At 71.0% G+C, this 42,302-nt stretch carries 39 protein-coding genes, 1 pseudogene and 1 riboswitch; of the genes and pseudogenes, 14 read left to right on the top strand and 26 right to left on the bottom strand.

What is annotated here, in order from left to right; translation table 11 throughout:
- Positions 1 to 124: 124 nt before the first annotated feature.
- From fxsA to ACFC0D_RS27675, 4 genes are all read right to left on the bottom strand, one after another.
- Positions 125 to 721 carry an FxsA family membrane protein gene (fxsA, locus tag ACFC0D_RS27690; RefSeq protein WP_376441342.1) on the bottom strand — a complete coding sequence of 199 codons (597 nt, stop codon included), beginning with the start codon at positions 719 to 721 and terminating at the stop codon, positions 125 to 127.
- 67 nt (positions 722 to 788) lie between these two features.
- The gene (locus tag ACFC0D_RS27685) at positions 789 to 1,568 is read right to left on the bottom strand and encodes a polyprenol monophosphomannose synthase (RefSeq protein WP_329122969.1); all 780 of its coding nucleotides are present in this window, start codon (positions 1,566 to 1,568) and stop codon (positions 789 to 791) included.
- 517 nt (positions 1,569 to 2,085) lie between these two features.
- Positions 2,086 to 3,708: an amidohydrolase gene (locus tag ACFC0D_RS27680; RefSeq protein ID WP_376441338.1), complete on the bottom strand. Its 1,623-nt coding sequence runs from the start codon at positions 3,706 to 3,708 to the stop codon at positions 2,086 to 2,088.
- A gap of 9 nt (positions 3,709 to 3,717) precedes the next feature.
- On the bottom strand, positions 3,718 to 4,158 hold the full coding sequence (locus ACFC0D_RS27675; RefSeq protein WP_215071913.1) for an Lrp/AsnC family transcriptional regulator: 441 nt from the start codon (positions 4,156 to 4,158) through the stop codon (positions 3,718 to 3,720).
- Between the two features lie 225 nt (positions 4,159 to 4,383).
- Between ACFC0D_RS27675 and ACFC0D_RS27670 the strand changes: the two genes are divergently transcribed.
- Complete coding sequence (locus ACFC0D_RS27670) at positions 4,384 to 4,752, top strand: hypothetical protein (RefSeq protein ID WP_376441336.1); 369 nt, start codon at positions 4,384 to 4,386, stop codon at positions 4,750 to 4,752.
- Positions 4,753 to 4,758: 6 nt separating this feature from the next.
- Here the strand turns inward: ACFC0D_RS27670 and ACFC0D_RS27665 are convergent, their stop codons facing one another.
- Together ACFC0D_RS27665 and ACFC0D_RS27660 are read right to left on the bottom strand one after the other, a co-directional pair.
- A complete protein-coding gene (locus ACFC0D_RS27665) occupies positions 4,759 to 5,850 on the bottom strand; it encodes a phosphotransferase family protein (protein WP_376441333.1) in 1,092 nt (363 codons plus the stop codon).
- Between the two features lie 29 nt (positions 5,851 to 5,879).
- Complete coding sequence (locus ACFC0D_RS27660; RefSeq protein ID WP_376441331.1) at positions 5,880 to 7,016, bottom strand: hypothetical protein; 1,137 nt, start codon at positions 7,014 to 7,016, stop codon at positions 5,880 to 5,882.
- A 159-nt stretch (positions 7,017 to 7,175) separates the two neighbouring features.
- Between ACFC0D_RS27660 and ACFC0D_RS27655 the strand changes: the two genes are divergently transcribed.
- Positions 7,176 to 7,463 carry a hypothetical protein gene (locus tag ACFC0D_RS27655; RefSeq protein ID WP_376441329.1) on the top strand — a complete coding sequence of 96 codons (288 nt, stop codon included), beginning with the start codon at positions 7,176 to 7,178 and terminating at the stop codon, positions 7,461 to 7,463.
- Here the strand turns inward: ACFC0D_RS27655 and ACFC0D_RS27650 are convergent.
- Complete coding sequence (locus tag ACFC0D_RS27650) at positions 7,426 to 8,598, bottom strand: acyl-CoA dehydrogenase family protein (RefSeq protein ID WP_376441328.1); 1,173 nt, start codon at positions 8,596 to 8,598, stop codon at positions 7,426 to 7,428. The genes ACFC0D_RS27655 and ACFC0D_RS27650 overlap by 38 nt on opposite strands.
- A 220-nt stretch (positions 8,599 to 8,818) precedes the next feature.
- On the opposite strand from ACFC0D_RS27650, the gene ACFC0D_RS27645 reads away from it, so the two are divergent.
- Positions 8,819 to 8,980: a hypothetical protein gene (locus ACFC0D_RS27645; RefSeq protein WP_376441325.1), complete on the top strand. Its 162-nt coding sequence runs from the start codon at positions 8,819 to 8,821 to the stop codon at positions 8,978 to 8,980.
- 3 nt (positions 8,981 to 8,983) lie between these two features.
- Complete coding sequence (locus ACFC0D_RS27640; protein WP_376441322.1) at positions 8,984 to 9,316, top strand: hypothetical protein; 333 nt, start codon at positions 8,984 to 8,986, stop codon at positions 9,314 to 9,316.
- Positions 9,317 to 9,451: 135 nt separating this feature from the next.
- Here the strand turns inward: ACFC0D_RS27640 and ACFC0D_RS27635 are convergent, their stop codons facing one another.
- The gene (locus ACFC0D_RS27635) at positions 9,452 to 10,819 is read right to left on the bottom strand and encodes a peptidase C39 family protein (RefSeq protein ID WP_376441320.1); all 1,368 of its coding nucleotides are present in this window, start codon (positions 10,817 to 10,819) and stop codon (positions 9,452 to 9,454) included.
- Positions 10,820 to 11,047: 228 nt separating this feature from the next.
- On the opposite strand from ACFC0D_RS27635, the gene ACFC0D_RS27630 reads away from it, so the two are divergent.
- Complete coding sequence (locus tag ACFC0D_RS27630; RefSeq protein WP_376441318.1) at positions 11,048 to 11,674, top strand: uridine kinase; 627 nt, start codon at positions 11,048 to 11,050, stop codon at positions 11,672 to 11,674.
- Positions 11,675 to 12,038: 364 nt separating this feature from the next.
- Positions 12,039 to 13,937 (top strand): AAA family ATPase, encoded by a 1,899-nt coding sequence (locus ACFC0D_RS27625; protein WP_376441315.1) that lies wholly within the window; start codon positions 12,039 to 12,041, stop codon positions 13,935 to 13,937.
- A 41-nt stretch (positions 13,938 to 13,978) separates the two neighbouring features.
- Here ACFC0D_RS27625 and ACFC0D_RS27620 read toward each other — a convergent pair whose 3' ends face one another.
- The 10 genes from ACFC0D_RS27620 to ribD form a co-directional block, all read right to left on the bottom strand.
- On the bottom strand, positions 13,979 to 15,070 hold the full coding sequence (locus ACFC0D_RS27620) for a hemolysin family protein (RefSeq protein WP_376441312.1): 1,092 nt from the start codon (positions 15,068 to 15,070) through the stop codon (positions 13,979 to 13,981).
- Positions 15,067 to 16,407, bottom strand: a complete 1,341-nt coding sequence (locus tag ACFC0D_RS27615) for a hemolysin family protein (protein ID WP_376441310.1) — start codon at positions 16,405 to 16,407, stop codon at positions 15,067 to 15,069. The genes ACFC0D_RS27620 and ACFC0D_RS27615 overlap by 4 nt, the downstream gene beginning before the upstream one ends.
- Before the next feature lie 236 nt (positions 16,408 to 16,643).
- Positions 16,644 to 17,096: a PH domain-containing protein gene (locus ACFC0D_RS27610; protein ID WP_376441307.1), complete on the bottom strand. Its 453-nt coding sequence runs from the start codon at positions 17,094 to 17,096 to the stop codon at positions 16,644 to 16,646.
- A 32-nt stretch (positions 17,097 to 17,128) separates the two neighbouring features.
- Positions 17,129 to 17,977 carry an ATP phosphoribosyltransferase gene (gene hisG / locus ACFC0D_RS27605; RefSeq protein ID WP_376441304.1) on the bottom strand — a complete coding sequence of 283 codons (849 nt, stop codon included), beginning with the start codon at positions 17,975 to 17,977 and terminating at the stop codon, positions 17,129 to 17,131.
- 51 nt (positions 17,978 to 18,028) lie between these two features.
- Positions 18,029 to 18,301, bottom strand: coding sequence for a phosphoribosyl-ATP diphosphatase (locus ACFC0D_RS27600; protein ID WP_053643769.1), 273 nt, complete (start codon positions 18,299 to 18,301; stop codon positions 18,029 to 18,031).
- A 35-nt stretch (positions 18,302 to 18,336) separates the two neighbouring features.
- Positions 18,337 to 18,822: a 6,7-dimethyl-8-ribityllumazine synthase gene (ribH, locus tag ACFC0D_RS27595; protein ID WP_329122935.1), complete on the bottom strand. Its 486-nt coding sequence runs from the start codon at positions 18,820 to 18,822 to the stop codon at positions 18,337 to 18,339.
- Between the two features lie 30 nt (positions 18,823 to 18,852).
- Complete coding sequence (locus ACFC0D_RS27590; protein WP_376441300.1) at positions 18,853 to 20,130, bottom strand: bifunctional 3,4-dihydroxy-2-butanone-4-phosphate synthase/GTP cyclohydrolase II; 1,278 nt, start codon at positions 20,128 to 20,130, stop codon at positions 18,853 to 18,855.
- A complete protein-coding gene (locus ACFC0D_RS27585) occupies positions 20,127 to 20,717 on the bottom strand; it encodes a nicotinamide riboside transporter PnuC (RefSeq protein WP_376441347.1) in 591 nt (196 codons plus the stop codon). Before ACFC0D_RS27585 ends, ACFC0D_RS27590 begins: the two co-directional genes overlap by 4 nt.
- A gap of 44 nt (positions 20,718 to 20,761) precedes the next feature.
- Positions 20,762 to 21,370 (bottom strand): riboflavin synthase, encoded by a 609-nt coding sequence (locus tag ACFC0D_RS27580; protein WP_376441298.1) that lies wholly within the window; start codon positions 21,368 to 21,370, stop codon positions 20,762 to 20,764.
- 2 nt (positions 21,371 to 21,372) lie between these two features.
- Positions 21,373 to 22,434 carry a bifunctional diaminohydroxyphosphoribosylaminopyrimidine deaminase/5-amino-6-(5-phosphoribosylamino)uracil reductase RibD gene (gene ribD / locus ACFC0D_RS27575; RefSeq protein WP_376441344.1) on the bottom strand — a complete coding sequence of 354 codons (1,062 nt, stop codon included), beginning with the start codon at positions 22,432 to 22,434 and terminating at the stop codon, positions 21,373 to 21,375.
- A gap of 188 nt (positions 22,435 to 22,622) precedes the next feature.
- Positions 22,623 to 22,752, bottom strand: a riboswitch (FMN riboswitch).
- A 242-nt stretch (positions 22,753 to 22,994) separates the two neighbouring features.
- On the opposite strand from ribD, the gene ACFC0D_RS27570 reads away from it, so the two are divergent.
- The 3 genes from ACFC0D_RS27570 to ACFC0D_RS27560 all read left to right on the top strand — a co-directional run bounded on the left by ACFC0D_RS27570 (position 22,995) and on the right by ACFC0D_RS27560 (position 27,587).
- Positions 22,995 to 25,358: a chitinase C-terminal domain-containing protein gene (locus ACFC0D_RS27570; RefSeq protein ID WP_376441295.1), complete on the top strand. Its 2,364-nt coding sequence runs from the start codon at positions 22,995 to 22,997 to the stop codon at positions 25,356 to 25,358.
- Positions 25,359 to 25,482: 124 nt separating this feature from the next.
- Positions 25,483 to 26,250: an SDR family oxidoreductase gene (locus ACFC0D_RS27565; RefSeq protein ID WP_376441293.1), complete on the top strand. Its 768-nt coding sequence runs from the start codon at positions 25,483 to 25,485 to the stop codon at positions 26,248 to 26,250.
- 86 nt (positions 26,251 to 26,336) lie between these two features.
- Positions 26,337 to 27,587: a serine hydrolase domain-containing protein gene (locus ACFC0D_RS27560; protein WP_376441290.1), complete on the top strand. Its 1,251-nt coding sequence runs from the start codon at positions 26,337 to 26,339 to the stop codon at positions 27,585 to 27,587.
- A 63-nt stretch (positions 27,588 to 27,650) separates the two neighbouring features.
- Here the strand turns inward: ACFC0D_RS27560 and ACFC0D_RS27555 are convergent, their stop codons facing one another.
- Positions 27,651 to 28,808 (bottom strand): ROK family transcriptional regulator, encoded by a 1,158-nt coding sequence (locus ACFC0D_RS27555; RefSeq protein WP_376441287.1) that lies wholly within the window; start codon positions 28,806 to 28,808, stop codon positions 27,651 to 27,653.
- A gap of 102 nt (positions 28,809 to 28,910) precedes the next feature.
- Here ACFC0D_RS27555 and ACFC0D_RS27550 point away from each other — a divergent pair, with 102 nt between their 5' ends.
- The 3 genes from ACFC0D_RS27550 to ACFC0D_RS27540 all read left to right on the top strand — a co-directional run bounded on the left by ACFC0D_RS27550 (position 28,911) and on the right by ACFC0D_RS27540 (position 32,501).
- Entirely contained in the window at positions 28,911 to 30,134 is a 1,224-nt protein-coding gene (locus tag ACFC0D_RS27550) for an MFS transporter (protein WP_376441284.1), read from the top strand.
- Between the two features lie 110 nt (positions 30,135 to 30,244).
- Entirely contained in the window at positions 30,245 to 31,654 is a 1,410-nt protein-coding gene (locus tag ACFC0D_RS27545) for a uracil-xanthine permease family protein (protein WP_376441282.1), read from the top strand.
- Between the two features lie 73 nt (positions 31,655 to 31,727).
- On the top strand, positions 31,728 to 32,501 hold the full coding sequence (locus ACFC0D_RS27540) for a DUF5995 family protein (protein WP_376441279.1): 774 nt from the start codon (positions 31,728 to 31,730) through the stop codon (positions 32,499 to 32,501).
- A gap of 117 nt (positions 32,502 to 32,618) precedes the next feature.
- Here the strand turns inward: ACFC0D_RS27540 and ACFC0D_RS27535 are convergent, their stop codons facing one another.
- Both ACFC0D_RS27535 and ACFC0D_RS27530 read right to left on the bottom strand, forming a co-directional pair.
- Positions 32,619 to 34,316, bottom strand: a complete 1,698-nt coding sequence (locus ACFC0D_RS27535) for a flavin monoamine oxidase family protein (protein ID WP_376441277.1) — start codon at positions 34,314 to 34,316, stop codon at positions 32,619 to 32,621.
- Between the two features lie 54 nt (positions 34,317 to 34,370).
- Complete coding sequence (locus ACFC0D_RS27530) at positions 34,371 to 35,177, bottom strand: carbon-nitrogen hydrolase family protein (RefSeq protein WP_376441274.1); 807 nt, start codon at positions 35,175 to 35,177, stop codon at positions 34,371 to 34,373.
- Between the two features lie 278 nt (positions 35,178 to 35,455).
- Between ACFC0D_RS27530 and ACFC0D_RS27525 the strand changes: the two genes are divergently transcribed.
- Entirely contained in the window at positions 35,456 to 36,001 is a 546-nt protein-coding gene (locus ACFC0D_RS27525; protein WP_376441271.1) for a Repetin, read from the top strand.
- Between the two features lie 60 nt (positions 36,002 to 36,061).
- Here the strand turns inward: ACFC0D_RS27525 and ACFC0D_RS27520 are convergent, their stop codons facing one another.
- Positions 36,062 to 36,517, bottom strand: a complete 456-nt coding sequence (locus ACFC0D_RS27520) for an Lrp/AsnC family transcriptional regulator (RefSeq protein ID WP_015032260.1) — start codon at positions 36,515 to 36,517, stop codon at positions 36,062 to 36,064.
- A gap of 10 nt (positions 36,518 to 36,527) precedes the next feature.
- A complete protein-coding gene (locus tag ACFC0D_RS27515) occupies positions 36,528 to 38,009 on the bottom strand; it encodes an amino acid permease (RefSeq protein ID WP_376441268.1) in 1,482 nt (493 codons plus the stop codon).
- 355 nt (positions 38,010 to 38,364) lie between these two features.
- Here ACFC0D_RS27515 and ACFC0D_RS27510 point away from each other — a divergent pair, with 355 nt between their 5' ends.
- Entirely contained in the window at positions 38,365 to 39,363 is a 999-nt protein-coding gene (locus ACFC0D_RS27510) for a GDSL-type esterase/lipase family protein (RefSeq protein ID WP_376441265.1), read from the top strand.
- Between the two features lie 66 nt (positions 39,364 to 39,429).
- Here the strand turns inward: ACFC0D_RS27510 and ACFC0D_RS27505 are convergent, their stop codons facing one another.
- The 3 genes and pseudogenes from ACFC0D_RS27505 to ACFC0D_RS27495 all read right to left on the bottom strand — a co-directional run.
- Complete coding sequence (locus tag ACFC0D_RS27505) at positions 39,430 to 40,872, bottom strand: GuaB1 family IMP dehydrogenase-related protein (protein WP_376441262.1); 1,443 nt, start codon at positions 40,870 to 40,872, stop codon at positions 39,430 to 39,432.
- 160 nt (positions 40,873 to 41,032) lie between these two features.
- Positions 41,033 to 41,791: a FadR/GntR family transcriptional regulator gene (locus tag ACFC0D_RS27500; protein WP_376441259.1), complete on the bottom strand. Its 759-nt coding sequence runs from the start codon at positions 41,789 to 41,791 to the stop codon at positions 41,033 to 41,035.
- A gap of 10 nt (positions 41,792 to 41,801) precedes the next feature.
- Positions 41,802 to 42,302 (bottom strand): annotated as a pseudogene (locus ACFC0D_RS27495) (NAD-dependent epimerase); the annotation flags it as partial.

Raw genomic sequence — 42,302 nt, 5'->3', positions numbered from 1 at the left:
CCCGGTACACCTTGTGTGTACCGGGCCCCGCGGCGTTTGTCGTCCTGCGAGTCCGTCGCGCCCGGCGCCGCGGCCGGATCACCGCCCGGATCGCGGCGTCGGACGCGCCACGCGCATCACTGCATCACTGCATCAGGGGCGGGCGGGGCTCCTGGGGCCGCTGCGGCCCCTGCGGCCCCTCCTCGCGAATGACCTCGCCCTGCACGACCTTGCCGTCGGGACGGCGCATACGGGCCTGCTGGAAGGCGTCCTGAAGGCTGCCGGGAGCGGCGGCGGCGTTCATCCTGCGCTCGGCGGCCCGGTCCGCGTAGCGGCCGAGGAAGGAGCGCACGGGCGGTACGAGCAGCATCAGACCGGCCACGTCGGAGATCAGGCCGGGGATCATCAGCAGCAGACCGCCGAGCATGAGGAAGCCGTTGCGGTCGCGCGAGCCGGACCCGTCGCCGACGGGCGGTGCGACGCCGGACTGCGCCGCCGCCTGCGCCTGCTGGAAGGTCTCGGTGAGGTTCTGGAAGGCCCGGCGTCCGGCCCGCTTGATCACCACGGCACCGAGGACGGCTCCGCCGAGCAGCAGACCGAAGACCGTCAGCCCGCCGACCGCGTTCGCCACCACCGTGAGCAGCCAGATCTCGAGGACCAGCCAGGCGGCGAAGGCCAGCGGGAGGTACGTACGCGCGCGGGAGCGCTTGGGGGCCAGGGGAGGCGTTGCGCCGTTGGTCATGCCCCCCAGTGTGCCTGGCCCGTCGCAGGAACGCCGTAAAGGAGAGATCAGTGCAGCAGGGAGGGGGTCAGCTCGCGGACTTGCGGCCGAGCATCTTGCCGACCTTGTTCGCACGGGCCGTCAGACCCCAGCCGGTGACCCGCCAGAGGGCCTCGACGACGATGTTGCGGCTCATCTTCGAGTCGCCGATCTCGCGCTCCACGAAGGTGATCGGAACCTCGACGACATGGAAGCCGGCGGCGACGGCGCGGCGGGCCAGGTCGACCTGGAAGCAGTAGCCGGCCGAGGCCACGTCTTCCAGACCCAGGCCCTCCAGGGTCTCCTTGCGGAAGGCCCGGTAGCCGCCGGTGACGTCGCGGATCGGCACGTCGAGCATGACGCGGGAGTACAGGCTGCCGCCGCGGGAGATGAACTCGCGGGACTTGGGCCAGTTCACGATCCGGCCGCCGGGCACCCAGCGGGAGCCGAGCACCAGATCGGCGCCCTTGAGGGCGGTCAGCAGCCTGGGCAGCTCCTCGGGCTGGTGGGAGCCGTCGGCGTCCATCTCGACGAGGACGCCGTAGCCGTGCTCGATGCCCCAGCGGAAGCCCGCGAGGTAGGCGGCGCCGAGCCCCTCCTTGCCCTTGCGGTGCAGGACGTGGACATGGTCGTCGTCCGACGCGATCTCGTCGGCGAACTTGCCCGTGCCGTCGGGGCTGTTGTCGTCGGCGACGAGGATGTGCGCCTCCGGTACGGCCGCCCGTACGCGCGAGACGATCGGCTTGATGTTCTCCGCCTCGTTGTAGGTCGGAATGATCACCAAGGCTCTGCCGAGCGGGCCGTAACGCCTCTGGCCACCGTCGTTCACTGCTGCCCCTTCGGATACATACGCGAACCCCCACCATAGCGAGCCCGGGGCGCGACTCGGGCGCGGTGGGTTGGTTGCCGGTGTCCATGGGCGTGTACCGGCGTGGCGCGCGGTGTGCGGATCGGGGCCCGGCGCCCTTCGGGCCGACCTGGAACCCGCTGGCTGCGGGTCGACCGAGAGCCGTTGTCTACTGAACGTCCGGGCCCCACCCGGGTCCCACCCTCCGCCGGAGAAACCTTCCCTCGCCCCCGAGGCGCGGGCGCTGAACCTGGTTCCCGGCGATGGTGAGCCGGTGCGGCACACCATTCCTTGACCCAGCGGCGTTCGACGACTGCGTGGAGGTGAACCCGGTCGGACGTCCTGTGGTGGACTCGCCGAACCTACCGGCCGGTGGCCGCTCGCTGTCAATACTCGTTTGACCTGCGGAGATGACCGATACTGCCAGGTCAGTGGGGAAGATCCGCAGGTCGTGGACAAGCCGGTTGATCATCGATCGGCGGTACGAAATGTCCCTATGTCACTCGTTCGGCCCGACGAAGACCGTTTGTCCGAACACCACCGTGCGCAGACAGACCGGGAGTTCGCCGCCGGGGGTCAGATCGGGCAGACCGGGCGTTCCGGAGCGCGGATCGGTCGACCAGCGGGCCACCCTGTCGTCGGGCGCCTGGACCACGAGCTCGTCGGCCCGCCAGATCGCGTAGTCGGCCGGGGCGCCGGGGACGAGCGTGCCGGCGTCGTCGCGGCCGACGGCCCGCCAGCCGCCCCGGGTGTGGGCGGTGAAGGCGGCACGGACGGAGATCCGATGCTCGGGGGTGCGGTGGAAGGCGGCCGCGCGGACGGTGCCCCAGGGGTCGAGCGGGGTGACCGGGCTGTCCGAGCCGAAGGCCAGCGGCACCCCGGAACGGAGCAGAGCGGCGTACGGATTGAGGGTGCGGGCCCGCTCGACACCGAGGCGGTCGGCGTACATGCCCTCGTCGCCGCCCCAGGCCGCGTCGAACGCGGGCTGGACGGAGGCGGTGAGGCCGAGCTCGGCGAAGGCGGCGATCGTCTCGGGGGTGAGCATCTCGGCATGCTCGACCCGGTGGCGGGCTGCGCGGATCCGGGCGAGACCGAGCTTCTCCGAGGCGGCCCGAACGCCCTCGACCACGGCGGTGACGGCCGCGTCGCCGATGGCGTGGAACCCGGCCTGGAGCCCGGCCTCGGTGCAGCCGACGACATGGGCCGCGACCGCGGCGGCGTCGAGGTGGGCGATGCCGGTGTGGCCGGCGTCCGTGTACGCGTCGTGGAGGCAGGCGGTGTGCGAGCCCAGCGAGCCGTCGGCGAAGAGGTCGCCGGCCGCGCCGACGGCGCCGAGTGCGCGGGCCCGCTCGATGTCGAGGTCGGCCCAGTAGCCGACGACGCGCGGCCCGGTTTCCTCGCGGGCGAGGTCGAGCAGCCCGGTGAAGTCGCCCTCGGAGGAGATCTCCGGCCCGCCGCACTCGTGCAGGGTGCCGATGCCGAGCGAGGCGGCATGCGCGCGGGCCGCACGTTGGGCCTCGGTGCGCTGCGCGGGCGAGAGGGCGGCGTAGGCGGCGCGGCGGACGGCGTGGTGGGCGTCACCCGTCAGCGGTTCGCCGTCGCGGAAGCCGGAGAGCTCGCGGATGCCGGGCACGAGGTCGAGCAGGGCGGTGGTGGCGACGGCGGAGTGGACGTCGATCCGGGTGAGGTAGAGCGGGCGGCCGCCGGTGAGCCGGTCCAACTCGTCGCGGTGCGGCGCTCGGCGCTCGGGCCAGCGCGAGGCGTCCCAGCCGTGGCCGATCAGGATCCGGTCGCCGGGGCGCGCGGTGGCGTAGGCCCGGATCTTCTCCGTGGCCTCGGCGAGCGACGCGGCGGAGGACAGGTCGAGGCCGGTCAGCGCGAGACCGGTCGCCGTGGTGTGCACGTGCGCGTCGACGAACGCGGGGGTGACGAGCGCGCCTTCCAGGTCGATCACCTCGTCCACCCCGGAGGCGAAGGCGTCGGCCGCGCCCTCCGAGCCCACCCAGGCGACATGACCGCGCTCCACCACCATGGCGGTGGCGAAGGGGTCGGCGGGGCTGTGGACGTCTCCTCCGCGCAGCAGGACGGTGCGGTGCTCGATGTCAGGAAGGGTCTCGCTCATGCGACCAGGCTAGATGCGCGGCGGCCTGGCTTCGTACGGGGTCGACAGGACGACCGTCGTGCGGCTGGAGACGCCGGCCTGGGAGCGGATGCGGCTGAGGAGGTGTTCCAGCTCCAGCGGGGTCGCGACGCGCACCTTGAGGATGTAGTTCTCGTCGCCCGCGACGCTGTGGCAGGCCTCGATCTCCGGGATGTCGGCGAGCCGGTCCGGGGTGTCGTCGGGGGCACTCGGGTCGAAGGGTTTGACCGAGATGAAGGCGGTCAACGGCAGCCCGACGGCCTCCGGGTCCACGACTGCGGCATAGCCGCGGATGACCCCGCGCTGCTCGAGGCGGCGGACGCGCTGATGTACGGCCGAGGTGGACAGGCCCGTGGCCTTGCCCAGGTCGGTGTAGCTCATGCGCCCGTCCCTGACGAGCAACTCGACGATCTGACGATCCAGCTCCTCCATGCGGTCAACCTATTGCCCCGGAGTGCCATCGGCACAGCCGGGGGCCCCTCCGCAAAGGCATCTATGGGCATCCTCGGGGCACCTGCGAGGGGCATGTGACGAAGACCACAGGTTTGCGGCCAGCTCGTTCGAGACCTCACGGTTATGCGCCCGGCCGTATGGGAATTGCTTGCTGTGGTCGAGTCCATCCGAACGTGGTCGACCCACCCGAGGGGGAGATTCTCCATGCAGGAGCCTGTTGATTCGGTCGAGACGGCCGACGAGCTCGACGCCTACGACACGTTTGAGATGTACCGGGTGATCTGCCCGGACTGTGTCCAGCCGATCGCGCTGCTCGCGGACGAGGACGTGCTGCCGGAGCACGCGCTGTGCCCGACGCCGTGGAACCCGTTCGTGCTCACGGTCTGCCCCGGCACCGGCCGGGCCGCGGCCGACGCACGCCCCGCGGACGAGACGCTGGAGGTCCAGGAGCAGGACACCGCGCTCCTGCTGACGCTCCCTCAGGGTCTCGACTGGCGGACGCAGCCCTTCTCGCACGTCGGCGGTCCGGGCTCGCGTCCGATCAAGGTGCCGCAGATGCGGCGCGCTGCGTAGCGACGCCTACCAGTAGCTTCCCCGCACCATCGCCGCGAGCGTGGCGTGGTGCAGGATCAGGCTGTCCGGGTTCTCCGGCACCTCGACCTCTCCGAAGTGCGCCTGGCGGTACGCGACTCTGAGCATCACGATCGCGTGCCGCAGCGCCGCGTAGAGGGTGTGGAACTCCATGTCCCGCGGCGTGTGGCCGGTGAGGGCGGCGTAGCGCCGCTCGATCGCGTCACGGCGCAGGAAGCCGGGCAGCCCGGGCTGGCCGAAGCTCACGGTCAGGTCCTGGAAGAAGCGGTGCAGATAGACGGTCCAGCCGAGGTCGACCTCGCGCGGGGCGAAGGCGGCCATCTCCCAGTCGAGCACGGCCGCGGGCTGGAATCCGTCGTAGACGATGTTCCCGATCCGGGCGTCGCCCCAGTTCAGGACGGCCGGGCCCTCGTCGGCGGGCCAGTGCGCCTCCAGCCAGTCGAAGCCGGACTCGATGAGCGGGGAGGGCGCGAGTCCCTCCACCACCCAGCCGTAGTAGGCGCGTTGGGCGTCGACGTGCCGTCGCAATGGGCTGCCCGTCCCCTCGGGTAGGAGGAACTCCGCCTCCTTCGCGGGGAACTGGTCGTGGAGCCGGGCCAGCACCGAGACGGACTCGGCCTCCAGGTGGGCGCGTTCGTCGTCGGTGGCGGAGTGCAGCCAGTTCCCCTCGTAGGTATAGGGCATGACGTCCGGTGGGACGCGGCCCTCGGCCCGGGCCATCACGAAGAACGGGGCGCCGAGCGGCCCCGGTTCGGGCTCCAGCCACAGCACGCGCGGTACGGGGATGTCGGTGTGCTCGCCGACCAGGCTCATCACCCGGTGCTGCCGTTCCATGTCGTAGAGGGGAAAGATCGTGTACGCGGCGGGGTCGGCGGCCAGCCGCAGGGCGCAACCGCGCACCGGCGCGTCGGGGTGGTCGATGTCGAAGAGCAGGGTCTCGCTGGACATGCCGTTGGAGCCGGGGACGGCGAGGTCGGTGACCCGGGCGCCGGGGAGGACCGGTTCGAGCCAGTCGGTGAGGCGACGGCCGAGCTCCTCGGGGTCGCGGGTGGAGGTGCGGGGGCGGGGCGCGGTGGCCATGGGCAAGCTCCTTGTCTTCGGGGCTCGGGTCAGCCGGCGGTGGAGGTGTGGTCGGCGAAGCCGCTCGGGTCGTGGCGACCGAAGGAGCCGTGCTCGAAGATCCCGTACCCGGTGCGCCCGTCCAGGGTGAAGCGGGCCGCGTGGTCGGTGACGCCGAAGGCGGCCATGGGGTGGGCGGCGGGGTCGGAGAGGTCGTAGACCCGGCGGTCGGTCCAGTCGCGGCCCTGCCAGGTGCCGTGCTGCCAGTCGCTCGCGGGCGGGTAGCCGGCGCCGACGGCGAGCGGCGAGGAGGCCAGGATCTCCACCTCGACCTCCAGGGGCTTGCCCGTCGGGTCGGTGAGGTGGACGACGGCACGCTCGGGGTGGCGGGTGCCCGGCCGGTAGGTGATGTCCGTACGGGGCCAGCCGAGCTGGGTGTCGCGCTGCCCGTTCCGTACGACCACGGCCTCGTTGAGGGTGCGGTAGCCGTCGGCGTCCTCCTGCGCGATGACCATGACGAAGCGGTCGTCGAAGCGCATGGGTATCCAGAGCCAGTGGAAGCCCTCGGGCCGGAACTCGTCGGCGCGGCCCGGCTCCTCACCGGGGATGGGGCGGACGCCCCAGCTGCGGTCACGGGTGCCGGTCCACTCCCCCGGGGTGACGGCGAACTCCTCGCCGCCGGCCCGGATGGTGCCGGCGCAGTGGCCGGCCTGGACGAAGCGGCGTCCTTCGAGGGTGAGCCGGTCGCCCCGGCGCTGGGTGTGATGGGGCTCCCAGACGGTGGGGAAGTCCCCGGTCCAGGTGAGGTCGAACGAGAGCCCCTCGGGGTCGGCGGGGTCCGGCTCGCAGTGCAGCGTGAGCGTCTTCAGGGGTTCGTCGACGGTGATGCGCAGCGGGCCGACGGCGAGGTTCATCCGGTCGTCGCCGAGGGCGTCGGAGGCGCGTACGGCGTGCAGCCGGTCGCCGGTACGGAGGGTGGCGTAGGCGTCGATCACCCCGGTGTTGGGGTACACGCCGAGCCCGGCGATGAGCAGGGCGCGGCCCCGGTGGTCGAAGACGTGGAAGATGCACCGGTCGTAGGCGTTGCGGTCGCCGCTGACGTGGTGCTTCATCGAGAGCGGTGCCTGGTGCACCGGGTACTCGTCGAGCGCGACGGGCCGGTCGTCGGCGTGCCGGTCCTCGGACATGGCTGACCTCCTGGTCGGCGAGCGGGATCTGACGGTAAGTCAGAAAGCTTGCCGAGGGCCAGAGTCGTGCGACACCGGATGGTTCCCGGGTAGCTCCCGAACTCCCGCTCGATTCCGTCCGGCGGTGACCACCGGCATGCCGGGCGCGTTGGGACGGGCATGACCTCGCTGTACACCACCCCGGTCGGGAGCGGACGGCGTCGCCTCGCCGAGCCGCGCATTGAAGAATCGGTTCCGCATCAGGGGACGCACCTCGCCGACCCACCCATCTACAAGGCGCTGCTCACCCAGTGGGCGAGCAGCGGACGGACGCTGCCGGGCCGCAGCGACCAGGAGTGGAACCGGCTGATGGCCGCCCCCGTGTGGGCGGACCGGACCGTACGGGTGAGCGGGGTGAGCGGCACCCTTGTCAGCGGGTCTCTGGTCCGACCAGGTGCCGCGCGATGACCATCCGCTGGATCTGATTGGTCCCCTCGACGATCTGCAGCACCTTCGCCTCGCGCATGTAGCGCTCGACGGGGAAGTCCGCGGTGTACCCGTAGCCGCCGAGCACCTGCACCGCGTCCGTGGTGATCCGCATGGCCGCGTCCGTGCAGAAGAGCTTCGCCATCGCCGCCTGCCGCCCGAAGGGCCGCCCCTCGTCCCGCAGCCGCGCCGCCTCCAGATACAGCGCGCGGCCCGCTTCGATCTGCGTCGCCATGTCCGCGAGCAGGAAGCGGAGCCCTTGGAAGTCGGCGATCGGCCGGCCGAACTGACGCCGCTCGCCTGCGTACGCGACGGCCTGGTCCAGGGCCGCCTGCGCGACCCCCACCGCGCAGGCCGCGATCCCGAGCCGCCCGGAGTCGAGGGCGGAGAGCGCGATCGCGAAGCCCTGCCCCTCCTCCCCGATGCGGCGGGTGTCGGGGATCCGTACCCCGTCCAGATGGAGCTGTGCGGTGGGCGAGCCCTTCATCCCCATCTTCCGCTCCGGCGCGGCCGCGCTCACTCCCGCCGCGTCCCCGGGGACCAGGAACGCGGTGATCCCCTTCGGGCCCTCACCGCCGGTGCGGGCCATGACCGTGTAGAAGTCGGCGATCCCGCCATGGGTGATCCACGCCTTCGTACCGGTGAGAACCCAGTCGTCGCCGTCGCGGACGGCCTTCGTGCGCAGCGCGGCCGCGTCGGAGCCGGAGGCCGGCTCCGAGAGGCAGTACGCGCCGAGCAGGCCGCCGCCCAGCATCGCCGGCAGCTGCGCGGCCCGCTGGTCCTTGGTGCCGAAGTTGGCGAGCGCGTGGCAGGACAGGGAGTGGACGCTGACGCCGAGGCCGACGGTGAGGCGGGCGGCGGCGAGCTCTTCGAGCACCTGGAGATAGACGGTGTAGGGCTGGTCACCGCCGCCGTGGTCGGAGTCGTACGGGAGGCCGAGCAGGCCGGAGGCGGAGAGCAGCGAGAAGACCTCCCGGGGGAAGTGGCCGGCGTCCTCCTCCTCCGCTGCCCGGGGCGCGATCTCCCGCTCGGCGATGTCACGGACCAGGGCGAACAGGTCCCCGGCCTCCTCGGTGGGCAGCCGGCGTTCCACGGTCTGCGGGGCGCGGTCGGGCATGGCGGCGCACTCCTCCCTCTCGGGGGCTGCGACGGCGTGCGCGGGTGGCGCGATGCCGCCGGTGGTCACTGCTGCGCCGATGCTGCCCCCGGCGGATCGCACTCGGGGGCGCCCGGCGCCCGTGGCGCAGGGAGTATGCCCGTTCGGCGGCCTCAGGTCACACGGGGCGGCACCTCAGGGCCCGTGCCCCGGGAGGCAGGGTCACATCCACCCGGCCTGGGTGACGAAGGGCGACATCGAGGTGCGGCAGCTGTCCGACGATCCGAAGGCGACCGTCACCTACCGGTCGTTCAGCGGCTCCGGTGGAGCAACCGTCGGCTACAGCGGCGTGGACGGTCTGGACATGAAACGATTCCACATCCCGCAGCACGGAGAAGACTGAGCGATGAAGAACCAGGACGCGTACCGAGGCGAGCTGGAGTACCTCCTCCAGTACGCGCACGACGACTGGATCGGCTTCTCCGTCGTGAGCGGTTCCGTGGGCAGCCTTCTCGGACGGGGCGCCTCGTTCGAGGAACAGCTGACGCTCCTCCTACGCGTCATCGGCGACCTGTACGACCACGGAGTCCGGGCCGGCGAACTCACTGCATCGACGGAAGAGCCTTTCCTGCCGTGGCCCCTGGAGAAGGCCGACGCCCTCGCGCGGATCGCGGCGGAGGTACGACGCCTGTTCCAATTGCCCGACTCCGGTGACGTCTGCTGGTTCACGGTGCCGTGATGCCGCAGGAAGCTGCCTGCCCGGTACGCCGGCATCGTTCGATCAAGGTCACGGTGGACCGGTACGGCCACCTCACTCAGGACGGCCAGGAGCGGTGCCGTCAGGTCGTGGAGACGGCCGTGGGGCCGCACATGCTCACAGCAGGCCGAGCGACCGCAGCACGCGGTGCTGACTTGGTGCCGACTTGACCGGCCAGTAGAGGTAGCAGACCCCGCCTGTGCCGGAGACCACTTTCCCGCTCGCGTTGTACCGCTTGGTACGCAGCCAGATGTTCTCCCACTCGCGGCGGCGGTAGACCCTGCGGACGGCCTCGTTGCTCGGCGATGCCGGGTCGTTGGCGATCACGTCGCCGTCCGCCGTGAAGCCGATGACGGTCATCAGATGGCCGGAGGTGCCGTAGCCGGCGCCGGTCAGCTCCTCCTTGAGGAAGGACTGGGACGTTATGGCCGGGATCCCCGCCCGGATCAGGGTCTCCAGCTCCGTCAGCGAGCTCAGCCGGGTGACGACGGCGTTCATGTCCCGGTAGGTGGCGGCGTAGGCGGCGTTGAAGGGCCAGTTGCCGCAGCCCTCGTACTGGTGGTCGAAGGTGAACCTGGCCGCGTGGCAGACCTGCGGGTCGGCGAAGTCCGGGTTCACCCAGGCCAGGTCCTCGTCGCTCGGCCTGCGGCCCCAGTACTCGACGATCATCTGCGAGGAGGTGGGGCTGCACCAGGCCTCGCCGCCGTTGTCGTACTCGGGGTACTGGCCGACGTGGGTGTTCTGCGAGTAGCGCGGGACGGCGAGCTCGCCGTCGAGTCCCGGCGTGGAGGCGGGGACGGTGAAGCGGTCGGGGATGTCGGAGGCCATCGCGCCGAGCCGCCACACCGTCGGGGTCAGGTCCGTGCCGGGGGCCCGGTGCAGGGTCAGGCGCAGCTGGTACGAGACCAGGCGCAGTCCGCTCGTCGCGTCGTCGACGGAGAAGGTGTCGGTCCAGATGGAGCTTCTGCCGTCGCTCTGGTCGTCGACCGACGTCCGCTTGATGTCGCCGTCCCCGGCCGCCCACCGGCCCATCACGAACCAGGGCGTGGTGCCGGCGTCGTTGTAGGTGCCGCGGAGCTCGATCTGGATCCAGGTGCCGGGCGGGGTGTCGGCGTTCCAGGAGGCGATGACCTCGGTCGCGGGGACGGTGGAGGTGTGGACCGGGGAGGTCCAGCTCGCGTACTCCCAGGTGGAGGTGGTGTCGGTGTGCGGGTCGGCGTAGTCGAGACGGCCGGCGGGCGTGGCGATCACGAGGCCGGGGCGGTGGCCGGCGACGGCCCGGGTGCCGGCGGAGCTGCCGCAGCGCCAGTCGGTGTACGAGGTCCAGAAGCGGTTGTCGACGAGGCCGGGCGCGGCTGCGGGCGCCCGGGCCCCGACGTCGTCACGGGCCAGGGCGGTCGCCGGTGCGGCGGAGGCCGCGGCCGTTCCCGCGGCGGCCGCGAGCGCCGCGGTGAGGACGGTTCTGCGCGGGGTGGAGCTGGTCATGGGCGGTGACCCCCAGTCGAGAACGGTTGAGACGAACGGACGGGGCTGCGGTTGCGCATGGTGCAGCGAGGTGGGTCGAGGGCGGTGCCGGGCGTGGACCACTATCGCGGCTCGCGGAGGGCTTCTGCCAGCGATTCGACCCGCGTCGCCGCACCAATATTGGTCTCGTCCACTGGCAGTGCCACGCCCCTGACCTGCGGCGAACGGCCTTCGCCTACGCTTGCCTCCATGACCGACGCCGATCGCGCCGCCGACGCGCTGCGCAGCCTGCCGCCCTCCTGCGGGCCGGTGCGGCTGGTCGCGGTCGACGGCCACGCCGGCTCGGGCAAGTCCACCTTCGCCGCCCGCCTCGCCGCCCGGCTGGTCGCGCCCGTCCTCCATCTCGACGACCTCGCCACCCACGAGGAACTGTTCGCGTGGACGGAGCGGATGCGGGACCAGGTGCTCGCTTCCCTCTCGCGGGGCGAGACCGCGCTCTATCACCCGTACGACTGGAATCTGCGGACCTTCGGCCCGCCTCGGGAGCTGCCCCCTGCTCCTGTCGTCCTCGTGGAGGGCGTCGGGGCGGGACGGCGTGCCCTGCGGCCGTATCTCGCCGCGCTGCTGTGGATGGAAAGGGGCCCCGAGGAGTCGTGGATACGCGGCCGGGACCGCGACGGACCGGCGCAGTCCGCGTTCTGGGACGGCTGGACGGTGGCGGAGACTCGCCATTTCGCCGCGGACCCTTCTCGGCCTTTCGCCGACGCGTTGGTACGGGAGTGTCCTGAGGGTTACGAGTGGCTTCCTGGGCCCTCTGTGACAGCGAGCCCGAACCACATCCTCACGGAGCGTGATGGATCCCGCCTCCGGAAATGAGTAGCCGGAAGCCCACTTCCGCAAGTGCCTCAACTCACCTTGACCCAAGGGGCGTACAGGTCTTACGTTCTGAATGTGCGGCTTTTCGAAGTCGCCGCGGACACGAAGCCCCCGGTTGTTCCCCCGTGATCGGGGGCTTCGTTCTGCCCTGATCATCCCTTTCTCCGGCCCGTTGCCGACCTTGATGCTTACCCAGGGTCACGGCCACCGGATCATGCGCTTCTCCTTCGTCGAGCACGCTCTGTGCAGGTACGATGCCCCTCGGTGGGGTCATATCCCGTCCACGAGAAGGCGGTTCTGTACGGCTTCCGGCGGGCGCCCGCCCGCCGGGACAGCAACGGGGGCACGTTTTGTGGGGGACCCGATGGACATCGGCACGCAGGGCGGACAGGCCCCGGCCGAGCTCGCCTGGCTGCGGGGAGTCGACGCCTACACGATGGGCGCCTATCCGCAGGCGGAGGAAGAGTTCCGATCGGCGGTACGCGTCGATCCCGGCATGGCGGACGCCTGGCTCGGGCTGCACGCGCTGCGCGTGGACACCACCACCGCGCTGCTGCGGATGTACCGCAACCGCGACCGCTTCGGAGAACAGCGCGCCCGGCACCGCCGGACCCTGAATTCCTGGTACTGGCTGGGCTGGTGGGTACAGCCGGTACTGGAGAGCCCGCGCGATCTGCTGCTCGCGCACGCCTCGCACTGGCTGGACGGCCGCCATGTGCCGGAGCTGGACCGGGCGTTGGCGGGACTGCCGCCGGTCGACACCGATCCCCAGGTCCGTTTTCTGCACGCCTGCCGGTCCTATCTCGTCAAGGACTGGGACCAGTTGGTCCGCCACACCGAGTCGCTCGTGAACGACCCTCTGCTCGGCATCGAGGCGGGACTCTTCGGCGGGATGGCCCGGGTCCGCCTGGAGATGTACAGCCAGGCGGAGCCACTGCTCTCGTCGGCGCTGATGCGGTGTCGCAGCGAGCAGCCGCAGCGCAAGGAGCTGCGCTACTGGCTGGCCCGGGCGCACGAGGGCACGGGGCGGAGCGCCGCCGCCCTGCCGCTCTACCGGGCCGTGCACCGGATCGACCCGGCGTTCATGGACACGGCCGCCCGGCTGGCGGCGATCGCCGAGTACGACGGGTTCGAGGGGCCGGACGACCCGGCGGGGCTCGCCACGGTCGCTCTCGGCGGTGCCGGGCAGGACACGGCCGACGCGACGCAGACCGATCCCGAGGGGACGGCCCCCGACGCGCTTCGGCTGGGTACGGAGCCCGGCCCCCCGCCCACTCCCAGCGGGCCGCCCGAACCCCCCGACGGCGTACGGCAGAAGGCGGCCATCCCCCTGCAGCCGGCCCCGCCCCGCTTCCCCGCCAGCCCCACCGACCCTGCCCTGCTCGCCGAGGCGCTCGCCGAACTCGAGCGCATGGTCGGGATGGAGCCGGTGAAACGGCAGGTCAAGGCGTTGTCCGCGCAGCTGGAGATGGCCCGGCTGCGGGCCGGGCAGGGCCTCCCCGTCCAGCCGCCGAAACGTCACTTTGTCTTCTCCGGCCCCTCCGGCACCGGCAAGACCACTGTCGCCCGGATCCTCGGGCGGGTCTTCTACGCCCTCGGCCTGCTCGGCGGCGACCACCTCGTCGAGGCCCAACGCGCCGATCTGGTCGGCGAGTTCCTCGGTCAGACCGCCGTCAAGGCGAACGAGCTGATCGACTCGGCGATCGGCGGGGTCCTCTTCGTCGACGAGGCGTACTCGCTCTCCAACACCGGATACAGCAAGGGCGACGCGTACGGCGACGAGGCCCTTCAGGTGCTCCTCAAGCGCGCCGAGGACAACCGGGACCACCTGGTGGTGATCCTGGCCGGCTATCCCGAGGGCATGGACCGGCTGCTCGCCACCAACCCCGGGCTCTCCTCACGGTTCACGACCCGGGTCGACTTCCCCTCGTACCGTCCGCTCGAACTGACCGCGATCGGCGAGGTGCTGGCGGCGGCGAACGGGGACTGCTGGGACGAGGAGGCCCTGGACGAGCTCCGCTCGATCAGCGGCCATGTCGTCGACCAGGGCTGGATCGACGAACTCGGCAACGGCCGGTTCCTGCGCACGCTGTACGAGAAGTCCTGCGCCTACCGGGACCTCCGGCTGTCCGGATACGCGAGCACCCCGACGCGCGACGACCTGGCCACCTTACGCCTCGCCGATCTGATGCAGGCCTATGGCGAGGTCCTCTCGGGCCGCGGGCCGACAGCCCGGGGCCCCCAGGAGCCACCGGGCATGTGACGACCGTGGCCCGCCGGACGCGTACGCCCGGCGGGCCGCCGTCAGCCCGCCAGCGCCTGGGCCGACCGCTCGGGGCGCTGTTCGCCCAGCGGCACGGCGGTGATCACCTCGGTTCGGTGCGCGGGGTCACGGACCTCGCCGACCAGCGTCTCCAGGACGTCCTCCAGCGTGACCAGCCCGAGGACGCGGCCGGAGCCGTCCGCGACCTGTGCGAGGTGGGTGGCCGCGCGGCGCATCACGGTGAGGGCGTCGTCGAGCGGCAGCTCGGCGCGGACCGTCGCCATGGGGCGCCAGATGTGCTGGGGCACCGCCCGCTCCCGCTCCTCGAGGTCGAGGACGTCCTTGACGTGCACGAAGCCCATGAACGTCCCGCGCCCCTCGACGCACACCGGGAAGCGCGAGTAGCCGGTGCGCACGGTGAGCTCCTCGATCTCCCTCGGGGTGACGGACGGGGTGACCGTCACCAGGGTCGCCGGGGCGATGAGGACGTCCGTCACCGGGCGGCTGCCCAGTTCGAGGGCGTCCTCGAGGCGCTCCTGCTCCGCCGGGTCGAGCAGTCCGGCCAGGCCCGCGTCCTCGACCAGCCGGCCGAGCTGCACCCGGGTGAAGACCGCCTCGACCTCGTCCTTCGGCTCCACGTGGAAGGCCCGCAGCACCACTCGGGCGCAGGCTCCGAGCGCCCGGGTCACCGGCCGGCAGATCCTGGCGAATCCGACCAGGCCGGGACCGAGCCACAGCGCGGTCCTCTCCGGGGCCGCCATCGCGAGGTTCTTCGGGACCATCTCGCCGATGACGAGGTGGAGGAAGACGACCGCGGCGAGCGCCAGGACGTACCCCAGCGGGTGGATCAACCCCTCGGGCACGTGCACGGCGTGGAAGAGCGGTTCGAGGAGGTGCGCCACGGTCGGCTCGGCCACCGCGCCCAGGGTCAACGAGCAGACGGTGATGCCGAACTGGGCGGCGGCCATCATCTGCGGCAGGTTCTCCAGGCCGTACAGGACCTTGCGCGCCCGCTTGCCGCCGAGCGGCTCGATCTGGCTGCGGCGTACGGAGACGAGCGCGAACTCGGCGCCGACGAAGAAGCCGTTGGCCACCACCAGCAGGACGGCGAACAGCAACTGGACCATGCTCATCGGACGGCCTCCGGCACCAGGGGCAGTTCGGCGGTCCTGACGATCCGTACCCGCTCGGCGCGGTAGCGGTCCACCTGCCGCACGGACAGCCGCCAGCCCGGGAGTTCGGCCCGGTCCCCGGGGGCCGGGATGCGTCCGAGGAGATCGGCGACGAGCCCGGCGACCGTCTCGTACGGCCCGTCGGGCACATCGAGGCCTATCCGGTGCAGGGTGTGGACCCGGCAGGAACCGTCGGCCTCCCAGGTGGGCCGGCCGTCCTCTGCGGCCACGGCGGCCAGCTCGGGCCGCTCGTCGACCGCGGTGTCGTGCTCGTCGCGGACCTCGCCGACAAGCTCCTCGACGATGTCCTCCAGAGTGACGACCCCGGCCGTGCCGCCGTACTCGTCGACGACCACGGCGATCGGCTGCTCCCGGCGCAGGCGCTCCAGGAGCGTCTGCGCCGGCAGGGTCTCGGGGACGAGCAGCGGCGGCACGGCGATACGGCCGACCGGCGTGCGCAGCCGCTCGTGCAGGGGCACGGCGAGCGCGTCCTTGAGGTGGACCATGCCGACGATCTCGTCGATGCGCTCGCGGTAGACGGGGAAACGGGAGAGCCCGGTGGCCCGGGTGAGGTTGAGGACGTCCGCCGCGGTGGCGTCCGACTGGAGCGCGCTCATCCGCACCCGGGGTGTCATGACCTGCTCGGCCGTGAGCCCGCCCAGGGACAGGGTCCGTACGAAGAGATCGGCGGTGTCCTGTTCCAGCGCGCCCGCCCGTGCGGAGTGCCGGGCCAGCGAGACCAGCTCGCCGGGGGTACGGACCGAGTCCAGCTCCTCGGTGGGCTCGACGCCCAGGAGCCGGACCAGCCGGTTGGCGACCCTGTTCAGCAGGGCGATCACCGGCCGGAAGGCGGACGAGAAGAGGTGCTGGGGGCCTGCCACGAACCGCGCCACCTGGAGCGGGCGGGAGACCGCCCAGTTCTTGGGGACGAGTTCGCCGATCACCATCTGCACCGCCGAGGCGAGCAGCATGCCGATCACGACGGCGACACCGGAGACGGCGCCCTCGGGCAGTCCGGTCGCGGTGAGGGGCCCGTCGAGGAGCTGGGCGAGGGCGGGCTCGGCAAGCATTCCGACGACGAGCGAGGTGATCGTGATGCCGAGCTGGGTTCCGGAGAGCTGGAAGGACAGCTCACCGAGGGCCTTGACGACGGTGCGGGCGCGCCGGTCGCCGGCGGCCGCGGCCCGTTCGGCGTCGGGGCGTTCCACGGTGACGAGGCCGAACTCGGCCGCCACGAAGAAGCCGTTGGCGAGGATCAGGAGGAAGGCTGCGGCGAGCAGCAGAAGAGGGATGATCATGCCGCCGCCTCCGTGGAGGGGGCGGCGCAGGTACTACCGGACGATCCGTCCATTGCCGGAGGGAGTCACTCCTCGGGTCGCAGGGAGGCCCCGCGGGCCGCGGCAGCGGCCCTGCACATGCGAGGCGGTGGTGCCGCTCGGCACCACCGCCTCCAGAGTAATCACGCCGACCCCGTGCAGGGCAGGGGGTCGGCCCCCGTATGGGGGACCCACGGCCCCCGCCGGGGCCGTCGGGCTCAGCTCGCGTCCGGTCCGGTGCCGCGGCTGTCGGCCAGCGCGCGCAGGGCGCGGGCGTCACGGATGGCCTGCTCCTTGGCGATGCCGGGCTGGATGCCGAGCGCGGGCATGCTCGTGCCGTCGCTCAGGTCCAGGAAGACCCAGGCGTCGCCGGGCCGCAGGTTGACCCGCAGGATCTCGGCCCACGCGAGTCGGCGTGTCCGGGTGATGTTGACGACGGTGACACCGCTGTCGTCGGCGACGACCTTGGGGCGGCTGAGCAACGTCAGCACTCCGAGGAAGAGGGCCGCAGTGAGGATGAAGCTCGCGCGCTCCCCCGCCCCCAGCTTCTCCAGCATCAGCGCGACGGCGGTGATGACGGTGAACATCACCGTTCCGATCGTCAGCAGGACCGCTCGGGTGCGGGCCGGCCGGAAGGTGACCGGAAGGGTGGGGAGGGGTGCGTCGGACATCGGTTCGTCGTTCCTTCGTGCCTGCGGGAGGGTCAGAGGCGGCAGGCGTGGATGGCCGTCGTCAGGATGGCGCGGGCACCCAGCTCGTACAGGTCGTCCATGATCCGCTGCGCCTCCTTGGCCGGGACCATGGCCCGGACGGCGACCCAGCCCTCGTTGTGCAGGGGGGAGATCGTGGGCGACTCCAGGCCCGGGGTGAGGGCGACAGCCTGCTCCAGGTGCTCGGCGCGGCAGTCGTAGTCCATCATCACGTAGGACCGGGCGACCAGAACGCCCTGGAGGCGGCGCAGGAACTGCTGGACCTGCGGCTGGTCGGCGTCGGCGCCGTTGCGCCGGACGACCACGGCCTCGGACTTGAGGATCGGCTCGCCGATGACCTCGAGGCCGGCGTTGCGCAGGCTGGTGCCGGTCTCGACGACGTCGGCGATGATCTGCGCGACACCGAGCTGGATGGCGGTCTCGACGGCTCCGTCCAGGTGGACGACGGAGGCATCGATCCCCTGGTCGGCGAGGTGCTTGGCGACGATGCCCTCGTAGGAGGTGGCGATCGTCATCCCGTGGAAGTCCTCGGGGCCGTTCGCGGTGCCAGGCCGGGTGGCGTAGCGGAAGGTCGACCGGCCGAAGTTCAGCGGGAGGATCTCCTCGGCGTTGGCTCCGGAGTCGAGCAGCAGGTCACGGCCGGTGATGCCGATGTCGAGCTTGCCCGAGGCCACGTAGATCGCGATGTCCTTGGGCCGCAGGTAGAAGAACTCGACCTCGTTGTCGGGGTCGATGACCACGAGCTCCTTGGACTCCTTGCGCTGGCGGTAGCCGGCCTCATGGAGCATCGCCGACGCAGGTCCGGACAGTGAACCCTTGTTGGGGACGGCGATGCGCAGCATGGGATGAGCTTCCTTTGCCTGGGAGTGTTGGGGAGGGTGTGACGGATGCGCTCAGAGGTGGGCGTAGACGTCGTCGAGGGAGATCCCGCGGGCGACCATCATCACCTGGACGTGGTACAGCAGCTGCGAGATCTCCTCGGCGGCGGCTTCCTTGCCCTCGTACTCGGCGGCCATCCAGACCTCGGCGGCCTCCTCGACGACCTTCTTGCCGATGGCATGGACGCCCTTGTCCACCAGTTCCGCGGTGCGGGAGGTGGCCGGGTCGCCGTTCTCGGCCTTGAGCTTGAGCTCGGCGAAGAGCTCTTCGAAGGTTTTGTTCGCCATGATGGTCCTAAGAGTACGGGGTAAGGGTCACGCACTTAGCGCCAGGGTTCACTGACCGTGCGCAGCGTCGTCGCGGTGGCGACGGCGGCGGTGACGGCCTCGTGGCCCTTGTCCTCACGGGAGCCTTCGAGGCCGGCCCGGTCGAGAGCCTGCTCCTCGTTGTCCACGGTCAGGACGCCGAATCCGATGGGTACACCGGTGTCGATCGAGACCTGGGTGAGGCCGTGGGTGACGCCCTGGCACACGTACTCGAAGTGCGGGGTTCCGCCACGGATGACGACGCCGAGGGCCACGACGGCATCGTAGCCGCGACCGGCGAGGACCTTCGCCACCACGGGCAGCTCGAAGCTGCCGGGGACGCGCAGCAGCGTCGGCTCGTCGATGCCGAGTTCGTGCAGGGCCCGCAGGGCTCCGTCGACGAGTCCGTCCATGATCTTCTCGTGCCACTGCGCCGCGACGACCGCGACCCGGAGGTCGCCGCAGTTCTTCACGCTGAGGACGGGTGCGCCCTTGCCGCTCATGTCTCTCCTAGCTCGGTGCTGATCGCTGACTTACTGGTTGCCGCAGGTGGACGCGGTCTCCGCGTCCAGCCAGGGCAGGTCGTGACCCATCCGGTCCCGCTTGGTGCGCAGGTAACGGAGGTTGTGCTCGCCCGCCTGGACCGCCATGGCCTCGCGGCCCTCGACCTTCAGGCCGTGCCGGGTGAGGGCGGAGATCTTGTCGGGGTTGTTGGTCATCAGCCGCAGGCTGCGCACCCCGAGATCGGCGAGGATCTGCGCGCCGGCCGCGTAGTCGCGGGCGTCGGCGGGCAGGCCCAGCTCCAGGTTGGCGTCGAGGGTGTCGCGGCCGCGCTCCTGGAGCTCGTACGCCCGCAGCTTGGACAGCAGGCCGATGCCGCGTCCCTCGTGGCCGCGCAGGTAGACGACGACTCCGCGGCCGGCCTCGGTGATGCGTTCCATGGAGGCCTGGAGCTGCGGACCGCAGTCGCAGCGCAGCGAGTGGAAGATGTCGCCGGTCAGGCACTCGGAGTGGACCCGGACCAGGACGTCCTCGCCGTCGCCGATCTCGCCGTGGACGAGGGCGACGTGCTCGACGCCGTCGACGGTGGAGCGGTAGCCGTACGCGGTGAACTCGCCGTGCGCGGTCGGCAGCTGCACCTCGGCCTCACGGCGGACCGTCGGCTCGGCGGAGCGGCGGTAGGCGATGAGGTCCTCGATCGAGATGATCGTGAGGCCGTGCTTGCGGGCGAACGGGACCAGCTCGGGCAGGCGCAGCATCACGCCGTCCTCGCCGGCGATCTCGACGATCGCGCCGGCCGGGCGCAGCCCGGCGAGGCGGGCAAGGTCGACGGCGGCCTCGGTGTGGCCGTTGCGGGCCAGGACGCCGCCGGGCTTAGCGCGCAGCGGGAAGATGTGGCCGGGGCGGACGAAGTCACCGGGCTCGTGCTCGCCGCTCGCCAGCATCCGCAGCGTCGTGGCGCGGTCGGCGGCGGAGATGCCGGTGGTGACGCCGTGGGCCGGGGCCGCGTCGACGGAGACGGTGAAGGCCGTCCGCATCGACTCGGTGTTGTGCTCGACCATCTGCGGGAGCTGGAGGCGCTCCAGCTCGTCGTTCTCCATGGGGGCGCAGATCAGGCCCCGGCACTCGCTCATCATGAAGGCGACGACCTCGGGGGTGGCCTTCTCGGCGGCGATGACGAGGTCGCCCTCGTTCTCGCGGTCCTCGTCGTCGACGACGACGACGGGCCGGCCCGCGGCGATGTCGCGGATGGCCTGCTCGACGGGGTCGAGGGAGAGGTCGGTGACGTCCCAGATCGGCAGCGCGCTCATGCCGTAGCTCCTTCCAGAGCGGTGGTGGTACGCGTCCGGAGCCACCAGTCGCGCATGCCCCAGATGACGAGGGCGAAGTAGATCACGTAGACCAGGCCGGAGAAGGCGAGGCCGCTGTTGAAGGCGAGGGGGACGCCGACCAGGTCGACGAGGAGCCAGGCGAACCAGAACTCGACCAGGCCGCGGGCCTGGGCGACCATCGCGACGAGCGTGCCGACGAAGATGTACGCGTCGGCCCAAGGGCTCCAGGAGAGCGACGGGTAGAGGGTGAACAGGCCGCCGACGGCGAGGGTGCCGAGGACCGCGCCGGCAAGGAGCAGTCCGCGCTCCTTCCAGCTCGCGAAGCGGACGGCGATGGAGCCGTCCTGGGCCTGCTGCCTGCCGCGGTTCCACTGCCACCAGCCCCAGGCGGCGACGCCGATGACCAGGAGCTGCTTGCCGACACCGCCGCTGAGGTGGGCGGAGGCGTAGGCGCCGACGAGGATGACGCCGGAGAGCAGCTGCGCGGGCCAGGTGAGTATGGAGCGCCGCCAGCCGAGCGCGAGGGCGATCAGACCGATCGTGTTGCCGATCATGTCGGACCACATGATGTGCTGGTCGAGGACCGTGAATGCCTCGGAGTTGAGCCAGTTCACTTGACGTCGTCCTTGGCGTTCGGGCCGAGCAGCCGCTCGACGTACTTGGCGATCACGTCCACTTCGAGGTTGACCGGGTCGCCGCTCTGCTTGATGCCGAGCGTGGTCAGCGCGAGGGTGGTGGGGATGAGGCTGATGGTGAACCAGTCGTCGGCGGCCTCGACGACGGTGAGGCTGACGCCGTCCACCGTGATGGAGCCCTTCTCGACGACGTAGCGCGAGAGGTGTGCGGGCAGGGCGATCTTGACGATCTCCCAGTTCTCCGACGGGGTCCGGTCGAGGATCGCGCCGGTGCCGTCGACGTGTCCCTGGACGATGTGTCCGCCGAGGCGGTCGCCGACGGCCATCGGCCGCTCCAGGTTGACGCGGGAGCCGACCTCGAGGGCGCCGAGCGAGGAGCGCTTGAGCGTCTCCTCCATCACGTCGGCGGTGAACTCGCCGCCGCCGAACTCGACGACCGTGAGACAGACACCGTTCACGGCGATGGAGTCCCCGTGCTTGGCGCCTTCCGTGACCAGGGGTCCACGCAGGCGGAAGCGGGAGGCGTCCGCCAGCTTCTCGACGGCGGTGACCTCGCCCAGTTCTTCGACGATTCCGGTGAACACGGTCAGGCTCCCTTGAGGGTCGCGGTGATACGGAGATCGGGTCCGATGCGCACGGTCTCGGTGACGTCGAGCCGCAACGCTTCGGTGATGGTGGTGATTCCGGCGTCGGCGAGGGCGTTCGGGCCCGCGCCGAGGAGGACGGGGGCGAGATAGCCGACGACCTGGTCGACGGCTCCCGCGGCGACGAAGGCGCCGGCCAGGGTCGGCCCGCCTTCGAGGAGGACGGAACGCACGCCCTGCTGGTGGAGCATGGCGAGGAGCTCCGGGATGTCGAGGCCGCCACCGGGGGCGCGGGACAGCCGCCACGTCTCGGGGAAGTGGGCGGTGTCCTCCAGGAGGACGTCCTCGGCCACGGCGATCACGGTGCGGGCCGCGTCGTCGAGGACCCGGGCGCCGGGCTTCACGGCGCTCGCCTCGGTGTCGACGACCACCCGGAGCGGCTGGTCGGCGCCTTCGATGTCCCGTACGGCCAGGTGGGGGTCGTCGGTGCGGGCGGTGCCGGAGCCGACGACGACGGCGTCGGACTCGGCGCGCAGCCGGTGGACGTCGGCGCGGGACTCGGCGGAGGTGATCCAGCGGGAGGTCCCGTCGGCGGCGGCGATCCGGCCGTCGAGGGTGGCGGCGTACTTCCAGCGGACGAAGGGGCGGCCGAGGCGTACGGAGGTGAGCCAGGCGATGTTGCCCGCCTCGGCCTCGTCCTCCAGAAGGCCCTGCTCGACCTCGACGCCGGCCGCGCGCAGGGTGTCGGCACCCCCGGTGGCCTGCGGGTTCGGGTCGCCGACCGCGTACACGACCCGGCTGATCCCGGCCTCGACGAGCGCCTGGGCGCAGGGGCCGGTGCGGCCGGTGTGGTTGCAGGGTTCGAGGGTGACGTAGGCGGTGCCGCCGCGGGCGAGGACGCCGGCCGCGCGCAGGGCGTGGATCTCGGCGTGCGGGCCGCCGGCGCGCTGGTGGAAGCCCTCGCCGACCTGGTGTCCGGAGGCGTCGAGGATGACGCAGCCGACGATCGGGTTGGGGCTGGTGGAGCCGAGACCACGGGCGGCGAGCGCGATGGCGCGTCGCATGGCGGTGATGTCGGTCGGCTCTTCCACCGGGTCCTCCTGCCTCTTCGGGCACGGACTCCGGGGCCTGTCGATGACGACAGAGAGCGGGTACGACACTACGCACAGGGATGCCAAGGCCGGAAATACCGGTCGCCGACGAGGGCGACCAGCGGCGATACGGCCGAAGCGCCCCCTTGAAGGGCCGCCCGCCGCGCACTGCCTCCCATCCGGACTTTCACCGTCGGTCCAGGAATTTCACCTGGTCAACCGGCCGCTGGCTGCGGACGGGTCGCGGACTATACCGCCGGTTCGGAATTACACCGACCCCGGAGTGCGCTGCTGCTGATACAGGGCCAGTGTGCCACGACCGATCGTCGGCCATATGGGTGAGGCCCTGTGGGCTGGCTCACAGCGCCCCCTGAACTCCTCCGATGGTCCAGACCTATTGACGCACTGGTCTAGTCCTCTTAATCTCCGTGTCACCTCCGAGGTACGGCCCGCCGGTGTGCGCACTCCACGGGCCCAACACGACCCACCCGTTTGTTCGTTGTGTTCTTTCACCTCCCCAGGAGGAACCGATCGTGTTGTCCCCCACGAAGACGAGAGCCTCGCTGCTCGCGTCCGGCGCGGCCGTCGCCGGACTGCTGATCAGCTCCCTCGCCGGCGGTGTCTCGCATGCCGCCGACAACGAGAGCTGTCGCCCCGACGGCCTCTACAAGACCCCGGGCGTCGACGTCCCGTACTGCTCGGTCTACGACACCGAGGGCCGCGAGAAGATGGGCGCGGACCACCAGCGCCGAGTCATCGGCTATTTCACCGGCTGGCGCACCGGCAAGAACGGCGAGCCCGCCTATCTCGCCAACAACATCCCGTGGGACAAGATCACCCACATCAACTACGCCTTCGGACACATCGGTTCCGACAACAAGCTGTCCGTCGGCACGGACGGCCCGAACAACGCGGCCACCGGGATGACCTGGCCCGGTGTCGCCGGCGCGGAGATGGACCCGGCGTACGCCTACAAGGGCCACTTCAATCTGCTCAACAAGTTCAAGAAGCAGCACCCTGACGTCAAGACGCTGATCTCGGTCGGCGGCTGGGCCGAGACCGGCGGCTACTTCGACGACAACGGAACCCGCGTGAACTCCGGCGGCTTCTACTCGATGGCCACCAACGCCGACGGTTCGGTCAACCAGGCCGGGATCGACACGTTCGCGGACTCGGCCGTCTCCTTCATCAAGAAGTACGGATTCAACGGCGTCGACATCGACTACGAGTACCCGACGACGATGAAGGACGCCGGCAACCCGCTGGACTGGCAGCTCGCCAACGCGCGCCGCGCGGGCCTCGTCCAGGGCTACGCGGCCCTGATGAAGACGCTGCGCGAGAAGCTCGACCGGGCCGGCGCCACCGACGGCAAGCACTACATGCTGACGGTCGCCGCGCCCTCCTCCGGCTATCTGCTGCGCGGCATGGAGACCTTCCAGATGCAGAAGTATCTGGACTACGTCAACATCATGTCCTACGACCTGCACGGCGCCTGGAACGAGTACGTCGGCCCCAACGCCTCGCTCTTCGACGACGGCAAGGACGCCGAGCTCGCGGCCGCCGGGGTCTACGGCTCCCAGCAGTACGGCGGCATCGGCTACCTCAACACCGACTGGGCGTACCACTACTTCCGCGGCTCCATGCCGGCCGGCCGGATCAACATCGGTCTGCCGTACTACACCCGCGGTCACAAGAACGTGCAGGGCGGCACCGACGGACTGTGGGGCAAGGCGTCCGCGACCACCTGCCCGGCCGGCGCGGGCCTGACCAAGTGCGGTGACGGCGCCGTCGGCATCGACAACCTCTGGCACGACAAGGACACCAACGGCGCCGAGTCGCCGGCCGGCTCCAACCCGATGTGGCACGCCAAGAACCTGGAGAAGGGGATCGTCGGCGACTACGTCACGCAGTACGGCTTCCCGGCGAGCACCACGCTGACCGGCACCTACGCCCGTAAGTACGACTCGACCCTGGTCGCGCCGTGGCTGTGGAACGCGCAGAAGAAGGTCTTCCTCTCCACCGAGGACGAGCAGTCGGTGGCCGCCAAGGCCGACTACGTGATCAGCAAGGGCATCGGCGGCACGATGGTCTGGGAGATGGCCGGCGACTACGCCTGGAACGCGGGCAAGGGCCAGTACGAGATGGGCTCCACGCTCACCTCTCTGATGTACGACAAGTTCAAGGCGGCCACCCCGTACGGCGCCAAGAAGTCGAACGCCGCGCTGCCGACGAAGGCCGTGAACGTGGGCGTGGAGTTCACCGAGTTCAAGCTGGGCGACTCCAACTACCCGATCACCCCGAAGATCAAGATCACCAACAACACGGCCACCGCGCTGCCGGGCGGCACGGAGTTCCAGTTCGACTACGCGACGGCCGCGCCGGGCAACGCCTCAGACCAGTCCGGTTTCGGTACGAAGGTGATCAGCAGCGACCACACCGGCAACAACGTGGGCGGTCTGAAGGGCGACTTCCACCGGGTGTCGCTGAAGCTTCCGGCCTGGCAGTCGCTGGCCCCGGGCGCGACCGTGGACCTGGCGTTCAACTACTACCTGCCGGTCTCCACGCCGTCCAACTGGACGGTGAACATCAGCGGTACGACGTACGCGCTCGCCGGTGACCTCGGGCGCGGTACGACGGTGGTGGAGCCGGGCGGCTCCACGCCGACCCCGACCCCCACACCCACGCCGACCGGTCCGACGCCGACCCCGACGGGTCCGACCCCGACGCCGACCGGTGGCACCTGCACCGCCCCGGCGTACGTGGCCGGCACGGTGTACAACGCGGGCAACGAGGTCTCCCACAAGGGCCACAAGTGGAAGGCCCAGTGGTGGACCCAGAACGAGGAGCCGGGCACGACCGGCGAGTGGGGCGTCTGGAGGGACCTCGGCACCTGCTGACGGCCTGACCTCCGCATGAACGCCCGGCGGCGGAACTCACGGCCCTTGCCGCCGCCGGGTCCCTACCGCGCCTTCGCCGCGGTCCGCGTGTGCGGGCCGCGGCGAAGGCGTTCACGCTGGAGACATGACCACGATCCTGGTGACCGGCGGCACGGGCACACTGGGCGGTCCCGTCTGCGAGAAGTTGCGCGCGGAGGGCCACGAGGTGCGGGTGCTCAGTCGGCACTCGCCGCCGTACGCCGTCGATCTGCGCCGGGGCGGCCCGCTCCTGGACCGGGCCGTGGACGGCGTGGACGCGATCGTCCACTGCACGAACATCACGCGTCACGACGAGCAGGCGGCCCGGCTGCTGATCGAGGCCGCACACCGGGCCGGGGTGCCGCATCTGCTGTACATCTCGATCGTCGGCGTGGACCGCGTGCCGCTGGGCTACTACCGCGCGAAGTACGCGGTCGAGCGGCGGATCCAGCAGTCGGGGCTCGGCTGGACGATCCTGCGGACCACCCAGTTCCACGACCTGATCCTGAAACTCCTGGAGGGGTTGGCGAAGCCGCCGGTGATGCTGCTGCCGAAGGCCGTAAGGGACCAGCCGATGGAGGTCACCGAGGCCGCGTACCGCCTCGCTGAGCTCGCGGCGGGCCCGCCGGCGGGGCGTGTGGCGGACATGGGCGGCCCCGAGATCCGTACGTTCGCCGAGCTGGCCGCGGCCTATCTGCGGGCGAGCGGGAAGCAGCGGAGGATCGTCGAAGTCCCACTGCCGGGCAAGGTCTACCGGGGACTGCGCCACGGAGGTCATCTCGCGCCCGAGTCCGCGGTGGGACGGGTGACCTTCGAGGAGTTCCTGGCGGCGCGGTTCGACGACGGAAGCGTTCCCGGCCGACCCACGCCCTAGTCCGGTCTGCCCCACATGGGCGCGTCTCGCTCCCTCTGCGGAGTGTTCAGCCGAATTGCCACCATCCTTCCGGCCATAGTGCGGGCATGACACGCACCCGCTTCCACAGGCGTCTGCGCACGCGTGCGCGCGCATGCAGCGCGCTGCTCTGCGCCGCTCTCCTCGCCGCCACCGTGCAGACCTCTGCCGCCGCACCCGCGTTCGCCGAAGGTCCGGGCCACCACGGTGGCCCGGACTGTGTGAGGACCGAGCGTCCCCTCGACGCGCAGGCCCGGAAGGTCCTGGAGATCACCCGCAAGGCCAAGAAGGACCTCAAGCTGAACTCCGTGGAAGTGAAGGTCACGCTCGACGGGCGCGAGGTCCTCACCGACGCGCTCGGCGAGTCCATGACCGGCGTACCGGCGCAGCCGGACATGCACTTCCGTGCCGGCTCCGTGGCCTTCGCCCACATCGGCACGGCCCTCCTCCAGCTGGTCGAGGAGGGCAAGGTCTCGCTCGACGACACCGTGGAGCGCTGGCTGCCCGACCTGCCCAAGGCCGAGCAGATCACCCTGCGAATGCTGGCCTCCAACACCACCGGCCTCCACGACTACGTCACCGACCCGGCCTTCCTGGCCGAGCTGGTGCCCCACCCGTTCCGCCAGTGGACCCCCAACGAGCTGCTGGCGTTCCCGTACAGCCACTCGTTCTGGTACGAGCCGGGCACCAGCTGGAGCTACTCCCACGCCAACTACCTGCTCCTGAGCCAAGCGCTGGAGAAGATCACAGGCACCCGGATCGACGAGTTCCTGAAGGAGCGGATCTGGGGTCCCCTCGGGCTGCGCAACACGCAGAACAACTTCACTCCGGACATCCCGAGCCCGGTCCTGCATGCCTTCACCTCCGACCGCGGGATCTACGAGGAGTCCACCTTCTGGAACCCGTCGTGGACCACCGCGCCCGGCGCGGTCATCACCACCGACATCTGCGACCTGGCGCGCTCGGCGCAGGCCATCGGCAGCGGCGAACTGCTCTCGCCCCGCTCCTACCGCACCTTCCTGAACCCGGGCACGGTCGGCCTGGGCGGCGCGACCGCGACGTGTCCCGCCACGATCTGCATCAAGCAGACCGAAGCCGCCCACTTCGGGCTGGGCATCATCGTGGTCAACACCTGGCTGGTCCAGAACCCGTCGTTCTCCGGCTATGCGGCGATCCAGGCGTATCTCCCCTCCGAGCGCCTCGCCATCGCGGTCTCCACGACCAAGACCGCGAACGCGCCGGAAGGCAACACGGCCGAGCAGGTCGCCGAGCTCATCGCGGCCGAACTCGCCCCGGACACTCCGCTGACGATCAGCTGACCCGCGGGGCCGGGGGGTGTCCGGTCCAGGGTCGACCTCGGCCATGACCCGCAGGTCGGCCCCCTAGCCCTGCCGTCCGTGGCTGCCTTGCTCCGGCGGGCCGAAGAGCTCGTCCTGCGCGGCGTCGCGGGCGGCCAGGAGGGCGCCCCGGAGGACCGCCGCGTCGCCGAGCTCGGTGGCGCGGACCTCCGTGCGCAACGGCGAGAGCGCGGCGAGTTCTGCCTCGACGCGGGCGGCGAGCTCCCGGCCGCCACGGTGGCCGGTCTCGCCCCCGAGGACCACACAGCCCGGGTCGAGGACCGAGGCGACGGCCGCGGCCCCGACCGCGAGGCGACGGGCGAGGGCGTCGAGGAAGGGGCCGTGCCCCGAGGTGAGCGCACCGGCCGGGTCAAGGCCGTGCTCGACGGCGAGGGCCTCCACCGCGGCCGCGCAGGCCAGCTCGTGGAAGCCGCCCTCGCAGCCGGTCGCCGAGGGCAGCCCCGAGGTGCCGGGCACCGGCAGGAAGCCGAGCTCGCCGGCACCGCCGGAGGCCCCGCGACGCAGCCGGCCGTCCAGCACGACGGCCGCGCCGACGCCCTGGCCGAGCCAGAGCAGGACGAAGGTGTCGCGGTCGCGGGCGGCCCCGGCGCGCTGCTCCGCGACGGCGGCGAGGTTGGTCTCGTTCTCGACCAGCACGGTCGCCGGCAGCCGCTCCTGGAGGGCGTCGATCAGCCTGCGGTGCCACTCGGGAAGCTGCGCCGAGTCGCGCAGCCCGCCGCTTGCGGGGTCGATCAGTCCGGGCGCGCCGACGGCGACGCTGTGCAGCCGCTCCACCCCGGCCGACTTCGCGGTCCGTTCGAGGAGGGAGACGGCCTTCTCGACCGCCGGTCCCGTCCCGTCCGCCCCGTCGATCGGCGCCGAGGCCTCCGCGAGCGTCCTGCCCAGCAGGTCGGAGACGGTGAGCGAGAGGGAGTCGGTCCGCACGTCGAGCGCGGCGAGGTACGCGCGGTCGGCGACGATCCCGTACAGCTTGGCGTTCGGCCCGCGCCGCTCCGCGCCGGACTCCCCCACCACCCGGACGAGTCCCGAGCTCTGGAGCCGTTCGACGAGGTCGGCGACGGTGGGGCGGGAGAGGCCGGTCAGCGCCTTCAGCTGAGTCGCCGTCAACGGCCCTTCGTCCTGGAGCAGTCGCAGGGCGAGCCGGTCGTTGATGGCCCGGGCGGTGCTCGGAGATGCGGGCATGCCGGGATCCTCTCAGACTCTCGTACGTGGACCTCTCCCACCGATCTATTTATCAGGCAGGGTTCCTGATAGTTTACGGCGGACGTCAATCAGGGAGGGCACATGACGGGCGAGACCGTCTTCAGTACCGAGCGGCTGCGGCGCGCCCGATTCGCCGTCGCCGCCGTCTTCTGTGTCCACGGCGCGGTCACCGGCAGCTTCGCCACCCGCATCCCGTGGATCCAGGACCACGCCGACGTGAGCGCGGGCCAACTCGGACTCGCCCTCGCCTTCCCGGCCGTCGGCGCCTCGCTCGCCATGCCCCTGGCCGGTGCCATCAGCCACCGCTTCGGCGCCCGCACCGCGCTGCGCGGGCTGCTCGCGCTCTGGACTCTGGCTCTGATCCTGCCGTCGCTCGCCCCGAACATCTACGGGCTCTGCGCGGCGCTCTTCTTCTACGGCGCCACCGCCGGCATGTCCGACGTGGCGATGAACGCGCTCGGCGTCGAGGTCGAGACCCGTCTCGACAAGTCGATCATGTCCAGCCTGCACGGCATGTGGAGCGTGGGCGCGCTCCTCGGCTCCGCCGCCGGCACCCTCGCCGCCCACTTCGGCACGGACGCCCGGCTGCACCACCTCGTCGCGGCCCTCGTCCTGACCGCGCTCGGCCTCGTCTTCTGCCAGGGCGTCCTCGATCTGCAGAGCGCCCCCGACGAGGAGCCGCCGCCGCGCTTCTCGCTGCCGCCGAAGTCCGCCCTGATCATCGGCGCCATCGGCTTCTGCGGGGTGTTCGCCGAGGGCGCGAGTCTGGACTGGTCGGCGGTCTACCTGCGGGACGAGCTCGGCTCGTCGGCCGGGGTCGCCGCGGCCTCCACCACCGCCTTCGCGCTGACCATGGCCATCGCCCGGCTGGTCGGAGACCGCGTGGTCGACCGGTTCGGCGCCGTACGGACGGTACGGGTCGGAGGCGTCGCCGCGACCGTCGGCGGACTGCTGGTGGTCCTCGCACCGCACCCGGCCGTCGCGATGGCCGGATTCGGTCTCATCGGACTCGGGGTGGCCGTCGTCGTCCCGCTCGCCTTCGCCGCGGCCGGCCGCAGTGGCCCCAACCCCAGCCAGGCCATCGCGGGCGTCGCCACCATCACGTACACCTCGGGTCTCATCGCGCCGTCGGCGATCGGCGGCATCGCCGACGCGACCTCGCTGATGTTCTCCTTCGGTCTGGTCACCCTGCTCGCGTTCGGTCTGGTGCTCGGCGCCGGGGTGCTGCGCCAGGGCTCCCGGCCCACAAGCACCGCCGCGGCCGGAAGCGGAAGCCCCGCGACCAGCTCGGGGAAGGTGTCGTAGGAATCGCGGAACATGGTGCCGGAACCTCGGTGACCAGCGGCGCATTACCATATGGCTGATCTTTTGCGGCCTCGGCAGGGCCGCCGGAACCGGAGAACTGGAGCGACCCCATGAACCTCGGCGTGCGCTGGACCCTGCACGGCGACGGGAAGACACCCGCTCCGGGAGCCGTGGTCCGGCCGGACGAGCGGCTCTCCTGGCCCCGTACGGTCGGCCTCGGCGCCCAGCACGTGGTCGCGATGTTCGGCGCCTCCTTCGTGGCGCCCGTGCTCATGGGTCTCGACCCGAACCTCGCCATCATGATGTCCGGCGTCGCGACGGTGATCTTCCTGCTCGCGACGCGGGGCACGGTCCCCAGCTATCTGGGCTGCTCGCTCTCCTTCGTCGGTGTCGCCGCGGCCATCCGGGCCTCCGGCGGCACCAGCGCGACGGTCACCGGCGCGGTGTTCGTCGTCGGTGGCGTGCTGTTCCTCGCGGGCCTCGCGGTACGGAAGTTCGGCGCGCGGATCATCCACGCGACGATGCCCCCGATCGTCACCGGTGCCGTCGTGATGCTGATCGGCTTCAACCTCGCCCCGGTCACCGCGAGCACCTACTGGCCGCAGGACCAGTGGACGGCGCTGCTCGTGATGCTGTTCACCGGTCTGGCCGTGGTCTGTCTGCGCGGTTTCTGGTCACGCATCGCGATCTTCCTCGGCCTGATCTTCGGCTACGGCATCTCCTGGGTCTTCGACCTGGTCTTCGGCAAGATCCACTCGATGTCGCCGAGCGGTGAGGTCACCGACCACTGGCGGCTCGACCTCTCCGGCGTCTCCCAGGCCGACTGGATCGGCCTGCCGTCCTTCCACGGACCCAGCTTCGAGCTGTCGGCGATCCTCGTCGCGCTGCCTGTCGTGATCGCCCTCGTCGCGGAGAACGCCGGTCACGTCAAGGCCGTCGGCGAGATGACCGGGGACCATCTGGACGGCAAGCTCGGCACCGCGATCGCGGCCGACGGCGCCGCCTCGATGCTGTCGACCGCCGTGGGCGGCCCGCCCAACACCACGTACTCCGAGAACATCGGCGTCATGGCGGCCACCCGCGTCTACTCCACCGCCGCCTACTGGGCCGCGGCCGGCTTCGCGCTGCTCTTCGGTCTCTGCCCCAAGTTCGGCGCGATCGTCGCCGCGATCCCCGGCGGTGTGCTCGGCGGCATCACGGTGATCCTCTACGGCATGATCGGCCTGCTCGGCGCCCAGATCTGGATCAACGCCAAGGTCGACCTGCGCAACCCGCTCAACCTGGTGCCGGCCGCCGCGGGCATCATCATCGGGGTCGGCGGAGTGAAGCTCACCTTCACCGACACCTTCGAGCTCGGCGGCATCGCGCTCGGCACGATCGTCGTGATCACCGGCTACCACGTGCTGCGGGCCTTCGCCCCGGCGCACCTGAAGCAGCAGGAGCAGCAGGAGCCGCTGCTGGACGCCGGCACCAGCTCGTACGAGGGCAGCACGGACGACGGGTCCGCCACCAAGTCGTAGGCGATTCGCCCGTTCTGGGGAAGCCGGGCCTCGGGAGTTCCCTCGCGGGACCGGCTGCTGGGACGCTGCCCCCATGGCGCAGACCCAGCAGCTCGGCACCCGGCGGACCGGCTCCGGTCGGGACGGCACCGATCAGAACGACCCTGGTCAGCACGGCCCCGGCCGGATCGGGCAGTTCACCGCTGTCGACCCCGTGGTGGAGCGGATGCGCAGCATCCGCTCGGCCTGGCACCCGGCCGACGGGGTCGCCGTCTTCAACCGCGTCTATCTGACGGTGACGGAGGAGATCGGCCACGCGATCGACGCCGGCACGTTCGCCGACCGGCGGGCGGCCGCGACCCTCGACGTCCGCTTCGCGGAGCGCTACCTCTCGGTGGTCGAAGCCGTCTCCACCGGCTCCCCCGCCCCGGCCTGCTGGCGGCCGCTCTTCCACTACCGGCGCCACCCCGACGTACGGCCGCTGCAGTTCGCGCTGGCCGGGATCAACGCGCACATCGGGCACGACCTCGCCCTCGCCGTGGTCGACACCTGCCGGGAGCTGGAGTGCGCGCCACGGGACCTGGAGGACGAGTTCGACCGCGTCGGCGACATCCTCGTGCTCCTGGAGGAGCGGATCCGCGAAGAAGTCATGCCGGGACCGGACCTGCTGGAGATCACGGACCCGCTGACGCATCTGCTGGGCTGCTGGAGCCTGGACCGGGCCCGCGACGGGGCCTGGCTCGCCGCACGCTCGCTCTGGCAGCTGCGGGAGCTGCCCGACCTGGTCGAGGAGTTCCGGGAACGCCTCGACCGGTCGGTGGGTCTGGTGGGGCGGATGCTGCTGACGCCGCTCGCACGGCACGGCTGACCACTCTCGCGGCCGCTCGCACACCGGTACTGTCCGCCCCACTCCCCCAACGGCAGCGGCCCCCGGGAAGTTCCACGGGGGCCGGTCCGCGTCGGCTCAGGGGTCGGTACGCCGGGATCAGTCCTCCGGGAGCTCCACCGGGGCGATCTCGTCGTACACGTCGCCCGGTCCCGGGTTGGTGGCGTCGGTGGAGCCGCCGAAGTGGTGCATCACGCCCCACACCGCGTTGAGCGCGGTCTGCACGGCGCCCTCGGCCCAGCCGGCCGTCCAGGAGATGTCGTCGCCCGCGAGGAAGATGCCCCGCTTGTCCTCCGGCAGCCGGTCCTGCATGAAGTGGGTGAACAGGCGGCGCTGGTAGCGGTAGTGGCCCGGCAGGTTCGCCTTGAACGCGCCCATGAAGTAGGGCTCGTTCTCCCACGAGACCGTCACCGGGTTGCCGATGATGTGCTTCCGGATGTCGACCTTCGGGTAGATCTCGCCGAGCGACTTCAGCATGACCTCCATCCGCTCGTTCGCGGACAGCGGCAGCCACTTCAGGCTGTCGTCGCACCAGGTGTACGAGAGGCAGATCGTGGCGGGCTTGTCCGGGCCGTCGTCCAGGAGGTAGGTGCCGCGGGTCATCCGGTCGGTCAGCGTCATCGACATGACGTCGCGGCCGGTCTCCTCGTCCTTGTCCAGCCAGAACGGCCGGTCCACGGGCACGAAGAGCTTGGAGCTCTCCATGTAGTGGGTGCGCTCGATCGCCGTCCAGTGGTCGATCGGGAAGAGCGAGTCGTCACAGGCGATCTTGGACAGCAGCATCCAGGACTGGGCGGTGAAGATCGCCGCCTGGTACGTGCGGATGTCGCCGGAGGCGTCGGTGACGGTGATCCGGTTCCCTGCGGTGCGGTTCAGCCGGGTCACGGCCGGCCTCGGGTCACCCTCGTGCAGGGACTTCAGAGAGGTTCCCTGCGCCCAGTGGACGATCTTCTCCGGCTCGCGCTCCCACAAGCGCAGCGGGAGCTGCTGCGAGCCGCCCACGATGCCACGGTGGTGGTCGTCGGCCTCGGTGTAGACGACGCGGAGGATCTCCAGGATGGAGTTGGGGAAGTCGGTGTCCCAGCCGCCGGTGCCGAAGCCGACCTGGCCGAAGATCTCACGGTGCCGGAAGGACTTGAAGGACTCCGACTCGCACAGGAAGCCGTAGAAGGTCTGGTTGTCGAGCTTCTCCACGAGCTTGGACCAGATCTCGCGGATGCGCGGAACGTCGCGCTCACGCATGGCCTGGTTCATGTCGGAGAAGTCGGCGCCCTCGTCGAGGCAGGCGTTCCACGCGTTCATCACGTCGCGGTAGACCTGCGGGAGGTCGTCGACGGTCTGCGCGTAGTGCGACTCGCCCTTGAGGTCGACGACGGTCGACGGGGTGGACTCGGCCAGCGGGTTCGGGAACGGCTGCGTCTCCAGGCCCACCAGGTCGATGTAGTGCTGGAACGCGGTGGAGGAGGGCGGGAAGCGCATGGCACCCATCTCCGCCGTCAGGCCCTCGGTGCCGGTGCCCTCGAAGCCGACGGTGCGCAGTCGGCCGCCGATCTTGTCGGCCTCGTAGACGACGGGCTTGAGGCCCATCTTCATCAGCTCGTAGGCGGCGATGATGCCGGAGAGCCCGCCGCCGATGACGGCGACCTCGGTTCCGTGCTCGGTCGCCGGTATCTGCCCCAGACCGGCCGGGTGGGCCAGGTAGTCGTCGTAGGCGTACGGGAAGTCCGGACCGAACATGGTGATCGGCGGCTGGCCGTCGCTGTGCGGGACGGCGGTCGTGGGCACCGTGGACGTCATGGGGTACGGACTCCTTGCGGGGAAAGCGGGGAAGTGCGGGAGGAAGAGGACGGCTCAGACAAGGGAGCCGTAGAGGCCGGGACGCCGGTCGCGGAGGTACGGGTTGTCCTTGCGGGAGGCGGCGAGCAGGGCGGGGTCCACATCGCCGAGGACGAGATCCTCGCCTCGGCCGGCGCGGACCCGGGCGGTGCCGTCCGGGGCGGCGAGCGTGGAGAGGCCGACGAACTCGAAGTCGCCCTCGGGGCCCGTCCGGTTGGCGTACGCGATGTAGATCTGGTTCTCGAAGGCGCGCACGGGGACGACGGACTCGGGGACGACCTCGGCGGGGTGCATCAGCGCGGTCGGCACGAGGAGGAGGTCCGTACCGGCCAGGGCCTGCGCCCGTACGTTCTCGGGGAACTCGACGTCGTAGCAGATCATCAGGCCGACCGTGAGGCCGCCGAGCTCCGCCTGGACGACTGCGTCCTCGCCGGGGGTGAACCAGTGGTGCTCGAAGTCACCGAAGAGGTGGGTCTTGCGGTAGCGCGCGAGCGTGGCGCCGTCGGCGCCGATGAGCTGGGCGGCGTTGTACAGGACGCCGTGCTGCTCGGTGTCGCGCTCCGGGTACCCGTAGCCGATGGCCAGGCCGTGTCGTGAGGCGAGGGCCGCGACGGCGCGCGCGGAGGGGCCGTCGGCCGGCTCGGCCAGGCGTGCCATGTCGGCGCCGATCGCGTAGCCGGTCAGGAACAGCTCGGGGGCGAGCAGCAGCCCTGCTCCGGCCTCGGCCGCGCGGGCGGCGGCCTCGTCGAGGATCTTCAGATTGGCGGCCACGTCACCGAGCTCACCGGAGCTCTGGAGCAGGGCGGTGCGCAGCGCGGGCATGGGCGATCCTCAGGGGTCCGAAGCACAGGGGAAGACGTCAAAAACGGTACGGTTCCGGGCTCGACCGGGACAAGGCGCGACCGTTGCGGACCGACCGTCGAACCGTTGCGCGATCTCCGGCCAGTGCGGCGATTCGTTGCGCGGGGCTCGTACGAGGGTCGTACGGCTCCCCCGCCGCGCGGCGGAGACGAGGACCGTTCTGTGGCGCGACGTCCTGGGGCGGGCCGGACGGAAGAGTGGTGGCTGTCCGGTTGACCTGCCGAAAGGACCGAGAAGTCATGAACCGCCGTACGAAGATCGCCGCCGCCGCCGCCGCCGTACTGATCACCGCCGGGGCCGCGGGCTCCGCCGTCGCCTCGGGGGACGGCCGGGGTGGCAACCGGGAGGCGGCCGCGCTGACCGGCAGCGCGAAGCTCTACCGGGTGGCGAGCGACGACATCACGTTCTCCTTCGACGCCCATCTCGCGGCGAAGGACAACATGAACCCGCAGGCGGCGACCGGCACCTTCCGCTTCAGTCACTACAAGAACGGCAAGGGCGGCTACGCCGTGGTGACGGTGGACTGTCTGGTCACGGGCGGCAAGGTGGCCACCGTGACGGGCAAGGTCACCGAGACCGACCTGGATGTGTTCCGGGACCGCCGCGTGGGTGTCTCCGTGCACGACCTGGGCAAGCACGACCGCCTGGGCTACAGCTGGGTGACCCAGGACCCCGAGCAGGGCGACGTGCCTCCGTGCCACACCCCGGCGCCGTTCGAGAAGACGAAGGCCGGCACGGGCGACTTCAAGGTGCTGCCCTGGCAGCTGGAGTACCCGACCGAATAGCCCGAAGGGCGGTGCGGGAACCACGGCCCGCACCGCCCTTCGTCCAGCCGCCCGCCGGGGCTACGCGGGCGAGCCCGAGGAGAAGCGCCGCAGCAGCGGCGACAGCACCAGGACCGACTTGGTGCGTTCCACGAACGGCTCGCCCGCGATCCGTTCCAGGACGCGCTCGAAGTGGCGCATGTCGGAGGCGAAGACCTGGACGACGGCGTCCGCGTCGCCGGTGACGGTCGACGCGGACACCACCTCGGGGTAGCGCTCCAGACCTCGCCGGATGTCGTCCGGCGAGGTGTTGTGGCGACAGTAGATCTCGACGAACCCCTCGGTCTCCCAGCCGAGCGCCGCCGGGTCCACCCGTACGGTGAAGCCGGTGATGGCGCCCTCGGCCCGCAGCCGGTCCACGCGCCGCTTGACGGCGGGCGCGGAGAGTCCGACGAGGGAACCGATGTCGGCGTAGGAGCGACGGGCGTCCTCCGCGAGGGCGTGGACGATGCGTTCGTCGAGGTCGTTGAGTCGCACTACGGGTGGATCACTTCTCTGCGTCGGTGGCCACGATGTCGGTGGCCAGGCGGGAGCGGCGCATGCCGTACAGGAAGTAGAACACGAGGCCCGCGGCCATCCAGCAACCGAAGACCACCCAGGTGATCGAGTCCAGGCTGAACATGTTGTACACGCAGAACACGAAGCCCAGGATCGGGAAGGTCCAGCCGAGCGGCACGCGGAAGGTGCGGTCCATGGTCGGGCGGGAGCGGCGCAGCACGATCACCGCGATGTTGACCAGGGCGAAGGCGAACAGGGTGCCGATGCTGGTGGCGTCGACGAGCTTGCCCAGCGGGATGACCGAGGCGAGGGCGGCGCAGAACAGCGACACGATGACGGTGTTCACGCGCGGGGTGCCGGTCTTGCCGCTGACCTTGCCGAAGACCTTGGGCACGAGGCCGTCGCGGGACATCGCGAAGAGCACACGGGTCTGGCCGTAGAGGACGGTCAGCACGACGCTGGCGATCGAGATGACGGCGCCGGCGGCGAGCAGGGTGCCCCAGAACTTCTGGCCGCTGACGTCGTTCATGATCGCGGCGAGAGAGGCCTCGGAACCCTCGAAGTCCTTCCAGTTCCACGCGCCGACGGCGACGGCCGCGACCAGGACGTAGAGGACCGTGACGATGAGCAGCGAGAGCATGATCGCGCGGGGCAGGTCGCGCTTCGGGTCCTTCGCCTCCTCACCGGCGGTGGAGGCGGCGTCGAAGCCGATGTACGAGAAGAAGAGGCTCGCGCCCGCGGCGCTGACGCCGGCCATGCCGAGCGGCATGAAGTCGGCGTAGTTGCCGGACTTGAAGCCCATGAAGCCGATGGCGCAGAAGAGCACCAGGGCGGCGATCTTCACGAACACCATGACGGTGTTGACGAGCGCCGACTCGCGGGCGCCGCCGAGCAGGAAGACCATCGCGAGCAGGACGACGATCAGACCCGGCAGGTTGACGAAGCCGCCCTCGCCGGGGGCCGAGGAGAGCACGTCGGGGATGGTGACACCGATCGTGCCGTCGAGCAGCTCGTTGAGGTACTCGCCCCAGCCGACCGCCACGGCGGCGACGGACACGCCGTACTCGAGGACCAGGCACCAGCCGCAGATCCAGGCGACGAGTTCACCCATCGTTGCGTACGCATACGAGTAGGAGGAGCCGGCGACCGGTATGGAGCCCGCGAGCTCGGCGTACGAGAGCGCGGAGAAGAGAGCCGTGAGACCGGCGATGACGAAGGCGACCGTGACGGCCGGGCCGGCCTTCGGAACGGCGTCGCCGAGAACGACGAAGATGCCGGTGCCGAGCGTGGCACCGATGCTGATCATGGTCAGCTGCCACATCGAGAGTGAGCGCCGGAGCGAACCGCCCTCGCCCTGGCCACCCTCGGCGACCAGGCGTTCTACCGGCTTGCGCCGCGTCAGGGCGGAGAGCCCTGAGCTCTTGGGGACGGTCGGCTCGGTGGCCGGTGAGGCCGTGCCTTGATCCAGCACTGCGAAGGCTCCTTGATCGCTGCCTGTCGAAATGCGACGACCACGGCGGTACGCGGGCATGACAAAAGAGCCCGCGAGGGAAGGGGGAACCGCCGAGCAGGCGGTCGCCGCCACTCCTGGTACGAGGCATGAGCCTAAGCCCCCATGCTTCGCGCTCGTAATGCAGGGTTGTTGCGCACTGGCAGATGATCATTGCGCACTTGGGGCCCGGACGGGGAAACATTGCGCCCCCTCGCATGAATCGGCACATTGGGGCGATAAGCGGGGTGTGAAGCACACACGGCATGCGCATTGACTCCTTGTGCTGAATGACCGACTCTGCGAGCCCTCTGCGGCACCTCGATCGGAGGCTTCGGTGGGCTGGCTGGACCCCACTCCCTATCTGCGCGGTACGGCCTGGCTGGACAGCGGCCGTGCGGTCCGCGCCGACCCCGCCGATCTGGCCCGGCTCCCCTGGGACACGGCCGAGCGGGCCGCGTTGCCCATCGGCGTACGGGTCGAGTTCGCGGCCGAGCCCGGCACCCGGGCGGTCGAGCTGCGCTATCGCGCTGCTGTTCCGGGCACGGGGGACGCGATGCGGGCGCTGCGGCACTGTTTCGCGCTCTGGCGGGACGGCCGGTGCGTGGGCGAGAGCTTCACCGCACCGGCGGAGGAGGCCACCGTCAGGCTCGAACTCCCGCCCGACGGAGGGACGTTCGCGGTCCATCTGCCGGAGAGCCAGGCGCCGGTGGTGCTCGGCCTTCGGGCGAGCGACGGCTCCCTCTCCCCCGCCCCTCGGCGGCCGCGCTGGCTCGTGCACGGCGACTCGATCACCGAGGGCTGGTGGTCGACCCGGCCCGCCCACTCCTGGCCGGCGACGGCGGGGCGGGCACTCGGCCTGGACACGGTCAACCTCGGCTTCGCGGGCGGGGCGCGCGGCGAACTCCCTCTCGCGGAGCAGCTCGCGAGCCTCCAGGGCGAGTTCGTCACGCTGGCCTTCGGCACCAACTGCTGGTCCAGAGCGCCCTGTTCCGCGGGCTGGCTGTACGAGACGGTTCGCGCCTACGTCGGTCTCGTGCGCAGCGGCCACCCCCACGCCCCGCTGCTGATCCTCTCCCCCGTGCTACGCCCGGAGGCCGAGGCCACCCCCAACGTCCTGGGCGCCACTCTGGAGGACCTGCGCACGGCGATGGAGCATGCGGGCCGCGACCTGGCGGCGGAGGGCGACAGGCGGCTCCTGGTGCTCTCCGGCCGCTCCCTGCTCGACCCCGAGGACCTGGCGGACGGGCTGCACCCCAACGACCGGGGTCATGCGCGGATGGCGGCGGCGGTCGCGGACGCGCTGCGCCCTCACGTACGCACCCGAGGCACGTGACGAGCCCCGGAAACGGAGCAGGGCCCCGCGAGACGTCTCGCGGGGCCCTGCTGCGGAGAGAACCGACTAGCTCCAGCTGGCGTGCAGCGGCTTGCCCTCGGCGTAACCGGCGGCGCTCTGGATGCCGACCACGGCCTTCTCCTCGAACTCGGCCAGCGAGGCCGCGCCCGCGTAGGTGCAGGAGGAGCGGACGCCCGCGATGATCGAGTCGATCAGGTCCTCGACGCCCGGGCGGGACGGGTCGAGGAACATCCGGGAGGTCGAGATGCCCTCCTCGAAGAGACCCTTGCGGGCGCGGTCGTAGGCCGACTCCTCGCTCGTGCGGTTCTGCACGGCGCGGGCCGAGGCCATGCCGAAGGACTCCTTGTACGGACGCCCGTCGGCGGTGTGCTGGAGGTCGCCCGGGGACTCGTACGTCCCGGCGAACCACGAGCCGATCATGACGTTGGACGCGCCGGCGGCGAGCGCCATGGCGACGTCGCGCGGGTGCCGGACGCCACCGTCGGCCCAGACGTGCTTGCCGTACTTCTTCGCCTCGGCGGCGCACTCCAGGACGGCGGAGAACTGCGGCCGGCCGACACCGGTCATCATGCGCGTGGTGCACATGGCGCCGGGGCCCACACCGACCTTGATGATGTCCGCGCCGGCCTCGATGAGGTCGCGCACACCCTCGGCGGCGACGATGTTGCCGGCGACGATCGGAACCTGCGGGTCGAGGGCGCGGACGGCCTTGATCGCGGAGACCATCGACTCCTGGTGGCCGTGCGCCGTGTCGATGACGAGCGTGTCGACGCCCGCGTCGAGGAGCTGCTTGGCCTTGCCCACGAAGTCGCCGTTGATGCCGACGGCGGCGGCGATGCGCAGCTTGCCGTTCGCGTCCGTGGCCGGGGTGTACAGGGTCGCGCGGAGAGCGCCCTTGCGGGTCAGGATGCCGACCAGACGGCCGTCCTTGTCCACGGCCGGGGCGTAGCGGCGGTTGGCGTGGTCGAGCGTGTTGAACGCGTCGCGCGGCTCGATGTCGGCGTCGAGGAGCAGCAGGTCCTTCGACATGACCTCGGAGAGCTGGGTGAAGCGGTCCACGCCGGACAGGTCCGCGTCGGTCACGACACCGACCGGACGACGCTCCGCGTCGACGACGACACCGGCGTCGTGCGACCGCTTGGGCAGCAGCGAGAGCGCGTCGGCGACGGTCTGGTGGGGCTCCAGGACGATGGGGGTGTCCAGGACGTGGTGGCGGCTCTTCACCCACGAGATGACGTCGGTGACGACCTCGATCGGAATGTCCTGGGGGATGACGACGAGGCCACCGCGGCGGGCGACGGTCTCGGCCATACGGCGGCCGGCGATCGCGGTCATGTTGGCGACGACCAGCGGGATCGTCGTACCGGAACCGTCCGGCGAGGCGAGGTCCACGGCCTGGCGGGAACCCACGGCCGAGCGGCTCGGCACCATGAAGACATCGTCATACGTCAGGTCGTAGGGCGGCTTGACGTCATTGAGGAAACGCACGTGCTGACATCCCAGTCGTTCGGATCGGCCCCTAGGCATTTCAGCCAGGGGAAAAAGCACGTAGTTCATTGTCCCACGCCTGTACGAATACCAGACCCGGGCGTTTCATCCGAGGCTTGCGGGGCCGACCTTGTGGGATCGCACGAATGCGGCGGTCCCGTCAGGGCTCCGGGCTGTCCAGGGCCACCACGTCGACGTCCTCGGTCTCCGTCCAGAAACGTTCGTCCGCGTCCTGCAGTCGAGTGGCCGCGTGCTTCATGTGGCGCAACGCGGCGTCCCGGGCCGCTTCGGCGTCACCGGACTCGACGGCGGCCAGGATCGCGTGGTGCTCCTGGCGGACGTCCTCGATGAAGTCGTCCCGGCGCGCCTCGTTCGCCCGCGTGATCCGGATGCCGCTGCGCGCCACCTCGCCGAGGTACCGCACCGTGGAGACCATCACGGCGTTGCCGGTCGACTCGGCGATGGACTGGTGGAAGGAGAGGTCCTCGTCCACACCGTCGCCGCCGGCCGAGACCGCGGCGTCGATCGCGTCGAGCGCCGCGCGCATCCGGGCGATGTCGGCCGGTGTGGCGCGGGCGGCCGCGAGCGCGGCCGCCTCGCCCTCCATGGCGCGGCGCACCTCCACGATCTGGAGCACCTTGGACTTGGTCGCGGCGGCCTCGGATTCCAGGTCGAGCGGCCGGGTGCGGCGGGGCAGGACGAACACACCGAGGCCCTGGCGCGGTTCGACGAGGCCGGCGTTGCGGAGCCTGGAGACGGCCTCGCGCACCACCGTGCGACTGACGCCGAGCTGCTTGACCAGCTCGACCTCGGTCGGCAGCTTGTCGCCCTCGGCGATGCGCCCGGACTCGATCTCTTCCGAGAGCACCGCCGCTACGCGGTCCGCGAGCCGGACCGGACCGCTCACCTTGGAAAACATGGTCATCAGTCTATCGGCGCGGAGCCCCGTCGCCCGGTCCGGCCGGTACCGCGGGAGCGATCGCGTCGGCGTGGCCGGCGACGTAGTCGCGTACCACGGCCGCGAAGTCGGGGTCGGGCTCCAGACCGAGCGCCGCGGCGCGGGTGTTGTCGAAGGCGGCGGGCCACGAGCCCACGATGCTCTCGACGGCCGGGTCGGGGGCGATCGTCACCAGGTCGGCGACGGTGTCACCGGCCTCCCGGCGCAGCGTGGCCAGCATCTCGGCGACCGTGACCGTGAGCGCGGGCAGGTTGACCGGCAGGTTGCCCTCGAGCCGGCCCGGCCCCGTACCGCGCTCGGCCTGGGCGACGCGGAGGATGCCCTCGACCGTGCGCCGCGGCGAGGCCAGGGCGACCCGCAGCTCGGGGTCGACCGGGCAGATCGCCGGAAGACCCGCGAGCGGCTCACGGACGATGCCGGAAAGGAAGCCCGAGGCGGCCGCGTTCGGCTTGCCCGGCAGGACGGACACGGT

The sequence above is a fragment of the Streptomyces sp. NPDC056222 genome (assembly GCF_042264065.1).
Classification (GTDB): Bacteria; Actinomycetota; Actinomycetes; order Streptomycetales; family Streptomycetaceae; genus Streptomyces.
The sequence above is the reverse complement of the archived record's forward strand: the minus strand, read 5'-3'. Positions and strand labels throughout refer to the sequence as shown.

What these genes read in the sequence shown, in the direction of transcription:
- ACFC0D_RS27680 (WP_376441338.1), bottom strand. Translation starts at nt 3,708, where the DNA reads ATGAGCGAGACCCTTCCTGACATCGAGCACCGCACCGTCCTGCTGCGC.
- ACFC0D_RS27665 (WP_376441333.1), bottom strand. Translation starts at nt 5,850, where the DNA reads ATGGCCACCGCGCCCCGCCCCCGCACCTCCACCCGCGACCCCGAGGAG.
- ACFC0D_RS27565 (WP_376441293.1), top strand. Translation starts at nt 25,483, where the DNA reads ATGACCACGATCCTGGTGACCGGCGGCACGGGCACACTGGGCGGTCCC.
- ACFC0D_RS27560 (WP_376441290.1), top strand. Translation starts at nt 26,337, where the DNA reads ATGACACGCACCCGCTTCCACAGGCGTCTGCGCACGCGTGCGCGCGCA.
- fxsA (WP_376441342.1), bottom strand. Translation starts at nt 721, where the DNA reads ATGACCAACGGCGCAACGCCTCCCCTGGCCCCCAAGCGCTCCCGCGCG.
- ACFC0D_RS27660 (WP_376441331.1), bottom strand. Translation starts at nt 7,016, where the DNA reads ATGTCCGAGGACCGGCACGCCGACGACCGGCCCGTCGCGCTCGACGAG.
- ACFC0D_RS27590 (WP_376441300.1), bottom strand. Translation starts at nt 20,130, where the DNA reads ATGAGCGCGCTGCCGATCTGGGACGTCACCGACCTCTCCCTCGACCCC.
- ACFC0D_RS27525 (WP_376441271.1), top strand. Translation starts at nt 35,456, where the DNA reads ATGAACCGCCGTACGAAGATCGCCGCCGCCGCCGCCGCCGTACTGATC.
- ACFC0D_RS27550 (WP_376441284.1), top strand. Translation starts at nt 28,911, where the DNA reads ATGACGGGCGAGACCGTCTTCAGTACCGAGCGGCTGCGGCGCGCCCGA.
- ribH (WP_329122935.1), bottom strand. Translation starts at nt 18,822, where the DNA reads ATGAGCGGCAAGGGCGCACCCGTCCTCAGCGTGAAGAACTGCGGCGAC.
- ACFC0D_RS27585 (WP_376441347.1), bottom strand. Translation starts at nt 20,717, where the DNA reads ATGTGGTCCGACATGATCGGCAACACGATCGGTCTGATCGCCCTCGCG.
- ACFC0D_RS27530 (WP_376441274.1), bottom strand. Translation starts at nt 35,177, where the DNA reads ATGCCCGCGCTGCGCACCGCCCTGCTCCAGAGCTCCGGTGAGCTCGGT.
- ACFC0D_RS27635 (WP_376441320.1), bottom strand. Translation starts at nt 10,819, where the DNA reads ATGACCAGCTCCACCCCGCGCAGAACCGTCCTCACCGCGGCGCTCGCG.
- ACFC0D_RS27600 (WP_053643769.1), bottom strand. Translation starts at nt 18,301, where the DNA reads ATGGCGAACAAAACCTTCGAAGAGCTCTTCGCCGAGCTCAAGCTCAAG.
- hisG (WP_376441304.1), bottom strand. Translation starts at nt 17,977, where the DNA reads ATGCTGCGCATCGCCGTCCCCAACAAGGGTTCACTGTCCGGACCTGCG.
- ACFC0D_RS27545 (WP_376441282.1), top strand. Translation starts at nt 30,245, where the DNA reads ATGAACCTCGGCGTGCGCTGGACCCTGCACGGCGACGGGAAGACACCC.
- ACFC0D_RS27630 (WP_376441318.1), top strand. Translation starts at nt 11,048, where the DNA reads ATGACCGACGCCGATCGCGCCGCCGACGCGCTGCGCAGCCTGCCGCCC.
- ACFC0D_RS27650 (WP_376441328.1), bottom strand. Translation starts at nt 8,598, where the DNA reads ATGCCCGACCGCGCCCCGCAGACCGTGGAACGCCGGCTGCCCACCGAG.
- ACFC0D_RS27610 (WP_376441307.1), bottom strand. Translation starts at nt 17,096, where the DNA reads ATGTCCGACGCACCCCTCCCCACCCTTCCGGTCACCTTCCGGCCGGCC.
- ACFC0D_RS27540 (WP_376441279.1), top strand. Translation starts at nt 31,728, where the DNA reads ATGGCGCAGACCCAGCAGCTCGGCACCCGGCGGACCGGCTCCGGTCGG.
- ACFC0D_RS27620 (WP_376441312.1), bottom strand. Translation starts at nt 15,070, where the DNA reads ATGAGCATGGTCCAGTTGCTGTTCGCCGTCCTGCTGGTGGTGGCCAAC.
- ACFC0D_RS27615 (WP_376441310.1), bottom strand. Translation starts at nt 16,407, where the DNA reads ATGATCATCCCTCTTCTGCTGCTCGCCGCAGCCTTCCTCCTGATCCTC.
- ACFC0D_RS27640 (WP_376441322.1), top strand. Translation starts at nt 8,984, where the DNA reads ATGAAGAACCAGGACGCGTACCGAGGCGAGCTGGAGTACCTCCTCCAG.
- ACFC0D_RS27675 (WP_215071913.1), bottom strand. Translation starts at nt 4,158, where the DNA reads ATGGAGGAGCTGGATCGTCAGATCGTCGAGTTGCTCGTCAGGGACGGG.
- ACFC0D_RS27555 (WP_376441287.1), bottom strand. Translation starts at nt 28,808, where the DNA reads ATGCCCGCATCTCCGAGCACCGCCCGGGCCATCAACGACCGGCTCGCC.
- ACFC0D_RS27655 (WP_376441329.1), top strand. Translation starts at nt 7,176, where the DNA reads ATGACCTCGCTGTACACCACCCCGGTCGGGAGCGGACGGCGTCGCCTC.
- ribD (WP_376441344.1), bottom strand. Translation starts at nt 22,434, where the DNA reads ATGCGACGCGCCATCGCGCTCGCCGCCCGTGGTCTCGGCTCCACCAGC.
- ACFC0D_RS27500 (WP_376441259.1), bottom strand. Translation starts at nt 41,791, where the DNA reads ATGTTTTCCAAGGTGAGCGGTCCGGTCCGGCTCGCGGACCGCGTAGCG.
- ACFC0D_RS27625 (WP_376441315.1), top strand. Translation starts at nt 12,039, where the DNA reads ATGGACATCGGCACGCAGGGCGGACAGGCCCCGGCCGAGCTCGCCTGG.
- ACFC0D_RS27535 (WP_376441277.1), bottom strand. Translation starts at nt 34,316, where the DNA reads ATGACGTCCACGGTGCCCACGACCGCCGTCCCGCACAGCGACGGCCAG.
- ACFC0D_RS27670 (WP_376441336.1), top strand. Translation starts at nt 4,384, where the DNA reads ATGCAGGAGCCTGTTGATTCGGTCGAGACGGCCGACGAGCTCGACGCC.